The 57,671-nt window shown below is 41.1% G+C and carries 57 protein-coding genes and 1 riboswitch (1 of these 58 running past the window's edge); of the genes, 16 read left to right on the top strand and 41 right to left on the bottom strand.

Annotation, left to right across the window (positions count from 1 at the left end):
• Positions 1-428 precede the first annotated feature (428 nt).
• Positions 429-1,331: a DMT family transporter gene (locus AC1TO6_RS13840; RefSeq protein WP_482102205.1), complete on the bottom strand. Its 903-nt coding sequence runs from the start codon at positions 1,329-1,331 to the stop codon at positions 429-431.
• 109 nt (positions 1,332-1,440) lie between these two features.
• On the opposite strand from AC1TO6_RS13840, the gene AC1TO6_RS13845 reads away from it, so the two are divergent.
• Positions 1,441-2,163, top strand: a complete 723-nt coding sequence (locus AC1TO6_RS13845) for an MgtC/SapB family protein (protein WP_482102206.1) — start codon at positions 1,441-1,443, stop codon at positions 2,161-2,163.
• 12 nt (positions 2,164-2,175) lie between these two features.
• Positions 2,176-3,189 (top strand): cation diffusion facilitator family transporter, encoded by a 1,014-nt coding sequence (locus AC1TO6_RS13850; RefSeq protein ID WP_482102207.1) that lies wholly within the window; start codon positions 2,176-2,178, stop codon positions 3,187-3,189.
• A gap of 52 nt (positions 3,190-3,241) precedes the next feature.
• On the opposite strand, the gene AC1TO6_RS13855 is transcribed toward AC1TO6_RS13850, so the two are convergent.
• From AC1TO6_RS13855 to pruA, 4 genes are all read right to left on the bottom strand, one after another.
• Complete coding sequence (locus tag AC1TO6_RS13855) at positions 3,242-4,405, bottom strand: iron-containing alcohol dehydrogenase (protein ID WP_482102208.1); 1,164 nt, start codon at positions 4,403-4,405, stop codon at positions 3,242-3,244.
• Positions 4,406-4,560: 155 nt separating this feature from the next.
• Positions 4,561-5,805 (bottom strand): Glu/Leu/Phe/Val family dehydrogenase, encoded by a 1,245-nt coding sequence (locus AC1TO6_RS13860; RefSeq protein WP_482102209.1) that lies wholly within the window; start codon positions 5,803-5,805, stop codon positions 4,561-4,563.
• A gap of 79 nt (positions 5,806-5,884) precedes the next feature.
• Positions 5,885-7,078: an ornithine--oxo-acid transaminase gene (locus tag AC1TO6_RS13865; RefSeq protein WP_482102210.1), complete on the bottom strand. Its 1,194-nt coding sequence runs from the start codon at positions 7,076-7,078 to the stop codon at positions 5,885-5,887.
• A 112-nt stretch (positions 7,079-7,190) separates the two neighbouring features.
• Entirely contained in the window at positions 7,191-8,735 is a 1,545-nt protein-coding gene (pruA, locus tag AC1TO6_RS13870) for an L-glutamate gamma-semialdehyde dehydrogenase (RefSeq protein WP_482102211.1), read from the bottom strand.
• A 133-nt stretch (positions 8,736-8,868) separates the two neighbouring features.
• On the opposite strand from pruA, the gene AC1TO6_RS13875 reads away from it, so the two are divergent.
• Entirely contained in the window at positions 8,869-10,185 is a 1,317-nt protein-coding gene (locus tag AC1TO6_RS13875; RefSeq protein WP_482102212.1) for a sigma 54-interacting transcriptional regulator, read from the top strand.
• Between the two features lie 189 nt (positions 10,186-10,374).
• On the opposite strand, the gene yugI is transcribed toward AC1TO6_RS13875, so the two are convergent.
• The 3 genes from yugI to AC1TO6_RS13890 all read right to left on the bottom strand — a co-directional run bounded on the left by yugI (position 10,375) and on the right by AC1TO6_RS13890 (position 13,665).
• Positions 10,375-10,749, bottom strand: a complete 375-nt coding sequence (gene yugI, locus AC1TO6_RS13880; RefSeq protein ID WP_482102213.1) for a S1 domain-containing post-transcriptional regulator GSP13 — start codon at positions 10,747-10,749, stop codon at positions 10,375-10,377.
• Between the two features lie 132 nt (positions 10,750-10,881).
• The gene (locus tag AC1TO6_RS13885) at positions 10,882-13,047 is read right to left on the bottom strand and encodes an RNA polymerase sigma factor (RefSeq protein WP_482102214.1); all 2,166 of its coding nucleotides are present in this window, start codon (positions 13,045-13,047) and stop codon (positions 10,882-10,884) included.
• Between the two features lie 357 nt (positions 13,048-13,404).
• On the bottom strand, positions 13,405-13,665 hold the full coding sequence (locus AC1TO6_RS13890; protein ID WP_482102215.1) for a DUF1871 family protein: 261 nt from the start codon (positions 13,663-13,665) through the stop codon (positions 13,405-13,407).
• Between the two features lie 74 nt (positions 13,666-13,739).
• Here AC1TO6_RS13890 and AC1TO6_RS13895 point away from each other — a divergent pair, with 74 nt between their 5' ends.
• On the top strand, positions 13,740-14,915 hold the full coding sequence (locus tag AC1TO6_RS13895; protein ID WP_482102216.1) for a MalY/PatB family protein: 1,176 nt from the start codon (positions 13,740-13,742) through the stop codon (positions 14,913-14,915).
• Between the two features lie 47 nt (positions 14,916-14,962).
• On the opposite strand, the gene AC1TO6_RS13900 is transcribed toward AC1TO6_RS13895, so the two are convergent.
• Together AC1TO6_RS13900 and AC1TO6_RS13905 are read right to left on the bottom strand one after the other, a co-directional pair.
• Positions 14,963-15,187, bottom strand: a complete 225-nt coding sequence (locus tag AC1TO6_RS13900) for a hypothetical protein (protein ID WP_482102217.1) — start codon at positions 15,185-15,187, stop codon at positions 14,963-14,965.
• A 36-nt stretch (positions 15,188-15,223) separates the two neighbouring features.
• The gene (locus AC1TO6_RS13905) at positions 15,224-15,811 is read right to left on the bottom strand and encodes a peptidylprolyl isomerase (RefSeq protein ID WP_482102354.1); all 588 of its coding nucleotides are present in this window, start codon (positions 15,809-15,811) and stop codon (positions 15,224-15,226) included.
• Positions 15,812-16,104: 293 nt separating this feature from the next.
• On the opposite strand from AC1TO6_RS13905, the gene AC1TO6_RS13910 reads away from it, so the two are divergent.
• Both AC1TO6_RS13910 and AC1TO6_RS13915 read left to right on the top strand, forming a co-directional pair.
• Positions 16,105-17,337, top strand: a complete 1,233-nt coding sequence (locus AC1TO6_RS13910) for an MFS transporter (RefSeq protein WP_482102218.1) — start codon at positions 16,105-16,107, stop codon at positions 17,335-17,337.
• A 75-nt stretch (positions 17,338-17,412) separates the two neighbouring features.
• A complete protein-coding gene (locus tag AC1TO6_RS13915; protein ID WP_482102219.1) occupies positions 17,413-19,266 on the top strand; it encodes a transglycosylase domain-containing protein in 1,854 nt (617 codons plus the stop codon).
• A gap of 15 nt (positions 19,267-19,281) precedes the next feature.
• On the opposite strand, the gene AC1TO6_RS13920 is transcribed toward AC1TO6_RS13915, so the two are convergent.
• Positions 19,282-19,857, bottom strand: a complete 576-nt coding sequence (locus tag AC1TO6_RS13920; RefSeq protein WP_482102220.1) for a DUF5366 family protein — start codon at positions 19,855-19,857, stop codon at positions 19,282-19,284.
• A gap of 164 nt (positions 19,858-20,021) precedes the next feature.
• Between AC1TO6_RS13920 and AC1TO6_RS13925 the strand changes: the two genes are divergently transcribed.
• The 7 genes from AC1TO6_RS13925 to mnhG are packed head-to-tail and all read left to right on the top strand — an operon-like array spanning position 20,022 to position 25,797.
• Positions 20,022-22,433 carry a Na+/H+ antiporter subunit A gene (locus AC1TO6_RS13925; protein ID WP_482102221.1) on the top strand — a complete coding sequence of 804 codons (2,412 nt, stop codon included), beginning with the start codon at positions 20,022-20,024 and terminating at the stop codon, positions 22,431-22,433.
• Positions 22,420-22,842: a Na(+)/H(+) antiporter subunit B gene (locus tag AC1TO6_RS13930; RefSeq protein ID WP_482102222.1), complete on the top strand. Its 423-nt coding sequence runs from the start codon at positions 22,420-22,422 to the stop codon at positions 22,840-22,842. Before AC1TO6_RS13925 ends, AC1TO6_RS13930 begins: the two co-directional genes overlap by 14 nt.
• On the top strand, positions 22,842-23,183 hold the full coding sequence (locus tag AC1TO6_RS13935) for a Na(+)/H(+) antiporter subunit C (protein ID WP_482102223.1): 342 nt from the start codon (positions 22,842-22,844) through the stop codon (positions 23,181-23,183). Before AC1TO6_RS13930 ends, AC1TO6_RS13935 begins: the two co-directional genes overlap by 1 nt.
• On the top strand, positions 23,176-24,666 hold the full coding sequence (locus AC1TO6_RS13940) for a Na+/H+ antiporter subunit D (protein WP_482102224.1): 1,491 nt from the start codon (positions 23,176-23,178) through the stop codon (positions 24,664-24,666). The genes AC1TO6_RS13935 and AC1TO6_RS13940 overlap by 8 nt, the downstream gene beginning before the upstream one ends.
• A gap of 6 nt (positions 24,667-24,672) precedes the next feature.
• The gene (locus AC1TO6_RS13945) at positions 24,673-25,152 is read left to right on the top strand and encodes a Na+/H+ antiporter subunit E (protein ID WP_482102225.1); all 480 of its coding nucleotides are present in this window, start codon (positions 24,673-24,675) and stop codon (positions 25,150-25,152) included.
• Positions 25,149-25,430, top strand: a complete 282-nt coding sequence (locus AC1TO6_RS13950) for a Na(+)/H(+) antiporter subunit F1 (protein ID WP_482102226.1) — start codon at positions 25,149-25,151, stop codon at positions 25,428-25,430. The genes AC1TO6_RS13945 and AC1TO6_RS13950 overlap by 4 nt, the downstream gene beginning before the upstream one ends.
• Positions 25,414-25,797: a monovalent cation/H(+) antiporter subunit G gene (mnhG, locus tag AC1TO6_RS13955; protein WP_482102355.1), complete on the top strand. Its 384-nt coding sequence runs from the start codon at positions 25,414-25,416 to the stop codon at positions 25,795-25,797. The genes AC1TO6_RS13950 and mnhG overlap by 17 nt, the downstream gene beginning before the upstream one ends.
• A gap of 45 nt (positions 25,798-25,842) precedes the next feature.
• Here mnhG and AC1TO6_RS13960 read toward each other — a convergent pair whose 3' ends face one another.
• Positions 25,843-26,061 carry a hypothetical protein gene (locus AC1TO6_RS13960; protein ID WP_482102227.1) on the bottom strand — a complete coding sequence of 73 codons (219 nt, stop codon included), beginning with the start codon at positions 26,059-26,061 and terminating at the stop codon, positions 25,843-25,845.
• Between the two features lie 63 nt (positions 26,062-26,124).
• Positions 26,125-27,636 carry a leucyl aminopeptidase gene (locus tag AC1TO6_RS13965; RefSeq protein WP_482102228.1) on the bottom strand — a complete coding sequence of 504 codons (1,512 nt, stop codon included), beginning with the start codon at positions 27,634-27,636 and terminating at the stop codon, positions 26,125-26,127.
• Positions 27,637-27,792: 156 nt separating this feature from the next.
• Between AC1TO6_RS13965 and AC1TO6_RS13970 the strand changes: the two genes are divergently transcribed.
• Positions 27,793-28,269 (top strand): divergent PAP2 family protein, encoded by a 477-nt coding sequence (locus AC1TO6_RS13970; protein ID WP_482102229.1) that lies wholly within the window; start codon positions 27,793-27,795, stop codon positions 28,267-28,269.
• Positions 28,270-28,381: 112 nt separating this feature from the next.
• On the opposite strand, the gene AC1TO6_RS13975 is transcribed toward AC1TO6_RS13970, so the two are convergent.
• From AC1TO6_RS13975 to AC1TO6_RS13990, 4 genes are all read right to left on the bottom strand, one after another.
• Positions 28,382-28,708, bottom strand: a complete 327-nt coding sequence (locus AC1TO6_RS13975) for a YuiB family protein (protein ID WP_482102230.1) — start codon at positions 28,706-28,708, stop codon at positions 28,382-28,384.
• 1,160 nt (positions 28,709-29,868) lie between these two features.
• Complete coding sequence (locus AC1TO6_RS13980) at positions 29,869-31,086, bottom strand: NAD(P)/FAD-dependent oxidoreductase (RefSeq protein ID WP_482102231.1); 1,218 nt, start codon at positions 31,084-31,086, stop codon at positions 29,869-29,871.
• Between the two features lie 251 nt (positions 31,087-31,337).
• On the bottom strand, positions 31,338-31,700 hold the full coding sequence (locus tag AC1TO6_RS13985) for a HesB/IscA family protein (protein WP_482102232.1): 363 nt from the start codon (positions 31,698-31,700) through the stop codon (positions 31,338-31,340).
• Between the two features lie 492 nt (positions 31,701-32,192).
• Complete coding sequence (locus AC1TO6_RS13990) at positions 32,193-32,429, bottom strand: NifU family protein (protein WP_482102233.1); 237 nt, start codon at positions 32,427-32,429, stop codon at positions 32,193-32,195.
• 85 nt (positions 32,430-32,514) lie between these two features.
• Between AC1TO6_RS13990 and AC1TO6_RS13995 the strand changes: the two genes are divergently transcribed.
• Positions 32,515-32,844 (top strand): YuzD family protein, encoded by a 330-nt coding sequence (locus AC1TO6_RS13995; RefSeq protein WP_482102234.1) that lies wholly within the window; start codon positions 32,515-32,517, stop codon positions 32,842-32,844.
• A 215-nt stretch (positions 32,845-33,059) separates the two neighbouring features.
• Here AC1TO6_RS13995 and AC1TO6_RS14000 read toward each other — a convergent pair whose 3' ends face one another.
• Complete coding sequence (locus AC1TO6_RS14000) at positions 33,060-34,127, bottom strand: NAD(P)/FAD-dependent oxidoreductase (RefSeq protein WP_482102235.1); 1,068 nt, start codon at positions 34,125-34,127, stop codon at positions 33,060-33,062.
• 142 nt (positions 34,128-34,269) lie between these two features.
• Between AC1TO6_RS14000 and AC1TO6_RS14005 the strand changes: the two genes are divergently transcribed.
• Positions 34,270-34,506: a YuzB family protein gene (locus AC1TO6_RS14005; protein ID WP_482102236.1), complete on the top strand. Its 237-nt coding sequence runs from the start codon at positions 34,270-34,272 to the stop codon at positions 34,504-34,506.
• Between the two features lie 44 nt (positions 34,507-34,550).
• Here AC1TO6_RS14005 and AC1TO6_RS14010 read toward each other — a convergent pair whose 3' ends face one another.
• From AC1TO6_RS14010 to AC1TO6_RS14120, 23 genes are all read right to left on the bottom strand, one after another.
• On the bottom strand, positions 34,551-35,315 hold the full coding sequence (locus tag AC1TO6_RS14010) for a TIGR01457 family HAD-type hydrolase (protein ID WP_482102237.1): 765 nt from the start codon (positions 35,313-35,315) through the stop codon (positions 34,551-34,553).
• Positions 35,312-35,761, bottom strand: coding sequence for a DUF86 domain-containing protein (locus tag AC1TO6_RS14015; RefSeq protein ID WP_482102238.1), 450 nt, complete (start codon positions 35,759-35,761; stop codon positions 35,312-35,314). Before AC1TO6_RS14015 ends, AC1TO6_RS14010 begins: the two co-directional genes overlap by 4 nt.
• Before the next feature lie 105 nt (positions 35,762-35,866).
• A complete protein-coding gene (locus tag AC1TO6_RS14020) occupies positions 35,867-36,223 on the bottom strand; it encodes a YutD family protein (protein WP_482102239.1) in 357 nt (118 codons plus the stop codon).
• 18 nt (positions 36,224-36,241) lie between these two features.
• Positions 36,242-37,201 (bottom strand): lipoyl synthase, encoded by a 960-nt coding sequence (gene lipA, locus AC1TO6_RS14025; protein ID WP_482102240.1) that lies wholly within the window; start codon positions 37,199-37,201, stop codon positions 36,242-36,244.
• Between the two features lie 145 nt (positions 37,202-37,346).
• Entirely contained in the window at positions 37,347-38,054 is a 708-nt protein-coding gene (locus tag AC1TO6_RS14030) for an ABC transporter ATP-binding protein (RefSeq protein ID WP_482102356.1), read from the bottom strand.
• A gap of 2 nt (positions 38,055-38,056) precedes the next feature.
• Positions 38,057-38,836, bottom strand: a complete 780-nt coding sequence (locus tag AC1TO6_RS14035) for an ABC transporter ATP-binding protein (protein ID WP_482102241.1) — start codon at positions 38,834-38,836, stop codon at positions 38,057-38,059.
• The gene (locus AC1TO6_RS14040; protein WP_482102242.1) at positions 38,826-39,776 is read right to left on the bottom strand and encodes a branched-chain amino acid ABC transporter permease; all 951 of its coding nucleotides are present in this window, start codon (positions 39,774-39,776) and stop codon (positions 38,826-38,828) included. The genes AC1TO6_RS14035 and AC1TO6_RS14040 overlap by 11 nt, the downstream gene beginning before the upstream one ends.
• Positions 39,777-39,789: 13 nt before the next feature.
• The gene (locus AC1TO6_RS14045; RefSeq protein ID WP_482102243.1) at positions 39,790-40,665 is read right to left on the bottom strand and encodes a branched-chain amino acid ABC transporter permease; all 876 of its coding nucleotides are present in this window, start codon (positions 40,663-40,665) and stop codon (positions 39,790-39,792) included.
• 86 nt (positions 40,666-40,751) lie between these two features.
• The gene (locus AC1TO6_RS14050; RefSeq protein ID WP_482102357.1) at positions 40,752-41,936 is read right to left on the bottom strand and encodes an ABC transporter substrate-binding protein; all 1,185 of its coding nucleotides are present in this window, start codon (positions 41,934-41,936) and stop codon (positions 40,752-40,754) included.
• A 443-nt stretch (positions 41,937-42,379) separates the two neighbouring features.
• Complete coding sequence (locus tag AC1TO6_RS14055) at positions 42,380-43,939, bottom strand: Na+/H+ antiporter NhaC family protein (protein ID WP_482102244.1); 1,560 nt, start codon at positions 43,937-43,939, stop codon at positions 42,380-42,382.
• A 143-nt stretch (positions 43,940-44,082) separates the two neighbouring features.
• Positions 44,083-44,265: riboswitch (Lysine riboswitch) on the bottom strand.
• Between the two features lie 58 nt (positions 44,266-44,323).
• The gene (gene yunB / locus AC1TO6_RS14060) at positions 44,324-45,100 is read right to left on the bottom strand and encodes a sporulation protein YunB (protein WP_482102245.1); all 777 of its coding nucleotides are present in this window, start codon (positions 45,098-45,100) and stop codon (positions 44,324-44,326) included.
• 76 nt (positions 45,101-45,176) lie between these two features.
• Entirely contained in the window at positions 45,177-46,550 is a 1,374-nt protein-coding gene (locus AC1TO6_RS14065; RefSeq protein ID WP_482102246.1) for a bifunctional metallophosphatase/5'-nucleotidase, read from the bottom strand.
• Positions 46,551-46,553: 3 nt separating this feature from the next.
• Positions 46,554-47,378, bottom strand: a complete 825-nt coding sequence (locus AC1TO6_RS14070) for a sulfite exporter TauE/SafE family protein (RefSeq protein ID WP_482102247.1) — start codon at positions 47,376-47,378, stop codon at positions 46,554-46,556.
• Complete coding sequence (locus AC1TO6_RS14075) at positions 47,378-48,241, bottom strand: DUF72 domain-containing protein (RefSeq protein WP_482102248.1); 864 nt, start codon at positions 48,239-48,241, stop codon at positions 47,378-47,380. The genes AC1TO6_RS14070 and AC1TO6_RS14075 overlap by 1 nt, the downstream gene beginning before the upstream one ends.
• A 351-nt stretch (positions 48,242-48,592) precedes the next feature.
• On the bottom strand, positions 48,593-49,990 hold the full coding sequence (gene sufB / locus AC1TO6_RS14080; protein ID WP_482102249.1) for a Fe-S cluster assembly protein SufB: 1,398 nt from the start codon (positions 49,988-49,990) through the stop codon (positions 48,593-48,595).
• Between the two features lie 18 nt (positions 49,991-50,008).
• Positions 50,009-50,449, bottom strand: coding sequence for a Fe-S cluster assembly sulfur transfer protein SufU (gene sufU, locus AC1TO6_RS14085; protein WP_482102250.1), 441 nt, complete (start codon positions 50,447-50,449; stop codon positions 50,009-50,011).
• Positions 50,439-51,668 (bottom strand): cysteine desulfurase, encoded by a 1,230-nt coding sequence (locus AC1TO6_RS14090; RefSeq protein WP_482102251.1) that lies wholly within the window; start codon positions 51,666-51,668, stop codon positions 50,439-50,441. The genes sufU and AC1TO6_RS14090 overlap by 11 nt, the downstream gene beginning before the upstream one ends.
• Complete coding sequence (sufD, locus tag AC1TO6_RS14095) at positions 51,668-52,975, bottom strand: Fe-S cluster assembly protein SufD (RefSeq protein ID WP_482102252.1); 1,308 nt, start codon at positions 52,973-52,975, stop codon at positions 51,668-51,670. Before sufD ends, AC1TO6_RS14090 begins: the two co-directional genes overlap by 1 nt.
• Positions 52,976-52,994: 19 nt before the next feature.
• Positions 52,995-53,774, bottom strand: a complete 780-nt coding sequence (sufC, locus tag AC1TO6_RS14100) for a Fe-S cluster assembly ATPase SufC (RefSeq protein ID WP_482102253.1) — start codon at positions 53,772-53,774, stop codon at positions 52,995-52,997.
• A 246-nt stretch (positions 53,775-54,020) separates the two neighbouring features.
• On the bottom strand, positions 54,021-55,235 hold the full coding sequence (locus tag AC1TO6_RS14105; protein WP_482102254.1) for a dicarboxylate/amino acid:cation symporter: 1,215 nt from the start codon (positions 55,233-55,235) through the stop codon (positions 54,021-54,023).
• Positions 55,236-55,385: 150 nt separating this feature from the next.
• On the bottom strand, positions 55,386-56,243 hold the full coding sequence (locus AC1TO6_RS14110; RefSeq protein ID WP_482102255.1) for a MetQ/NlpA family ABC transporter substrate-binding protein: 858 nt from the start codon (positions 56,241-56,243) through the stop codon (positions 55,386-55,388).
• Positions 56,244-56,341: 98 nt separating this feature from the next.
• The gene (locus AC1TO6_RS14115) at positions 56,342-57,202 is read right to left on the bottom strand and encodes a MetQ/NlpA family ABC transporter substrate-binding protein (RefSeq protein WP_482102256.1); all 861 of its coding nucleotides are present in this window, start codon (positions 57,200-57,202) and stop codon (positions 56,342-56,344) included.
• A 68-nt stretch (positions 57,203-57,270) separates the two neighbouring features.
• A protein-coding gene (locus AC1TO6_RS14120; protein ID WP_482102257.1) for a methionine ABC transporter permease crosses the window boundary here: on the bottom strand, positions 57,271-57,671 show its 3' portion. Its footprint extends 268 nt past the window's final position; only the last 401 of its 669 coding nucleotides appear in the window; its start codon lies beyond the right edge, outside the window; its stop codon occupies positions 57,271-57,273.

Here is a 57,671-nt window from a genome sequence, read left to right on the forward strand (position 1 = left end):
TTCGTCCTGAGCCAGGATCAAACTCTCCATAAGAACTACTTCTATAAAGAAGTAGTTTTCCATAAAGAAATCGAATAGCTCATTTCTTGCTGACTTAAGGAGGAATTAATTCCTCCTCTGAATCCGAAGATTCTTGTGTGTGTTTCTTTTCACTCGACCGAAACCGAATTACTTCGAAACGTTTTGCTCAAGTGCGTTAGCACTCTCGCGATATCTCATTGATGTTTTGCTGTTCAGTTTTCAAGGTTCATTCGTGAGAGAAAATATCAAGTTTCTCAAACACTTCATTTGATGTCGTCGTAATGGCGACTTTCTTAATATAACATTTCTTCTGGAAGGAGTCAACAACTTTTTTTAACTTCTTTTTCCCTCGTTGTTTCTCGCTCCCTGAGGACATGTATTAATATACAACAAGTCAGCACTATAAATCAAGTCTTTTTGAAAAAGAATTTTTCCCGCAGTTTTTTTCCGTCTATTACGAACAGGACAATCCCCGCTATGACAATGATTCCGCCTGCTATTTGGGACATTGATAATGTTTCATTAAAGATATAGAACGCCAGAATAGCTGCTCCAACTGGTTCAAAGAGAATTCCGATGGATATTACATTGGTACTTACCCACTTGAGCGCCCAGTTGAAAAGAGTATGTCCCAACAAATTTGGAATTAGAGCTAACATGACAAACCAGAACCAATCAGAACCGGGATAAGGCCCGAACGACTCTCCTTTGATAATCACATAAAAAAACAATGTGATTGTACTAATCGAGTAAACAACAAACGTATAAGTAATAAGGGAAAGACGTTTACGCACATCTTGCCCGAATAAAAGATAGGTGGTGATAAGCGCGCAAGCAATCAATGCAAGCATATCTCCGTAAAAAGCGGTTCCGCTCAGTTTAAAGTCTCCCCAACTGATAATTACACTTCCCGATAGAGCTATCAGTGCGGATAAGATTGTTTTGAAACCAAGTTTCTCTTTAAATATAAAGTACGTTCCGGCAAAAGCAAAAATCGGTTGTAATGTAACAAGTACGGTTGAGCTTGCAACTGATGTGTAATTTAGAGATTCAAACCATAATATGAAGTGAAACGCTAAGAACACCCCAGCTATTGCTGAAAAAGTCCAATCCTTTTTGCTGAGTGTAAAAACTTCATGCCTATACTTCATTAAGAAGAGCGGCAACATGATCAGAACCGAGAACAACATTCTATAGAATGCAATAACTCCCGCATCAGCTGAAGCAAGTTTTACAAATATTGCTGAAAGTGCCACGGAAATTACACCGATGATTATTGGAATATAGGGATGAATTGCAGGTCTTTCCATTTCTAACACATCTCTTTCAATAAAATGGGTTACCTCTTACACTTTTAAGGTATTAGATAATTATAAGTATAACATGGTTAAAAAGAGAGGACATTAAGGGGGAAGGCTCATGACTTGGATTGCGAACGAGGCAATGTATCCTGAAGTTTTGATTAAAATTACGTTTGCTTTAGTATTAAGTTTAGTAATCGGTGTAGAAAGGGAAATAAAGAAGAAGCCGATCGGATTAAAAACTAGTGCCGTCATCGCTACTTTTAGTTGTCTTCTAACAGTCGTCTCTATAGAAGCAGCTTATCTCGTTCCAGCTCGTGATGATATTAACGTAACAATGGACCCACTTAGACTTGCCGCACAAATTGTTAGCGGAATTGGCTTTCTTGGAGCAGGGGCTATTCTGCGACGAGATAATGACAACATTACCGGTTTGACGACAGCGGCAATGATTTGGGGTGCGGCAAGTATTGGGATAGCTGTTGGGGCAGGGTTTTATATTGAAGCTGCGTTCGCCGTACTTAGTGTGATGTTTGTTATCGAGGTTATCGCTCCTGCTCTTGGAAAATTCGGACCAAAAAGACTACGGACAAAAGAGGCTGCTTTCATTGTAGTGTTATCTGATAAGTCGAAGATAGAAGATCTCATTACTTATCTAAAGGCAGAGAGCATGACCATCGAGAATTTACGCATTCGGCAGATTATCGTAAATGATAATCAAATCCGACACGAACTAGATTTCCGACTCTCAGCACTTCCCAAAAAAGCAACTTCCCTATTGTACATCGAACTAACGACACTACATTACATCGAATCGGTTGAAATCGAAATATTTCCATAATGGAGGAAAACTATGAGAAATCTATTAAGACTTTTGAAAGATGGCAATAAACCTTCCCTACTGGCAGCCATCGTTAATACAATAATCGCCTTTTTAAAAGCTGCCGCCTTCTTCTTCACAGGCAACGTTGCAATGTTTGCTGAAATGATGCATTCCTTTGGTGATGCAGCCAATCAATTTTTTGTGTTCATCGGTTCGGCCTTGTCTAAAAAAGCACCTACCCCAAAGTATCCAAATGGATTTGGCCGGGTAGTCAACTTAGTTTGCCTTGGTGCTGTCATCATCGTCGGAATTATGTCTTATGAAGCAATTATAGGTGGATGGCATCATGTTATTGATCCAGCTGAAGCGGGTGGAATTAGAAATTTAGTTATCAACCTTTCCGTTCTGGGCATCAGTATCATTCTTGAATGCATTGTCCTCTATAAAGCAGGTAAAGAAGTTCTTCATGAAGCTGGCATTGTTAAGGGCGGTTTTGCACCGATCACTCTTGGGTTCCGTAATCTCAATCGTGCCAAACCTGCCACGAAATTAGTATTCATGGAGGATTTCGTTGCAACATTAGGTGGAATTCTTGCATTTACCGCTATACTAATTGCCCATTTCCTAGGATTACTTGTAGCGGAAGGAATTGCATCCATCCTAATCGGTATGATGATGTTCTATGTAGTCGGCAAAGTGTTCCTAGAAAATGCACGGGGAGCTATTGGAGAAACCGATGAGGAAATGCTTCATCACATTACACATCTTGTTGCAGCTGATCCAGATGTAAAAGATATTCAACGAATTGAAGTTATTAAAGAAGGAGAATTTCTTCATGTTGAAATTGTAGCTGAAGTGGAGCCTACTCTTACCCTCGCTTATATCGATGATGTGCGCGATAAGCTGATGGATATTGTTCTAAATCAGAAAGGCGTAAGAGACGTCCTCATTTCATTCGATGAAGATGATGGTGTTGAATCTACATGGATGAGATCCAATTTACACGGAGCTTCGGAACAGTTTAATTCAAAACTTCCGGAATAATCACAAAAAAACGTCACGTATGGATTTCTCCAACGTGACGTTTTCATATTTCTTACAATGAAGCTTTTAATATTGAAAGCACATCTTCATTATCAAGCCTGTTGAATTTCCCAAGTGGCCCATTAATGGTTGCCTTGTCTGCCATTAATCCCAGTTTGGAATCATCGATATTATAATACGCAAGTGTTTCAGGTGCACCTATTGAGGTCCAGAATGCTCTCAATCGTTCAATTCCCTCAAAAGCAATTTCTTCTTCAGGTTTCCCTTCCGGCTCGACACCAAATACGTTGACTGCAAGTTTAGCAAATCGTGTTGGATTACTTTTAACATTATGACGCATCCAGTGCGGGAAAAGAATCGCAAGTCCACCCGCATGCGGAATATCATAGACTGCGGATACAGCGTGTTCGATATCATGAGTAGCCCAGTCGCCTTGATATCCCATTTGAAGGAAACCATTCAATGCCATAGTCCCTGCAAACAGAATCGTTTCCCGCAAATCATAATTAGTGAGATCTTCAACCAACTTCGGACCATTAGCCATGATCGCGCGAAGTACGCCTTCGCACATTTCATCTTGTACGGGTGTGTTTTCAGCATTATTGAAGTATTGTTCAAATACGTGTGACATCATATCAACAATACCGTAAATTGTTTGGTCTTTTGGAACAGATATTGTATATGTCGGATCAAGAATTGAGAATTTCGGGAAATTGAACGGACCACCCCATCCGTATTTCTCTTCTGTTTCTTCATTTGTAATGACAGAGCCTGCATTCATTTCTGAGCCCGTTGCTGCAAGCGTTAAAACTGTCCCAAATGGAAGTGCGTCTTCCGCTAACGCTTTCTTCGTGACTAGATCCCAAGCGTCACCATCGTATTTCGCGGCTGATGCAATCAATTTCACACAGTCTATAACTGAACCGCCCCCAACTGCTAGGATGAAGTCAATATCTTTTTCTTTACATATCGCTGCACCTTTACGCGCGGTCGAAACGCGCGGATTCGGATCCACACCCGCTAATTCATATACTTCGTTATTGTTTTCACGTAAAATCGTCATTACTTCATCATAGAGGCCATTCTTCTTAATACTGCCACCGCCATAAACAACAAGCACTCTATTCCCGTAATTCGTTAGTTCTATCGTTAACTTTTGAATTTGGTTTTTCCCGAAAATTAACTTTGTTGGATTGTGAAATATGAATTCATTCATCTTATTACCTCCTTCTACTCTTTTCATTATCCAAAACAATTAGCATGTTTGCAATTCTAATGGGTGCGTATGAAAACACTATTGTTACGATACTGGGGAAAATCATAAAAGGCATCTTCCGCTTAATAAAACGGGAGATGCCTTTTATATTTAACTTATGCCCAACCACGGAAACGTGATGCTTCTGCAGTTTTACGTACACCAATCATATATGCTGCTAGACGCATGTCTATGTTACGGGTTTCTGCAGTTGCATAGACGTTATCAAATGCATCAACCATTTTTTTCGTCATTTTTTCACGCACTTCTTCTTCAGTCCAGTAGTACCCCATATTGTTTTGGACCCACTCGAAGTAAGAGACTGTTACGCCTCCCGCACTTGCAAGAACATCAGGTACTAAGAGAATTCCACGTTCTTTAAGGATTCTCGTTCCTTCACTCGTTGTTGGTCCGTTCGCTGCTTCAACAACGATTTTAGCCTTGATATCATGTGCATTTTTTTCAGTAATTTGGTTTTCAATTGCTGCTGGAACTAGGATATCACAATCAAGTTCAAGCAATTCCTGATTTGTTATTGTGTTATCGAAAAGTGTTGTTACTGTTCCAAAGCTATCGCGACGATCAAGTAAATAATCGATATCTAAACCATCCGGATCATGAAGCGCTCCGTATGCATCGGAAATTCCGATTACTTTTGCACCTGCGTCGTGAAGGAATTTGGATAAGAAACTTCCAGCATTCCCGAAACCTTGAATAATAATTTTCGCACCTTTCATATCGATTCCACGACGTTTTGCCGCTTCATTGATAATAATCGTTACGCCTTCCGCAGTTGCCCGGTCACGACCTTGTGATCCACCAAGAACAATCGGTTTACCTGTAATGAAACCAGGAGAATTGAACTCATCAATACGACTATATTCATCCATCATCCATGCCATAATCTGAGCATTTGTAAATACATCAGGTGCTGGAATATCTTTATTAGGTCCCATTACTTGGCTTAATGCACGAACATAACCTCGGCTTAGGCGTTCAAGTTCACCCATTGACATTTCACGGGGATCACAGATAATTCCACCTTTACCTCCACCATATGGCAAATCGACAATACCAGCTTTAAGCGTCATCCACATTGACAGTGCTCTAATTTCATCAAGCGTCACATCTGGATGGAAACGAACGCCGCCCTTTGTCGGTCCAACTGCATCGTTATGCTGTCCACGGAAACCCGTGAAAACTTTAACCTTGCCATCGTCCATTTTAATTGGAATACGCACTTCAACCATACGAAGTGGTTCTTTTAAAAGTTCGTACATTCCTTCATCGTAGCCTAATTTATCAAGTGCATCTTTATATAGTTCTTGAGTAGACGTAAACAGATTCAAGTTTTCACTCATTTAACGGTTCGCCTCTTTGATTCATAATTTTTTCTATGCATATATTGTAACATATCAGACACTTATTTGGACAAAAAATTTATTTTTTGAAAACTTTTTTTATTCTAACAAGTGCCCACTCGAGTTCTTCTTTTGTAATAATAAGCGGTGGAGCAAATCGAATTACTGTATCGTGCGTCTCTTTACAAAGCAAGCCGAGTTCTTTTAGCTCTTCACAGTATGGACGAGCAGCTTCTTTCAATTCAACGCCGATGAATAATCCGCGCCCACGTACTGATTTTATAGTCGGATTATCAATTTTCTTTAACTCTTCCATAAAGTAATTTCCAAGTTCGAGAGAGCGTTTCGCCAATTGTTCATCTTCCAACACTTCAAGAGAAGCAATGGATACTGCGCAAGCCATAGGATTTCCACCGAAAGTCGATCCGTGTGATCCAGGATTGAATACACCGAGAACTGCTTTGTCAGCCAACACACAAGAAATCGGGAATACTCCTCCACCTAGTGCTTTACCCAGGATGTACATATCTGGTTCCATGTCTTCCCATTCACATGCAAACATTTTACCAGTACGGCATAGGCCGGCCTGAATTTCATCTGCTATAAAGAGGACGTTGTTCTTTTTACATAACTCACGCGCTGCTTTCATATAGCCTTCAGGGGGAATAATAATACCTGCTTCACCTTGAATCGGTTCAATAAGGAATCCAGCTGTATTCGGAGTGATTGCAGCTTCAAGTGCCTTGATATCACCATAAGGAATAAGGTTAATGCCTGATAGCATCGGACCGAATCCGCGTTTATATTCAGCGTCTGATGATAAAGAGACCGCTAACATCGTACGGCCATGGAAGTTTCCTTCGCATGCAATAATTTCTGCCTGATTTTCTGCTACTCCTTTAACATCATAAACCCAACGACGTGCCGCTTTAATAGCGGTTTCAACAGCTTCAGCGCCTGTATTCATCGGAAGCGCCATTTCTTTACCTGATAGTTTACAAACTTTTTCATACCACGTACCAAGTTGGTCATTATGGAAAGCACGTGACGTAAGTGTAACTTTATCGGCTTGGTCTTTAAGTGCTTGAATAATTTTCGGATGACGATGGCCTTGATTTACTGCTGAGTACGCAGAAAGCATATCCATGTATTTATTGCCTTCCGGATTTTTTACCCAAACCCCTTGCGCTTCAGAAATAACAATTGGTAGTGGATGGTAATTATTTGCCCCAAATTTCTCCGTTTTGAGAATTATTTTTTCTGAGACTGACACTTATTTACCTCCTTTGATTATGTAAGTCAGGCCAATCAGCAGATGGGCTTGTTTATCTGTGTCTAGCTCCGGGCACCAGCCGCTCGGGTCTAGCGGGCGCCCTTAGCTTTTCTTATAGTGTTTCTGACGTTGTTTGCCCTTGCATATGAAGTTGCAAGTAATCCGGACCGCCGGCTTTTGAATCTGTCCCTGACATATTGAACCCACCAAACGGTTGGTAACCGACGATTGCACCTGTGCAACCACGGTTGAAGTAAAGGTTACCTACGTGGAAATCTTCACGAGCTTGTTCAATATGGAAACGGTTATTCGTAATGACTGCGCCTGTCAATCCATAGTCTGTATTGTTGGCATATTCAATCGCCTCAGTGAAGTCTTTTGCTTTCGATAAGCCGACAACAGGACCAAAGATTTCTTCTTGCATAACACGACCTGTTGGATCCAAGTCCGCAATTACTGTTGGAGCAACAAAGAATCCTTTAGAACTGTCTCCAGTTCCGCCTGCGACAATCCGTCCTTCTTCTTTACCAATTTCAATATAGCTCATGATTTTGTCGAATGAAGCTTGATCGATTACTGGACCAGTGAAGTTTGAGTTGTCTTCTGGATCGCCATACGTCAATTCTTTTGTCAACCCCTCAACGCGCGCGACAACTTGGTCGTAAACGTCCTCATGAATAATCGCTCGTGAACAAGCTGAACATTTTTGCCCACTAAAACCGAACGCTGATTTTACAATTGATTGTGCGGCAAGTTCCAAGTCAGCTTCGTTATCAACAACGATTGTATCTTTTCCGCCCATTTCAGCGATAACGCGTTTCAACCAAATTTGACCTTTATTTACCTTAGCTGCACGTTCATAGATACGTGAGCCTACTTCACGAGAACCGGTGAATGAAACAAAACGTGTTCTAGGATGATCAACTAGGTAGTCGCCAACCTCAGCACCAGATCCAGGGATGTAGTTTACAACTCCCGCTGGCATTCCAGCTTCTTCGAGAACTTCTATGAATTTGTATGCAATAACCGGTGTTGTCGATGCTGGTTTAAGAAGAACAGTATTTCCTGTAACTAAAGCAGCAACTGTTGTTCCAGCCATGATTGCGAAAGCGAAGTTCCATGGCGAGATGATTACGCCCACCCCAAGAGGGATGTAGTCAAAACGGTTGTATTCACCGGGACGGCTTACAACAGGAATACCATTTTTCAAATCTAGCATTTGGCGAGCATAGAATTCCATGAAATCGATTCCTTCAGCTGTATCTGCATCTGCTTCATTCCAAGGTTTTCCTGCTTCCTTCATAAGGAGTGCTGAGAATTCGTGTTTACGGCGACGAATGATTGCAGCAGCTTTGAATAGTACGTCAGCACGGAATTCAGGTTTCACTTTTTTCCATGTGCTGAATGTTTCGTCTGCAACTTTCATTGCTTTTTCGGCAAGGTCTTTGCTTGCTTTCGAAACGCGACCTATTACTTGCTCTCTATTTGAAGGGTTAGTTGAAACCAATTTTTCTTCAGTCATGATGCGTTCCCCACCGATGATTAGTGGATAATCCTGTCCTAGATAACCTTCAACCACTTTTATACCCTCAAGAAAAGCTTGTTTGTTCTCTTCTACTGTGAAATCTGTAAATGGTTCATGTTTATACGGAATCATATTATTCCTCCTCTTCAGTAGTAGGACGCAAAATTTATTTGCACTTTGTATTTGATTACATATATAATAATGCAAAAGATTGTTGCGGATATCAAGCATTATTCATTATTTTTTTTAAAATAGAAGTTGGAAGGTGATTACTTTGAAGAATATCGACATTTCACTCTTCCCATTTTATCAGTTTGCGGTCAGTCGCGCCGCGGCTGGTATACATGCAGTTGATAAAATCGGAAGAACTGTCATCTATAATGAAAAGATGAAAGAAATTGAAGGACTCGCACTTGAAGATGTCACTGATCGGTCAATTTTAGAGCTGTTCAATTTTGACCTGGAGGAAAGTACACTTTTAAAAGTTTTGCAAAGTGGCAAAGAGCAATTAAATGTAAAACAGACTTACTGGAATAGGAACGGTACCGAAATTACAACAATTAATGACACGTTTCCGATTTTTGACAACGAAATTCTAATTGGAGCCGTAGAACTAGCCCGCGACGTTACCGCACTTGAAAGATTTATTCTTCAACCGTTTAGAAAAAATAGTGTTCCAGTGACATTCAATCAGATTATTGCTTCCTCACCTTCTATGAAAGTGGTTATTACTACTGCAAAAAAAGCAGCTCGAGCAAAATTACCTGTACTTTTAATCGGCGAAACCGGAACAGGTAAAGACCTTATCGCCGAGAGTATGCATAATGAATGCTCTACTTCCAACACACTATTTTATACCCTATTCTGCCACAGTTCAGATCCACTAGCATTAGATCGTTTAGGTAAAGATTTGAACGTACCAGAACCATTAACTCTTTTTTGCGAGAGAATCGATTTGCTGTCCATTCCACTGCAACAGAAATTACTAGCGATACTATTAGAAAACCCTTACAGCAATAAGCAATTCATCGCGAGTATCGGGGATGATCCAGTGGAATTAATCGCTTCGGGGGCTTTATTGAAAGATTTGTATTATTTCTTTGCTTCTTTCACCATTCGAATTCCTCCTTTAAGAAAACGGAAAGAGGATATATTACCTTTCGTTTTGGCTTATTTAGAGCGTCGAAGTGAACGGTACGGTTCTACACTTAAAGGGATTACTGTGGAAGTTGAGGATTTATTCCTCGGATATGATTGGCCGGGAAATATGCGAGAACTTGAATTTCTTCTGGATGAAATCTCTTCTATTGCCACTACTGAGATGGCCATTACATATGATCTACTACCGTTACATTTCCGGATGAAGGGCTCAGAGATTACCGAGGAACCGACGCAAGCTACGGACTTCATTGTGCAGTCAGATAAAGAGTTGTTGCCGCTTGATCAGTTTTTGCGTGAAGCGGAAGGCTATTATTTAAAAAAAGCGATGAAACTCAATAATGAAAACATCACAAAAACTGCACAAGCACTTGGCATGAGCAGACAGAATTTACAATATCGTTTGAGGAAATTAAAAAAATGAGGGAGAAGGCATGTTTGCCTCCTTCCTCATTTTTTCTGTCTAGCTTCAGCGCCTAGCCCCTCGAGTCGCTTCAGTCTTGCTGATAAAGGCAAAGAACGCCTTTATCTTCAAGCCTTCCAGCAGGGAGGGATTGAACTTCATCCCTCTTTATTGCCGCACGATGCGGCGTTCTTAGGCTGCGTTCCATTATCATTGCCCTGATTTTTCAATCCAGTCTTGGAGTTTTTCTTTCAGTGAGTTGAATCCGTCTGCATCGCTTTCATCGACGCGTGCTTGCAATGATTTGCGTGGACGGTCGTCTTTTCGGATGGTAGCCGGTGCTTCTTGAAGAGCTCTAATGGACAAGCTGATTTTTCCTGCAGCTTCGTCGACCTCTAGTACCTTTACTTGTACTTCCTGCCCCACAGTTAGAAATTCATTGATATCTTTTACAAAACCATACGTAATTTCAGAGATGTGGACAAGTCCTTGTGTTTCATTGTCAAGTGCTACAAATGCACCGTACGGTTGGATACCCGTTACTTTGCCGGAAAACTCTTCTCCTGCTTCGAATTTTTGCGCCATGTAAAACAGCTCCCAATCTATTTTGGTATCGATTCTGCCCTTAAGGCCACTTAAAATTATATCATGTTTGAAGTGACCGGGCAAAAATTCGACAGCTTGAAAGGGTTCAACTTTATTACACTGCCACACATGTTAATCCTCAAATTCGTGCAGTAAAAGATCTAAGTCCGCATGACTGATTCTCCATACAGTTTCATCTTCCAAAACCATCTGAACCAAATATACTGTCGTATTTCCTTGTTGAAATCCAATCGAACCTGTTGTTTCTCCGTCACTATTGAAATGCAGACCATCGTAGCTATCAATTGCTATTTCCACTAGACTCCATTGAGCAGTGTATTCTTCGAGCGTAGCCGTATTATTTTTGGTGCTGTAAAGCTGCCACATCGTCTCGGAATCTTCTCGCTCATTTGCGTACAAGTATACCCCGATAATGACCAATGGACTGATTCCTTGCAGTGTGGATTGGTCGTAATTTGATGAAAATGAATGGTACGTCTCTTTAACTAAGTCCTCGAAGAAGGTATCGGGGAAAGACACACTTTCAAAGCCAGATGCATTTTGTCTGAATCCTTGCATGCTAAACGTATCGAGTCTCCCGGATTTTGCAAGTTCCAATGCTTGATGAACATCGTAGGCTTCTAATCGGCTGTGACTATTCGATTCCGTCCAATCCGTCGCTTTCATCTCTGAATTAATTGTTTGCATGAGATAAGCTGCTGGTGAACTCTTTCCAGCACTAGCGATTCTTTCCCATCCTGCTCGATAATCCATTTTCACTTTACCGTTAGTATCGAATACCTGATCAGGCTCCGTTCCCCCAATGATTTCGTAAAAAAGTTCACTGTACGACCAACCCAGGTTATGAAATACTTCATCCGTAAACGTTGTGGCTAATAACGTTTTTTCTATTTCTAGTAAATAGTCGATTGAGTCTTCTAGCGGATGCACAAGACCCGGATACATAACCAACGGCGTCGCTTCCAAACCCGTCAAATAGCCGCTAAGATCGGGGTGGATAGAGGATCTAATTTTAGCGCTATGTTCATTCTTTTTAAATACAGGAGCAATAGGCGCCCAGTTTTTTATAGACACCGGATACATATTTTGCTTAATCATGCCATCCAAGGCAAACTGTAAATCTTCAGGATATGTATCCTTTTGTTTCATGAATCCTTCAATATCTATGATTCCGTTATCTACTGCATCCTCGATAATCTGTTCGTGTTTGTAGAGAATCGCGAAATAGGATTGTTGAATTAGGTAAATCTTTTCCAAATAATCTAACATAAATTCATTGCTCTTTTCCAAGTCGTCTGCAAGCGATTTTTTAAATAACCGTTTAGTCATCTCAGATGGCAATTCCAATGACTTGATTATTTCCCCATACTCTTCTTCTACCTTCTTCTTATTCAAGGTACCAGTGTTACTCATAACACCTTCGTACCGAGCGATCATAGACTCAAAATCGGCTCGTTCTTTCTCCCCATAAAAAACATGGTTAAATGCCTCGCTGCCTACAGTCGGTTCAGTCAGACCCAGTTCGGTGTAGCGATTTCCGACTTCTTTCTCAAATGATGCCTTTAGCCGTTCAATATATTTTTCGGCGGCAGCCTTTTTATATTCCTCACTTGTCACAACAGGAACAATCAGCAGTGATAGAAGGACAAGGACTCCCACACTCCAAGAAATCATAGCCTTCTTTGAAATCGATTGTGCCGCTTTCCCAGTCGTCTGAACTACCTTCTGCGACTCTTCAAAAACCTGTTCTTTTATAAATGTAGTTTTTAATCGTCCATACGATTTAGTAAGGAATTCAAGCCTCTTTTTTAGCGACGCGATTTCCAGGTCGTAAAATGCTTCCGCAATAGCTTGTTCAATTGTTTCATCAGTAGTATCCAAAATTGCTGCAATGCTTACATCATCCAGGTGATGAAATTTCGAGAGAATAAACGGTACTTTCCTATCTATTTCAAACATAACAATCTTGTTATGCAATTCCTGATCCTCTTCAAATAGAAATATCGGCTCATTCGGTGTATTGGCTAGTCGCGTATTTGATAGAATATTTACTGCATGTTTATATAAAGTCTCAATAAGCGGCTTTTCAAAGTCATGGGATTCTAGCTGATTGTGAAAGTTCCTAAATGTTTCTCCCGTTACATCCACCGCTTGTTTTAACGGACAGCCATACTGTATGGCGAAACGCTCAATGTCTCCTGAATAGATGTCCATCCATTGTTCAAAAGCGTCAATGTCGCCAGCCCTCACCTTTTGACTCAACTCGGCATCTTCCACAGGCACCCCTCCGGTACATAATTCTAATTATTTCAATTATATCAAAGATTATCCTGTATTGAAATTTGTTTCATTATCCGAAGGTGTTTTACTATATCAATTACGCCTCGGCGTAATTGCGTCCAGATTTTTGAATCGAGCTTGCTCGATTGACTCCTTTCAAAATCTGTGACATCCGCCGGAGGCTTTATCAGGGAGGAATTGAACTTCATTCCTCCTTATTCAGCGGGCTTTTGGACACCCACTGAACAGGAAAACAAAACTACATTCATCTCCCACCTATGAAGGTGAGAGATGAATGCTGAATAAAGATAAAAATAAGCCATACCCATTTGAATGCGGGTACAGCTCTACAGGTTAGACGATACATTTCGCCTCGTATTTAATCGCTAGCAACTTATAAGAAATTTGCACACAGTTTTCAATCGGAATCCATTGCTCATAGGTATGTTCATAAACTTCCCGAATTCGCTTTGCAAGGTCCGTAGGATGATCAAGTCGGTGTAAATCCGCTACGATATCGACAATTTCAAGTGAATACGCTTTTGGACCGACTTCGAATGGGTCCCATTGTTCAAGAAGTGCAACAGCCTTTTTATTCATTTCAATTGTATGCACGATGAGTCACCTAATTTTTCTCATTATTTTAGACTATGATAACATAGAAAAGAAAAAAGAAAAGAGGGATTTCCATGAATAACTTTGATCTTGTGATTGAACGACGTAAAACACGTTCTGCAAAATGGGACTTAATGGAAGTAGTCTATGGTATTGAAGATGCATCCGATATTTTACCGATGTGGGTCGCGGATATGGATTTTGCCGCTCCTGAAGTTGTCGTAAATGCCATGAAAGAACGACTCGACCATGCCGTATTCGGCTATTCTTACATTCACGATGAATGTAAAGATGCAGTTAGCTCATGGCTTTCTGAACGTCATGGTTGGGAAACAAAAAACGAATGGATGTTATTCCATCAAGGTGTTATTCCAGCCATCGCTTCAGTAATTGAAACGTTTACAAATCCGGGTGACGGAATCCTAGTCACTTCCCCCGTCTATCCGCCGTTCTTCCAACTTCCCAAACGTCAAGAACGGAACCTGGTCGAATGTATCATGAATGAAGTGGAAGGCGTTTACTCCATCGATTTTGAAGAATTCGAGAAAAGCCTTCAGCAAGATGTAAAACTATTCATCTTATGTAATCCGCATAACCCTGGCGGCATCGTCTGGACAGAAGCCGAACTGAAAGAAATGGTGCGACTCTGTACAAAATACAATGTACTGATTTTATCGGATGAAATACACTCAGACCTTGTTTTCTCAGGACATAAGCATATTCCACTGGCTGCCGTTGCTGGCGAAGAAGCCGGACTTATCATAACATGTGTTGCACCTACGAAAACGTTTAACCTTGCCGGAATTCAAGCTGCTGTAATGATTGCGACGGATGAAGATGTGAGAGGAAAGCTTTCACTAAATGCCATGGCACACGGCCAGATGGGATTGAATTCATTCGCAAGTGTCGCTTTAACTGCAGCATACAAGGAAGGCGGACCTTGGCTGACGGAGCTGTTGGAAATAATTTCACACAATATGGATTATGCAATTCTTGAATTAACAAAAGCAATTCCTGGTTTAAAAATAGCTAAACCGCATGCGACATATCTTCTTTGGATTGATTTCCGTGGTACTGGATTTTCAGAAAAAGAAATAATGGACAAGCTTTTGAATAAAGGGAAGCTTGCGCTCGAACCTGGATCGAAGTACGGAGAGGCTGGACGTGGATTTCTCCGTATGAATATGGCAACACCATTGTCAGTTGTCAAAGATGGCGTCAATCGCTTTATCACTGCATTGAGTGATTGAGATAGTTGTAATGAGAGATTACTCATTTCAACAAAAAAACAGCATCCTCAGTTGGGAGGATGCTGTTTCTCTTTCGCTTCGCGGCGTTCTCGCAAAATGCGTTCTTCAAGTTCTTTTGTTTCCAATTCCTGTTTCTTCGAATTTTTTCGAATCCACCTAAAAGCGAAAAACATGAGAACCATGAAGGCTACAAACGATAACGCAGCCGGGATGTATTCTGATTTATCTTCCGGAAAGTAAAGGAACGGCATTAATAGAGCGTTCACTTCCATCCACTTCCTTACCTTATTAATTTCACATAATCAAAATTATTTTTGAAGAATTTCGATAGATTCAATTGAAATATCTTCAACTGGTTTGTCTTGACGGCCTTTTTTAACTTTTGCAATGGCATCGACAACATCCATGCCTTCGATAACTTGGCCAAATACCGTATGTTTTTGGTCTAGGTGAGGTGTTCCGCCCATTTCGCTGTATGCTTGTGCAATATCAGCAGGCCATCCGCCTTTTGTCATTTGTTCAACTGTACCTGGAGCTTGTGATGCATGAACAATGAAGAACTGGCTGCCATTTGTACCAGGACCAGCGTTTGCCATCGAAAGAGCTCCTTTTAGGTTGAATAGTTCTTCAGAGAATTCGTCTTCGAAGGAATCGCCGTAGATACTAGCTCCGCCCATACCTGTACCTGTTGGATCTCCACCTTGAATCATGAAATCTTCGATAACGCGGTGGAAGATAATGCCGTTGTAGTAACCGTTTTCTGCATGTGTCAAGAAGTTTTCAACTGTTTTTGGTGCTTGTTCAGGAAAAAGCTTGATTTTGATTGGCCCCATAGTTGTGTTCATAACAACGAGCGCCTCGTTTGCTGCTACTTCATTCGATAATTGTGGATACATTGTTGTTGCCTCCTCTAAGTTCTTAGTATTATTTTTTTCCGCTGGCGTTTTACCAACAGGCACTTCATCTTCTTGTTTCTCGTTCTCTGTAGCACTATTTCCGCAAGCGGCTAATAGTAAGAGACTGATAGAAATTGTTAGAAGGGAGAAAATTATTTTCCTCATTATGATTCACCCCGAATCAGTTTATCATATCATATCTTCTATTTCGATAAATAAGCATGAAACTTCCTTCGTTTACCGAACTGTTTTATACTTAATCTAAAGGCACGACGCAGAAAGAAGGTTTTCATATGGACGTGCAAAAACGGAATTTTATCATCATCTGGATTTCGAACGTGCTCGTTGCTGGAACCATGACGATGATTATGCCCTTTTTATCTCTCTATATTGAAACATTCGGTGACCATTCCGATGCATATGTTCAAAAATGGGCTGGTTTAATCTTTGGCGCTACATTTGTTACCGCTTTTATCATGTCTCCCGTTTGGGGACGGGTCGCCGATAAGTATGGTTTCAAGCCTATCCTTCTCATCAACGGATTCGGCATTGCAACATCCGTTTTTTTAATGGGATTTGTCGATTCCGTTGAGGCATTTTTCCTCCTACGTCTTTTAAATGGGCTCGTCACTGGATTTATACCTACGTCACTTGCGTTTATTTCTTCACAGACCGCAAAAAAAGAAGCTGGAAAAATGCTCGGTACGCTACAGATGGGCAGTGTTACAGGAACGTTATTTGGTCCAGTTTTCGGGGGGTTACTTGCGGATACTTTCGGCTTTCAGTACACCTTTATCATTACGTCCATCTCCGTTATCGCCGCTGCACTTATTGTCCTATTCGGGATTAAAGAACAGAAGCGGATTAAAAATCCGAAAGCAATTCAATACTCCAGAAAGTCAATAATAAGTGGTCTTCTGCATCACAGACTTATGTTAAATGTCATGATTGTAACAGCACTTATCCAGATCGGAAACTTCAGTATCCAGCCACTTCTTTCTTTATATGTTTCACATCTGACAGATGCGAAAGATGTGGCGTTCCTCGCCGGTATCACCTTCAGTGCAGCAGGGGTTGGTAATCTCCTATTTGCACGGCGCTGGGGTAAGCTCGGCGACGATATCGGCTATGAAAAGGTTCTTTCAGTTTTGCTGATTTTATCATTCGTCTTTATCATACCCCAAGCTTTCGTGACAGAGCTATGGCAGCTTATTTTCTGGCGGCTGCTGTTCGGAATAGCACTTGGTGGAATGATTCCCATAACGACTGCACTGGTTAGACGCGAAGCACCCATCGACATTCAAGGTGAAGTCATGGGTTATAATACGAGCTTCCGTTTTCTTGGGAATATTATCGGTCCAATGTTCGGTGGGATTATCAGTGGATATATTGGTATTTCTTCCGTCTTCCTGGTCACCGGCGTTCTATTCTTGCTAGGTTTCGCATTTCTCTATTATGCCAAACGAAAACCCGTTCAGGACTTTGAGGATTTCCTAGCATCTGAAGAAAAACGAATACATCCTTAAAAATTCGCACACTTCGATATCCGTAGTGTGCTATATTTTTGTTATTATATGATTTTTGAACGGAGCTCAAAGACATTGAAGCAATTTATCGGTTTCATATTTATCCTTCTCACGATTCCCTTGCTACTCATTGTTCAAAAAGAGATTGCGGTCGAATTGAAAAGTGCACAGTCTTTCAAAGAACAGATAGATCAATCCATTGAGCTGTCCCCCCCAACGAGTAACAATCCCTTAGCACTGAAGGATCGCAACGGTGTAATTTTTGCGGAGGAATACATAGAGTGGCGCGACCCTGTCCCACTATCAACCATTCCACTATTCGTTCGCCAACTTTTTCTCGAAAGTGAAGACTCAGGTTTCTACGAGCACCGCGGATATGATATTGCAGCAATCGTGCGTGCTTTTGCTGTTAACACAGTGACTGACGATATCAGACAGGGAGCATCTACCATTACACAACAAGTCGTGCGAATGCGCTTTTTATCCACAGAGAAGACTTATGAACGAAAGCTGACTGAACTTATCTATGCAGCTGAACTAGAAAAACAATCATCAAAAGATGAAATCTTAGAAATGTATTTGAATGAAATGTATTTCGGCAATCAAGTCTACGGAATTAGTGCCGCCGCAACATACTACTTTAGCAAATCTCTAAATGAGCTGAATGAAGCTGAACTTGCCTTTCTCGCAGCGATTCCGAATAACCCAAGTATGTATGATCCTATAAAGCATTTCGATCAGACTAAAACTAGACAGGAACGTCTTCTTTCTGTCTTAGTAAAGGCTCGGAGCATTACTGCCGATGAAGCTGAACGATATAAAAATACGAGCGTTCAATTAAACCTAAAACAAAAAATGAATGCCTTCCCCGCATACAGTACATATGTCCTTGCTGAACTTACTAATCTTATAGCGCAATCAGAAGGTTTGTCAGAAGCAGTAGCAAACGCTTCAAGTGATGCAGAAAAAAATGCACTTGAAGCGTTAATGAAACAGCGTACCGCTGAGATTTTATCAGACGGACTCATTATTGAAACAGCCCTTGATTCAAAAAAACAGTTGCGCGATGAACAGACAATTTCCGCGATTTTAAAACCCGTTGGTGTAGAAGCTGGGTCTGCTGTTATCGACAATGACACACGAGAAGTCGTCAGTATTTTTGCCGGGGTCGACTATAAAAAGTTTGACTTCCATCGTGCTTATCAGGCAGTCAGACAACCAGGTTCCGCCATCAAACCGCTTCTAGTCTATGCCCCGCTATTTGAAAGTGGTCCCTATACTGAAAATATGCCCATCAATAGCGGAAATATATGCATCGGCTCGTACTGTCCAACAAATATTGGCGGTTTTGTCTATGGCGGTGTAACGGTCAAAGAGGCATTCCGACAGAGTCATAACACGGCAGCCGTTAGGTTATTTCAGATGGTTGGAATTGAAGATGCATTCGGTTTTATAGAACCCTTTGGATTTAAATCCGTTACAAAACGAGATATGAACTATTCAGCCGCACTCGGCGGTTTTTCAAAAGGTGTGACACCTATTGAACTGGCAGGTGCCTATTCCAGTTTTATCAATGGGACGTATTCACCTGTCCATGCGATTCGTGCAGTGAAGGATAGAAAGGGTACTATTCTTTATCAATGGCCGGAAGTTAAGAGCGATGTCTGGTCCCCTTCTACAGTTAAAATAGTTCGTGACTTGATGCAGGATGTCGTATTAAATGGAACGGGGCGCGGCATCAGCTATAACACAGCGTATACTGGTGCAAAAACTGGAACAACGGATCATTATAAAGATTTATGGGTTGGCGGCATGAACGATACCTATACAACGGCTGTCTGGGTCGGCTATGATATTCCGCAGTCAGTTAAAAATGTGAGTGACCAAAAACTGCATCTCCAGATATTTTCAGCGTTACTCCGAGACTAGCCCTTCACCAAATGGCTAGTCTATTTTTTCGCCTATGAACGGCAAGCTTGCGATAACTCCTGTATAGAGTTTCAACAAAATATAGATAATTGTTGAGATGAGAACACACCATAATGTTATTTCAAAAATAATAAGTCCAATCGTGCTGACAATTGTCATGTATCTGCTTAACTTGTAAACGACATAGACAAAGTAAATGAAAGTCGTCAGTAAAAACACTATCCCTAATAGTACGACTGAATTGATACCAAAAACTGATGCAAGTGCCCCGAAAAAGTAAATGACATTACCTCCTCGGGCTTGGCTATACGATTCTCCCAATACGTCTTTTGAAAAGAACAGCATTGCTGTTTCGTGAATTGTCTCCGCAATTAACTTTAACGCGGAAAATACCATAAAAAATAATAATGTATAGATGACCAGTAAGAAAATACGTAACTGTATATCCGTTAGGAATTCTCTCATGCCTGCGTACAGACCAATTCCTTTGAACAGCTCAACAGACACGCCTACTGTATAAACACCGAATGTTAAACTGAAGAGCACAATTGTAAAGAAAGGCAAATAACCGTATATGTATGGATTTTTCATTTTACACCTCAAAAGTAGTTCTCTTTCTTCAACTCTATAATATAAGAAGAGAGTCGAAAGATGCAATAAGGTGCGGAAATGTTCAATGCAAATACCCCCAATATACGTTATACTTTATAACATTGCAGAAAGTTATGTTTCAATCATCAGGAAGGAGAATTTTCTTGAATTTCGTATTGCTGATTTTTCTGCCTATTGTGGCAGCCTTATTTGTACCTTTCCTATTCAGGAAATTAAAAGATATACATACTGGTTGGTTCGTTTTACTAGTTCCTGTAGCCCTTTTCATTTATTACATTGGATTTATCAAGACAACAATGGATGGCGGACATGCTGTATCAGAGCTTCAATGGATTCCATCGCTCGGTATTTCGTTCGTATCGTATATTGATGGGCTTAGCCTGCTGTTCACCTTGCTAATTACAGGTATTGGCGCACTCGTGGTCCTCTACTCCATTTTTTATCTCGATAAAAATCGGGAGAAACTAAACAACTTTTACGTTTTTCTACTTATTTTCATGAGCGCCATGTTAGGAGTCGTGCAATCGGATAATGTAATTTCCCTCTATTTATTTTGGGAGTTGACATCCATTTCATCATTCCTGCTAATTGGCTATTGGAATACACGTGATCGTTCTCGATTTGGTGCATTAAAATCGATGATGATTACCGTATTTGGCGGTTTAATGATGCTTGGTGGATTTGTCTTACTCGGAATAATGGGCGACACGTTTTCTATACGTGAACTTATCGCAAATGCTTCCACGTTTGTAGGACATGAATACTTCACGCTGGCACTCGTTCTAGTCTTACTAGGCGCATTTACGAAATCAGCACAGTTCCCGTTCCACATCTGGTTGCCCGATGCGATGGAAGCGCCTACCCCGGTAAGTGCATATCTGCACTCTGCAACCATGGTAAAAGCAGGCCTTTACCTTGTCGCTCGGTTCACTCCTATCTTCGCAGTTTCTGAAGTTTGGATTTGGCTTGTTACTGGCATCGGCCTTCTAACATTGTTCTGGGGCTCTCTTTTTGCAGTGAAACAGACCGATTTGAAAGCGATCCTTGCTTTTTCGACAATTAGTCAACTTGGACTTATCATGTCCTTGCTCGGTGCAGGTGCACTTGCCTACCACTCAGATGATCCAATTTTAAAATTCGCAACATTCGCAGCAATCTTTCATCTGATTAACCATGCTGTCTTCAAAGGAAGCTTGTTCATGGTTGCAGGTATTGTCGACCATGAAACCGGTACCCGCGATATTCGTAAACTTGGCGGATTAATGAGCATCATGCCCGTCAGTTTCACAGTGGCATTCATCGGGTCTATGTCGATGGCAGGATTGCCCCCATTCGGAGGCTTCCTGAGTAAAGAAATGTTCCTTCAATCAATGCTCGCCATTCGTCATTTTGAACTGTTCGACTTTGCAACTTGGGGAATTATCTTCCCGGTTATCGCTTGGATTGCTAGTGTGTTCACATTCGTTTACAGCTTCTACTTTGTTTTTAAGACATTCACTGGACAACAAAAAAGTGAACACCTTCCGAAAAAACCGCATGAAGCACCTTTTGGCATGCTTGTAGCTCCTGTCATTCTAGCTATACTCGTTGTTACTATCTTCTTTATCCCGAATTTGATTGGGAAATGGTTGGTTAAGCCAGCTGTGATAGCTGTCCAACCTGGTTTGTATGGCCATCCTTCTGAAGTTGCAGTACATGTTGCGGCTTGGCATGGCATCGCCGCTCCTGAGCTATGGATGACGATTTCACTTGTCGGAGTAGGCCTCGTTCTCTTCTTGACAATGAAAAGATGGCACAAGTTATATGACATTCAACCGGAGTATTTGTCAATAAATGCACTTTATGATTCAGCCATGTTATTTAGTGAAGGCGGAATGAACCGTCTTTCTCGTTTCTACATGACTGGGTTAATCCGTACGTATTTGATTTATATGTTTGCTTTTATCGCTGCCATAACATCGGCAACGCTCTTTATCAAAGAAGCATTCGTCTTAGATATGAATAGTTTTGCACCGGTAACCTTATATGGAATCCTGACTGCGGTTATCTTAGTTCTGGCGGTTAGTATGGTTCTTCTAGCCAAGACGAGGCTGTCGGCAATTATCGCACTCGGCGCAGTCGGATATTCGGTTGCATTATTCTTTGTTCTGTTTAAAGCACCGGATTTAGCGCTTACACAACTCGTAATTGAAACCATCTCAGTCGCACTGTTCCTGTTGGCCTATAAACATTTGCCGTCGCTTAATAACCATGGACAAACAAAGCCCAACAAGGTAGGAAATGCGATTATAGCTGCCGGTGTAGGGATTACAGTAACTTTGGTAGCTCTATCAGCCCATTCACAAAAACTGATTCCATCAATTTCGCAGTATTATAAAGATACAGTCGCTACAGAAGCTGGGGGCGGGAATATCGTCAACGTCATTCTCGTTGATTATCGTGGTTTTGATACATTATTTGAAATCACCGTTCTATCAATCGTCGGAATCGCCGTCATTGCTATGATCCGCCTAAAGTTGTCTAGAAAGGAGGAGAGTACGGATGAAAACAAATGATGTCATTTTGCAAACGGCAACAAAATTCGTATTCTTCATCATTTTCCTTTTTTCAATTCATATTTTCTTTGCGGGACACTACACACCAGGGGGAGGCTTCGTAGGAGGACTCCTCACTACTGGCGCAATTGTTCTGCTGCTTTTAGCATTCGACCTGAAAACTGTGCAAAGAGCTTTGCCTTTTAACTTCACGATTGTGACAGCTATCGGTTTACTACTTTCACTCGGAACGGCTGCAGGTTCAATTTTCTTCAACGTTCCATTTTTTACACATGTATACGATGATTTCACTTTGCCTCTATTTGGGACAACTTCCCTTCATACTGCAATGATCTTTGATGCCGGTGTATATCTCGTTGTTGTTGGTGCCGCCGTTACAATGATTCAAACGATTGGAGGAGATGAGTAATGGAATTTATAATGGCTATCGTCATCGGAATTCTTTTCATGGCAGCTGTCTATTTGATACTTTCCAGAAGCCTCCTTAAAATCATTCTCGGGACAGGCCTGTTGAGTCATGGTGCCCATTTACTTATCCTTACGATGGGTGGACTTGGTGGTGCTTCTCCGCCTGTCTTGGCCGAAGGCATCACTGATTATGCTGATCCTTTACCACAGGCGCTAATATTAACGGCTATTGTAATCAGTTTCGGAGTGACCGCATTCATTCTCGTGTTGGCTTATCGGACATATGCTGAGCACAAGACTGATAACATGAATCTCATGAGAGGAAATGACGAACATGATTAATCTGCTTTTATTTCCAATCCTATTGCCCTTCTTTTTCGCAATTATTCTTCTTTTTTTCAAGGAGAATATCAAGGTACAGCGCTCGCTAACATGCATCGGACTTTTGGTAAGCTTGGTTGCTGCACTTTTTCTTGTTGCAAAAGTGAAAGCGGATGGCGTGCAAGCAATCACTCTCGGAAGTTGGTCGGCACCGTTTGGTATTTCGATGGTGTCAGATATGTTATCCGCATTGCTAGTAACGACAACACTCTTAATAACACTGTTTGTTGTAATCTACAGCTTCACAGCAATTGGTGAAGAGCGGGAGCGCTACTTCTATTATCCTGCTATCTTGTTTATGATTACAGGCATTAATGGTGCTTTTACAACAGGTGACATTTTCAATATGTTCGTATTTTTCGAAGTGCTGCTTATCGCCTCTTACCTACTAATCGTTCTCGGCGGCAAGAAAAAACAGCTCAGCGAATCAATCAAATACATACTCGTTAATGTTATATCATCTGCCCTTTTCGTTATTACGGTGGCATTCCTTTACTCAGTCATCGGTACATTAAATATGGCCGATATTTCAGTGAAGATAGCTGAAATTGGACAACCCGGTATCATAACCGTAATCGCCGTCCTCTTTCTTATCGTATTCGGTGTCAAAGGTTCCCTATTTCCACTTTACTTCTGGTTGCCGGGTTCTTATGCAGCACCGCCCACACCCATTCTTGCACTCTTCGGAGCGTTGCTGACTAAAGTGGGTATTTACGGAATCATCCGAACGTATACACTGTTCTTTGTTCATGATTTAGATTTTACACATGGGTTATTATCCATACTCGCTCTCCTCACAATCATTGCGGGTTGTATAGGTGCACTCGCTTATTTCGATTTAAAACAAATTATCATTTACAATATTGTAATTGCCGTGGGCGTCATTTTATTCGGCGCTGCGCAAATGAACGAGGCTGGTTTAACTGGTGCTGTATTCTATTTAATCCACGACATGCTAATTAAAGGAGCTTTATTCCTTCTAATTGGAATCATTGCTTATGTAACGGGTACATACAATTTGCGTAAAATGGGTGGTTTGATGAACACTCATGCATCCCTTGGTTGGATTTACTTAATCGCAGCGTTTGGTTTAGTAGGTATTCCGCCATTAAGCGGTTTTGTCGGAAAGCTTTTAATCGTCCAAGGTGCATTTGAGGCAGGTCACGTCTTCGGAAGTATCGTCATCCTGGCATCGAGTCTTGTTGTACTGTTATCCGTTATTCGAATCTTTGTCTATGCATTCTGGGGCAAGCCCGGACTTCATGGAGAATTACCTAAAACAGACAGTCGTTCTTACCAGAAGATGATGGCTCCAGCTATTGTATTAGTCATCTTGTCCGTGCTGTACGGGGTAGGTACTGAATGGCTCGTTCCTTACATGACGGATGCAACAGATGTATTACTACAACCGTCCATCTATATTGATGCGGTGTTAAAGGAGTAGATGACGATGGCATTTCAACTATTATTGAACTTTTTCATCGCTCTCGTCTGGATGTTCATAAGCACCTCATTTACCGCTTCGACATTCATCATTGGATTCTTGATTGGTCTGCTATTAATCATTATGACGAGACGTTTTTTCCCGAACAGACTATACATTTGGCGACTTTGGGCGGCATGGAAATTAGTACTCCTCTTCTTTAAGGAGTTGACATTGTCCAATATTTCAGTGTTACAGGTCGTCCTGCGTCCGAAGTTAAATCTTCAGCCTATGATTTTCGCTTTGCCGACAGACCTTGAATATGACTGGGAAATCACATTATTATCTAGTCTGATCACATTGACTCCTGGAACGATTGTTTTGTACGTTTCGGATGATCAACGAACACTCTATGTCCACGCCATCGATGTCGATGATGTCGATGATGCAATTGACTCCATTAAAAACACATTTGAAAAAGCAATTAAGGAGGTGAGTCGACCATGACAACATTCATATGGGTTTCTCTCATTCTTGTTATCCTGTCGATTGTTGGACTATTGTATCGTCTCTACCTTGGTCCTTCAACCCCGGATCGGCTTGTTGCACTTGATGCAATTGGCGTCATGCTTATTTCAGCGATTGCTCTGCTGTCTGTCATTTTCGATACAGGGTTTTTCATGGAAGTCATCTTGCTGATTGCAATTATGTCATTCATCGGAACCGCATCATTCTCTAAATTCATTGAGAAAGGAGAGATAATTGAGCGTGATCGTAATAGCTAATATCCTCATTGTCCTAACAATCGTTGTTGGCATTGTTTTCACCATCGTGACAGTCATTGGCGTCATTCGCTTACCAGACTTGTATACAAGAGCACATGCGGCTTCTAAAAGTGCGACTCTGGGCGTGCTTAGTATTCTGTTAGGTGTATTTTTTCACTTTTGGTTGAAAGAAGGACACTTTAGTATACAACTCCTTCTTGCAATTGCATTTCTGTTTATTACCTCTCCGGTTGGCGGACATCTGATGAGTCGCGCAGCCTATATTTCGGGTGTTAAACCAACAGAACGAACTGTTGGTGACGACCTTGCGGAAGTTATCAAGCAAGCTAAACAAAAGAACCCCCCGACTCACCAGAAAGAAGATTAAAAATGCCTGTCAGCCGATAACTCGGTTGACAGGCATTTTCATCTTTTAGTAAGGCCCGTAATATCCGTATGGTTGATACGGATAGTATGAATATGGGTAGTATGGGTATGGGTACGGCGGGTATCGGTATCCGCCACCTGGAAACAATGCGCTACCTAATAAACTACCGGCAAATCCACCAATGAAAGGACCGCCAAATCCTCCAAAACCGAAACCACGGCCAAAGCCACCTCGACCGTAACCGCCGTGAAAACCTCTAGTCATAATCATTCCCCTTTCCCACTTATCTTATTCGCGTCATTCAGTGGGAAGTGGGACAATTGCCTATCAGCCTTCTAGTTCAGATTCGGCTAGACGTTCAACAAGCGTCGCTAGCGTTCGTACCATGACACCCGTTGCACCTTTTGGGCCTAAGTCATGTGCGGACTGTGCATCTGACGTTCCCGCGATATCTAGATGAATCCAAGGTGTGTTACCAACAAATTCACCGACAAACCCGCCGCCGAAGATCATATGACCGTCTCTGCCAGGTGAATTATTCAAGTCCGCTACATCACTCTTACGAATTCTCTTCTTATCATTTTCAGTAAGTGGAAGCCTCCAGACAAATTCTCCTGTTTCCATTGAAGCATGCATGAATTCTTCAAAGAAACCTTCATCGTTTGTAAGCGCTCCCGTCTTGTCCATACCGAGCGCAACGATGACGCCGCCAGTTAGTGTAGCAACGTCAATGAGGCAGCTTGCACCTGCTTGCAAAGCGTATGTAACTGCATCTGCAAGTACAAGACGCCCTTCTGCATCCGTATTGAGCACTTCAATCGTTTTTCCGCTCAGTGAAGTAATGACATCATCCGGTTTAAAGGCGTCACCAGAAACCATATTGTCTGTAGAAGCAATCACAGCAATTACATTTTTATCTGGTCGTAGCTCTCCAATGATGGTCATCGCACCAAGCACTGCAGCAGCACCACCCATATCACCTTTCATGCCAACCATTCCATCTTTTGTTTTTAAGGAATAACCCCCGGTATCATATGTAATACCTTTACCGACAAGCCCGATGACATCTTCCCATTTTTCTGTTGCGGCATATTTCATGACGATTAGCTTGGGTTCTTCTACCGAGCCTTTGTTAACAGCAAGAATTGCGCCCATGCCGAGTTCTTCCATTTCTTTTTTACCCAGAACTTCAATTTCAAAGTCATACTTTTTAGCAAGCTCACTTGCATATTCAGCCATTTTAGTTGCAGTTAAAATATTTGGCGGCATATTGACAAGGTTACGTGCTTCATTAACTGCATAAGCATGTACCTTCCCCACTTCAAATGCTGCTTTCAATTCATCTTCGTCAAATAATGACAAGAATGAGAGTTTTTCGAGTGTAACATCGCGTTCGTTTGAATCGGTACGATACCCTTCGAACTTATACAGTCCAAGTCCGATGCCTTCTGATGCCGCAAAGACGACATCAGCACATGTCAGTTTGTCGTTCGTAAATGGAGCGGTCCAAATTGCAGCAGAAGCCACTTTCAAATCTGCCAAGCCTTTGCCAACCGCTGCAAATGATTGACGCAACCGATCTTCAGTCAATTCTTTTTGCAGACCAAGCCCAATGAATAAGACACGCTTATAACCTCGTATTTCAACAGTAGGCATTTTTGTAATCGTTTTGAATTCTGTTTTAATATCGCCTGATTTTACCCATTCTGGCACACGGGGACTAAAAGAACTGACGAAACCACTCCAGCCTTCTACATTTTCAGGATGCTCCGGTACACCGATTACTAAGACATCTGCTTCTACTTTACCAAAATCAGGTTCCATAATTATGGTTTTCATTTGACTACCTCCATTTTTTAATACATTGTTTAGTATAGCGGAAATTTTCGACCGTTTATATTGATTCGTCTGGAAGGCGGACTATCGTTTTTTTGTAACATTCTCTTATGGTATACTGTTTGTATAAATTCCGTACTTTAAAAGGAGTTGAACTAGATGGTCTTATTACAAAACACCCCGCTCCTTGCGGCATTATTCGGAATCATCTTTGCTCAATTCATCAAAATTCCTATTCACTTTTTTCTTACAGGTAAACTTGACTGGAAATTGATGACCTCAACGGGTGGGATGCCCAGTTCCCATTCCGCTGCCGTCACATCTCTGACGACTGCAATCGCTTATGAAGCAGGACTTGACTCTCCTCTCTTTGCAGTCTCTGCCATCTTTGCCGTTATCGTTATGTTTGATGCGACAGGAATCCGTTACCAGGCGGGACAACAAGCACTCATTATCAATCAAATGCGTCTGGACTTCCAGACGTTCGTTCAAGAAGCGAAAGGTTGGCAGCATAAAGATGGCCAGCAAAAAATTCAAGAGTTAAAAACATTACTTGGCCACAAACCTAGTGAAGTATTTGCAGGAGCTGTCACTGGTATTCTAATTTCAGTCATTTTATATTCATTTATCATTTAATAAAAAAAGAGGGTGTATACTAGCAGTTTTATGCTTGTATACACCCTCTTTTTAAATTTAGAAAGGTAAAACTATTCAACTTGGGTTGCTGTTTAAGTGTGCTAGGCCATTCCTAAAACATTTGATAGCCTTGTTTTCTCAATAGCTTAATAACGATACCTGAAATTATCGCTCCAACCAGTCCACTTGCTAAAATAACGATATCCACAGTGTGGAGTGACATAATTTTTTCCCCAAGGAGGTTGAATGCGTATTTCGGCTTCGTGAAGTATTCTAAGACTTTCACTTCATCAATAATCAGTATGACGACAATCGGATAAATAATGGCCATCAACCAAGTCATTCGCAGAAGCATATTTAGTAGGAATCCTATACCAAAAAACATAACAATGAAAATCATGACGGATAATACAACGTGCGTTATAGAAATGGTTCCCAATGTGACTACCTCCGTTTTCCATTTATAATTTTACAGGAACGGATGAATGCTTTCAACATTACAATGCCTGTTCGATAATTTGTCGAATTTCGTTGTGGTGATAATATGATCTAGTTTCGTCATTTTATGAAGTAAGGTATATCAGAAGTATATCAGAATGGGTCACTCGGTTACTATTTTTGATGTCTTTAAATACCAATCCTATCACTTTACCGCGCTTACGCTAGAATGCACATTATCGAGGAAGTTTTAGTTCAGAGTGTACATCGTAGACCGCTTGGCGCTTTGGGGATGCCTCTCGCCATGAGCCTGGATTAACGCTTCGCATCCAGTCTCACGGCTTCGGCTACCCTTTGTCGCGCTTGCGCTGGAGTGTTCCGTTATTAATAGTAATTCTGAGATGTATGCATTGAGATTATAATGTGATTACTATTTGATACTAATTTCATTGGAGAAAAACGCACTATAGATTGCAAGTCAAATCCCCAATAAAGAAATGTGCTTTCTAAAATAGACCATCCAGCGCAGGCGCGACTTCGTGGTAGCCGGAGCGATAAGACTGAAAGTGCTCTTATTTCCGGCTTATCGCGGGAGGCATCCACAAAGCACAGAAGCGGTATTAGCAGGCTTTCTAATTCGTTCTATATACATACTGTTGTCAAACTCGCCCTCTCAGTTTATGGAAATAATATTCACTAATCTCATCCCCAATAACGAAATGTGCTTTCTAAAATAGACCATCCAGCGAAGCCGTGACTTCGTGGTAGCCGAAGCGATAAGACTGATGGAGGGACGTAGTTCAATCCCTCCATCAGTCTTATCGCTTCGGCTTATCGGAGGCCACTGAAAAAGTCCTTTATTATAATAAGAACTAGTTGATTGTAGTGGAGAGCGGCGACTCCAGCGGGAACAGCGCGAGCTGAAGACCCCACAGGAACGTAGTGACGAGGAGGCTGAAGCCGTGCCCGCGGAAAGCGTCCGCTCGGAACGGAAATCAACGGGATTGAAGGAAACCGGACTTTTTCAGTGCCCTCACTTTTCGCGGAAGGCATCTCCAAAGCGCAAGAGCGGTATTAGCGGGAACTAATTCTATCCATTGCATTGGGAATTTCCTCAAAAAAAAGCACCCGCCGTAAAACTGGCGAGTGCTGAAATGCATATTATTTAAGCAAGTTGAACTTACCTTTTTTCAGCGTCAATCCTACTCCACCAATCATGAAGAGCGCACGGTTATCAACCATTTTCTTCATGAATGAAGCTTTTGTACCTGTAACTTTTTTACCGAATACTTCACCAATAGCGTCGTTGTCACCAAGTGAACAAAGACTACCTTTAAGATCCGGTGTGAATTCTGAAGTAGCTTCGCCTTTCATCAGCGCGATTAGGTTATTCGCACACATGTCACCTTGTTGCATTGCAATTTGTGCAGTAGGAGGATAAGGACGATTAACTGCTTCATTGATCATTAGTGCACAGTCTCCAATGATGAATACATCAGAGTACCCTGGAGCCCGAAGATCTTTGTCAACTTTAACACGAGCACGCATGTTTTCGATACCTGTCTCTTCAATCAGACGATTACCACGAACACCCGCAGCCCAAACGACTGTACCGGCTTTGATGAATTCAAATTCATCATCACCTTTTTTAATATTGACGCCTTCAGGAGTAGCTTCAACAACTGGCGTACCAATTGAGAATTCGATTCCTTTAGAGTTCAATTGTTTTACTGCATAATCCACAAGTTCAGGATCAAATCCTGGAAGAACCATTGGAGCTGCTTCTACGCAAAGGACTCGTACTTTTTCTTGTGGAACGTCGAACTCTTTACATAATTCAGGAACACGGTTACCAAGTTCACCGAGGAACTCAATACCTGTAAAACCTGCGCCGCCAACAATGATTGTCAGACGGCTATCGTCTTTAACTTCTTCAATTGACCATGTCGCGAATTGATATTCAATATGTTCGCGAATTTGACGAGCAGCTTTTACGTTCGCAATAGACAACGCATATTTATCAAGACCTGGGATACCGAATGTTTCTCCTTCGAACCCAAGTGAAATTACTAGGTAATCGTATGAATGTGTACCGACATTTGTTGTTACAACTTTCCCATTAACGTCGATAGCTTGAACTTCAGCTTTAACGAATTTAACTTTATTGCTGTTAATAACGTCTTTGATATCATACCGAACAGATTCAGGAGACATTGTCCCTGCTGCGGCTTCATGAAGCCAAGTCGATTCGTAATGGTAATCATTTTTATTTATTAGAACGATATCTACATCGTCCGCACCTAGAGATTTCTGCAAATTAACAATAGCCGATAAACCACCGTAACCTGCACCCAATACTAAAATTGTCGGTCTATTCACGAAGATCGAAACCACCTTTGATTTTTTTATATGCCCGGCCCAGGTGAAATCGGTTACATTGACGATTTACACAGTCCTGGCCTTTGTCATTTTTTCGACAAACTTCTATTTCTAATAGTAGCCCTTTTGAAACGCCTTTTCAATAGTATATTTGAAATAGAATTTTTTTGAAAATACTGACAAAAACAGAAAGTTCTCTAAACGGTAAAAAATCCTTCCCAAACAAAATTCAGGAAGGATGTGCTATTCAATCAGCAGTCTGCTGGAGCTCCTGCTTTCTTAGCAGTTCTAAATGATGTACCGCAACCGCATGACGCGATAGCGTTCGGGTTATTTATTATGAATCCGCCCCCCATGAGGGACTCTTTATAGTCAACTTGTGTGCCTTCAAGAACGCCTGCATCCTCACTCGAAACAAGAATTTGTAAACCATGCTGCTCGAGCAAAATGTCGTCAGCTGATTTTTCACTCTCAAAACCCATTCCGTATGTCAGACCACTGCATCCTCCGCCGTTCACAGCGACACGTAGAAATGATCCTTCTTCCTCATTATGACGCATCATTTCCCTAACATGAATTGCTGCTGCTTGTGTAACTTCAACAACCTGTGTCATTCGTGTTCACCTTCCCTTTGTTTTCTTTTCCTTATCATAACAAGGAATTCAGCCATAACGCAATCATAATAGCTCGTGTGTTTTGAAATATACGTTATAATAGAATATACTAGTTCGAAAGGAAGATTCAAGTGAAAATCTGCCCATTTTACGATAAAAAGGTAGTATATTTCCATTATAATAATCGTTTTACAACTTCGAAAATGAATTCAAGATTTACCCGAGTCTCTTCCTAATGAGAGTAACTTTAAACCTGTCTATCCTGATCCCGCTATAGAAAGATGAGGAAATCACCTTTTGACAATTGCAGTTTTCGAAATTTTATGGAGAATCGGATATACTGAAGGGACCGTCCTCGGTTTTTAACGTGTCCTGGAAAGCCAGTGTACTTCAGCCGAACCAAAAATCATCGAACTAGCGAAAGAGTTAGGCAGGAAATTTGAACTTTGAAATAAAAAGACGGACCAATTTTCGGTCCGCCTAAAGGTTACATTAAAATACTTGTTCTACTTCAACGACTCCTGGAACTTCTTCCAGAAGAGCCCGCTCAATACCAGCCTTTAACGTTATTGTAGAGCTTGGGCAACTACCGCAAGCACCGAGAAGGCGTAGTTTCACGATACCATCCTCAATATCCACAAGTTCACAGTCTCCTCCATCACGAAGGAGGAATGGGCGTAATTTATTTAAAACTTCTTGTACTGGTTCAGTAAGCATTGTATCTGTCATTGTTTTTTAACTCTCCTTTCCTTATACTTATTATAAACTGGAAAGAAGAAAAAATCCATCATTCAAATCGGAAGGGGACAAAAAAATGAGTAAAAGCAATGCAATCATTGAAATTTATGGTGCAGATATTATTTGTGCCAGCTGTGTTAACGCACCTTCATCAAAGGATACATATGAGTGGCTGCAGGCAGCCATTGATAGAAAGTATCCTAATCAGCCATACGTAATCGACTACATCGACATCGAATCAGAAGTTACAGACGAAAAACATAAACATATTTCACAACAAATACAAGAGGATGTATATTTCTATCCGCTCGTTATGATCAATGACGAAATGATTGGTGAAGGTTATATTCAATTGAAGCCTGTATTTACTGCCCTTGAAAAGCATGGCTATGTTGCAACTGAATGAAATGATAATGCTTCAGTTTAATTGAGAACACAAAACACCCCTTCCCGCAGTCATGAATGCGAGTTAGGGGTGTTTTGTATCTGATTTATTATAGAAAAATGCCACCGCAAAGATTAAAAATCGATACGGTAACATCTAAGGAATTGTGGTACTGTGAGTTGGTAACGTATTTTAAAGTCTCTCAAACGTTTATGTGACCACGTTTAATGGCACTCTTATCCGTTATGCCATTTATACATCCAAAGAACGCCTGACTTCAATAGTCTTGCAATACGACCTGTTACGGTACGATCAGCAAGATATGCAAAGCCCTGCTTCTTACCAAGGGATCCAAGGAAACCTTTCAGCTTGATTTCAGGCATTTTCTCCGGTAAAGGTTCGTTGTTCCAGACGTTGCGCAGTACGCGTACAATCTGTTCCGCTTGTTCCTCAGCTACTTGTGCACTTGGTGCGTAAGGAAGCGCTGCGCAGTCCCCCACGACGTATACATCATTAAATTCAGGGAGCTGATGGTACATATTTAATTTAACGCGACCTGAACTGTCTTTTTCTGTATCAATATTTTCGACAGGCGCAACTGGACGAATTCCAGCTGTCCAAACAACAGCATCTACGGCAATCGTTTCTTCATGATTATAAAGCGTGGTTGGTTCCACTTTTGTAATGTTGGAGCTCGAAACAACGTCAACATTATGTTCATCAAACCATCCCTTGACATAATTACTGAGTCTCTCAGGGAAATCCCTTAAAATACGCGGTCCGCGATCGAACAATTTGATATTCAAATCCGGTCTACTTTCCCGCAGCTCACTTGCAAGCTCGATTCCACTTAAACCCGCTCCGACGATACCTATCGTAGCTCCGCCTCCAAGACCTAGGAGTTTCTCATAAGTAATCCTGGACTTACCAATTGTCTGGATACTATATGTATATTCCGAAGCACCTGGCACGTCATGATAATTATCTTCACATCCTAGTCCAATAACAAGTTCATCAAACTTTATTTGCACGCCGTCGTCTAGATAGACACACTTTTCATCTGGTCTAATTTCGATAATTTCTCCACCGATAACTTTAAGTCTCTCATGTGTAGGAAGCGTAACGCGCACAATAGAATCCGATACCGTCCCTGACGCCAGCGCATAAAACTCTGTTTTCAAACTATGAAACGGTGTCCGGTCGACTAGTGTTATTTCTACATCTTCAGGAAGATCCTTTGTTAATAAACGAAGTAAGATACGCATATTCCCATATCCAGCACCTAAAAGCACAAGTTTTCTCATAATTTTTTCTCCTTTGTAAAACAATAATCCGTTGTTTTCCCAAATTCGATTATAACAGTTTGTGACACCTTTCACAATAAGACACGATTATTGACGAAAGAGGTAAAAAAGTGTAGGATTCCAAATAGGCGAGGTGATCATCGTGAATCCAATTGTCGAATTTTGCATGAGTAATATTGCAAATGGTTCACAGGAAACATTCGAGAAGTTGGAGAAAGATCCGGGTCTTGATGTTCTCGAATATGGCTGTTTAAGTTATTGCACTAAATGTACTGATACGCTTTACGCAATTGTAAATGGTGAAATTGTTGAAGCTGAGACAAATGACGAACTAACAGAACGTATCTATCAATTCATAGAAGACAATCCGCTCTTTTGAGCATTATGGCTACCCGTCAATCATTAACGGGTAGCTTTTTAGATTTAGAACTCCAATAATGTTTGATAGGAATATGTCGGTTTCTGTCTTTTCCCTATACCCTCTTCCAAGGAAGTAACTCCCCCTGCAACGTGAACGGTATCAATGCCAAAACGAATTCCCGCTTGTATATCCGTATCGTAATTATCACCAATCATAATCATCTCTTTTTTTAAGTAGTCATTCTCTTGCTGAATGAACTCAAGCATATATGACTCGGGTTTACCAACGAATAACGGAGATACACCACTTGCGTTTTCCAGCAACTTTACGAATGATCCATTTCCAGGGACAAGTCCTCTCTCTGTCGGAAACGCTTTGTCGCTGTTCGTCGCGATGAATTTTGCACCCTTACGTAATGCAAGACAGGCATCAGCCAATTTAGCATAGGTTATACTACGATCAATCCCCATGATGACAATGTCTGGATTCTCCACTGTGAGCTCTATACCTTCAATTGCCAACGCTTCTTCCAATCCTTCTTCACCAATCATCATGACTGATGCGCCTTGAAAATTTTCCTTGCAGTACTTTGCAGCCGCAATGGCGGAAGTCATAATGTGCTTTCGATTTGCTTTAACTCCAAATGCTGCCAACTTCTCCTGAAGACGCAAGCGTGTCATAGAAGAATTATTAGTTACAAAATAAGGTTCCAAACCACTATTTTGTATTTTCTCAATAAAAGAGACCGCTTCCGGAATTGGTTCGATACCTCTGTAAACAGTCCCATCAAGGTCAAGGCAAATTGCTTTATAATTAGTAATACTCATTTATCTTCCGGGTAGAAAGCGGAGACTGGTCCGAGTTCATTTTCTAGGTAGTGGCGAACTTTAGTAGGGAATATTAGAAGTTCTTCCATCGATGCATTGAGTACGTTCTCAATCTCATTCACATCAATTTTGGTGAAATCACGGACAATCATTTTTCTTAACTCAATTACCCGTTTTAACGGATCTGCCATTTCCTTTGTAATAACTCGTTCATCTTCCATGATGTCGATAATATCTTCATAACTTCCTGGATCACGCATGATAAAACCGTCAATCATCGAGTTCCCGACATCAATAATCGATTCAATGATTACATGTGTTATCCGTTCAAGCGCAAGTGAATGAATTGTATCCTCTTGCCACTCACTTCCTTTTCTATATAACGCCAGCAAACTTTCCATATGGCTAAGTGATTCGCTAATTTGATTACGGTCGACAAAATACACTGACTTTCCCTCCTGATTGTTTAGACTATCTTATAATAATACTACATCTGATTCGATGAATTGAAAAGACCCGCGTGCGGATTTGGCATCCACTCGCGAGCCGGTTTACTCAGTAACCTCGGTTACCTGTATTTCTGGTGTTTCCGGAGTTTGCAGTACTTTTATTGTCTCCTGAATTTCCGGTTTAACCTTTTCCATTTTTTTCAATACGAAATAAGCACAGCCAAAATTACAGTATTCATACAAATAATCTTGTAATGTGTTAATTTTTGTTTCATACGTTGCTTTCTGGTTGGTATCATCGAAAAAACCTTTTAAACGGAGTTGTCCGTATCCCCAGTCACCAAGTATATAATCGTATTTAAGGAGCACGTCACTATATCTTGCAAGTAACGCTTCTTCATTAAATCCCTCACGGTAGTCAGTCATTATATCGAACTTCCAACTATCAATTACTATCATTCAACTTTCACCGCCAATTTAGCTTTGCAGTGCTGTTTCAAGTAGTTCATCACCTTGACGCTGCCTTTCCTTTGCGGCCGCGTTCACCTGTTCATCAGCATGGTAACTCGAACGTACAAGCGGACCAGCCTGACAGTGTGAGAACCCTTTAGACATTGCAATTTTTCTTAACTCCTCAAATTCTTGAGGCGAATAATACTTTTGTACTTTTAAATGTTTTTTAGTAGGCTGTAGATACTGGCCTATAGTCATTATATCAACTTTATGGGAGCGAAGGTCATCCATTGTCTCGAGAATTTCTTCATGTGTTTCACCAAGCCCTAACATCAATGAAGATTTTGTAGGGATGTCTGGCTGCATTTCTTTTGCACGGAGTAAAAGTTCGAGTGATCTGTCATAAGTTGCACGTGCACGAACTCTCGGCGTTAAGCGACGTACCGTTTCAATGTTATGGTTCAGAATATCCGGTTTGGCGTCCATAAGACGTTCCAGATTCTCATATACACCGCCCATATCTGATGGCAGTACTTCAACAGTTGTAAACGGATTTTTTCTACGTATTGCACGAATTGTTTCAGCGAAAATTGCAGATCCTCCGTCTTTCTGGTCATCACGCGCTACCGCAGTAACAACTGTATGCTTTAGATTCATTAGAGCTACAGAATCCGCCACACGTTCCGGTTCTGCAATATCAAGTTCCGTAGGCAATCCTGTTTTAACTGCACAAAAACGGCATGCACGTGTACACACAGCACCCAGAATCATGAATGTAGCAGTTCGACGCTCGCCCCAGCATTCATGGATATTTGGACAACGTGCTTCTTCACATACAGTATTTAAGTTATTTTCTCGCATCATTTTTTTAAGGTCTGTATAATTTTCATTCGTATTAAGCTTAATTTTTAACCAATCGGGCTTTCTTACATGTTCGGTTCTATTTCCTTGTTCCGGCTTGCATGACACGTCGACCGACTCCATTCCTCTGAACTTTTAATGTATTTCAACTACTGTTGTCAATGTATCATATATTTAGACTTCAAACAACCGTCATAACGCTATAATTCTGACTCTTATTAGTTATTAAAAAAAGGTAGCGCTTGTATCCTGCGCTACCTTTCTTCAATCAATGTCCACCCAAATAAGCTTTCTTAATCTCTTCACTGGCCTGTAATTCCTCTGCAGTTCCTGACAAAATAACTCGACCTGTTTCTAGGACATATGCCCTATCCGCAATTGATAATGCCATATTTGCATTTTGTTCAACAAGAAGAATTGTCGTTCCTTCTTTATTAATATCCCTAACAACTTGAAATATTGTTTTTACCATTAAAGGCGCAAGTCCCATTGACGGCTCGTCTAAGAACAGTAACTTTGGTTTAGCCATGATAGCTCTTCCCATCGCCAACATTTGTTGTTCTCCACCGGACAAGGTTCCAGCCGATTGCTTACGCCGCTCATGCAAGCGAGGGAAGATTTCATATACTTTTTGGAAGTCCTGTTGAATACCCGCTTTATCTTTTCGTAGAAATGCACCTAATTCGATATTCTCTTCAACACTCATTTCTGCGAATACTCGTCTTCCTTCAGGAACGTGGGAAATTCCCGCCTTTACGATAGACTGAGCGGGTTTACCCACTATTGACTGGTCCATGTATTCAATGGATCCCACTTTAGGCTTCAATAAACCGGATAATGTTTTCAACAATGTACTCTTCCCAGCGCCATTCGCACCGATCAATGTAACAATTTCACCCTGATCCACATTCAATGAAACGCCTTTAAGGGCATGGATACTACCGTAATATACGTTTAAGTTTTCAACTTTTAACATGCTCATTCGTGAACTTCCTCCCCTAAATAAGCCTCGATCACTTTCGGATTATTACGGATTTCTTCAGGAGTTCCTTCAGCAAGGAGTACACCGTGGTCCAATACGTAAATACGTTCACAAATTCCCATAACCAAATTCATATCGTGTTCAATCAACAAAATGGTTAGATTAAACTTTTTACGAACAAAAGCGATTAACTCCATTAATTCTTTCGTTTCCTGCGGATTCATTCCAGCTGCCGGTTCATCAAGTAGTAGCAACTGTGGTCCTGTGGCTAACGCTCGTGCAATTTCCAGCCTGCGCTGTTTCCCATATGCCAGGTTCTTTGCATCTTCATCTTTATATTTATCCAGTTCGAAAATTTTCAGAAACTCCATCGCTTTTTCTTCCATTTCTTTTTCACCAGCGAAATGGGAAGGAAGGCGTAACATAGAACTCAGAACAGAATGCTTTGCTAGTGAGTGATAAGCTACTTTTACATTATCCAAAACAGATAGCTCATTGAACAATCGGATATTTTGAAACGTCCGACCAATTCCTCTACGGGTTACTTGAAAAGGAGCCATCCCATTAATGCGTTTTCCATTAAATAATATATCGCCTTCAGTGGGTGTATAAACGCCCGTCAAAAGGTTGAAACTCGTTGTCTTACCTGCACCATTTGGTCCAATTAGACCAATTAGTTCGCCTTGATTGATTTCCATGTTAAAATTCGAAACAGCTTTCAGCCCGCCAAACTGTATACCGACATCTTTAATTTTAAGTAACGGTTCACTTGTCATGCTGGCTGCCTCCTTTCGAACCTCTCCACAATTTGAAGTAATCCGTTATTTCCATTGTACCCATTAAACCTTTTGGACGATAAAGCATCACGATGATGAGTACAAGACTATAGATGATCATCCGTGTCTCAGGATAACCTTGCAAGAACGTGGACACTATCGTTAACAAAACCGTTGCAACAATTGCGCCTGACAAACTTCCTAAACCGCCCAACACTACATAAATCAGGATATCAATGGACTTTAAGAATCCGAAGTTTGAAGGTTGAATGATATAAAAGTTATGAGCATATAATGCGCCTGCGATACCAGCAAAGAAAGAACCAATCGCGAACGCCAATACTTTATAATACGTTGTGTTTATCCCCATTGCATCGGATGCAATTTCATTTTCACGAACAGAGATACAAGCTCGACCATGTCTTGAATTTGTAAAATTGACGATAACGACAATTGTGACGAAAAGACAGATAAATGCAGAAGTCCATGTAGTTGCATGCGTAACTTGCATCCCCGCTGCTCCGCCCACATATTCGATATTCAAAAATACTATTCGAATGATTTCCGCAAAACCAAGTGTGGCGATCGCAAGGTAATCCCCGCGTAGCCGCAAACTAGGTATTCCTATTATCAACCCTGCAATTGTAGCAATTAGTCCTGCGGCTAGTATAGCAACCGGAAATGGTAGGTTAAGTTTCATTGTCACGATGGCAGAGATATATGCACCAACTGCCAAGAACCCAGCATGACCAAGTGAAAACTGTCCTGTAATACCAATTACTAAATGCAAACTGACCGCAAGCATTATATTAATGGCCATAAAAATTAATGTATTAGAGTGAAAGGTATTCAATATGCCTACATTAAGAAGCACTTGAACAACTGTATAAACGATTAGAGATGAAGCAACAAATGACCAAAACTGTTTCGACTTTTTCATGACTTTGTTTCACCTACACTTTCTCACGTGTATTTTTACCAAAGAGTCCAGACGGTTTGAAGATGAGTATTAAAATCAATATGACGAATGCCGCGGCATCTCTCCATAGAGAGAACCCGAGCGCACTGACAAACGTTTCTACAACTCCAAGCACAAGACCTCCAGCCATGGCACCTGGAATAATTCCAATTCCACCAAGGACAGCAGCAACGAATGCTTTCAAACCAGGAATAATACCCATTAATGGGTCAATCTTTGTATAATAAATACCGAAAATAACGCCCGCTGCACCAGCTAAAGCTGATCCAATCGCAAACGTAGCCGAGATTGTGTTGTCGACATTAATCCCCATAAGCTTAGCTGCTTCAGCATCATAGGAAACAGCTCGCATCGCTTTTCCGATTTTTGTTTTATGTACAATGAATTGTAGAATGATCATTAGAGTAACAGAAACAGATAAAATTAAGATTGCTTGACTGCTGATTTGAGCACCGAAAAAATCAAAAGATTTATTGCGTAATACTTCAGGATACGCATCAGGTTGCGCACCACGCATATAAATAACACCATTTTGAATTAGAAGAGAAACCCCTATTGCTGTAATCAATGCAGCAATTCTCGTTGCATTCCGTAATCTCTTATAAGCGATTCGTTCAATAAGAACGCCAATAATTGCACAGGAAACCATTGATAATAGTAATGCAGGGATAAACCCGAGTCCCCAACCAGCAATGGAGTAATACCCAATAAACGCACCTATCATAAATATTTCACCATGCGCAAAGTTAATCAATTTTATGATCCCATAAACCATTGTGTAACCTAGTGCAATTAACGCATAAATGCTACCGAGTGAAATACCGTTTATTAGCTGTTGTAACCATTCCATGAACTTCTCACTCCTTTTCCAGCTCTAAAGTAAGGATTAAAAAAGAATGGGAGGAGGACATCCTCCCCCCATTCTTACAGTTTAAATTAAGGATTAACTTTTGTTTTAAAGACTTGTTCGCCATCTTTGAATTCAAGAATAGTAGCAGATTTGATTGGGTGATGATTTTCATCAACCGAATACAATCCAGTGATCAATTCAAGATCTTTCGTTTCAGCAAGGGCATCTTTAATTTTGACTGAATCCGGACCGCCTGCGCGTTTGATAGCATCAGCTAAAAGATACACTGTATCGTAACCTAGTGCGTTGAATGCATCAGGTGATTTACTGAATTTCTCATTGAACTTATCGTTAAAGTCTTGAATGATGCCATCTGGATCTTCAGATGAATAGTGATTTGTTGTGAATGTATTGTTCAATGCATCTGCACCAGCAAGCTCAATTAGAGTAGGAGAATCCCATCCATCTGCTCCCATTAGTGGAACATCGATACCCATTTCACGAGCCTGTTTAACGATTAGTCCTACTTCTTCATAATATCCAGGGATGAAGATGAATTCAGGATTCGCGGCTTTAATACGAGTTAGTGTTGAACGGAAATCAGAATCCTTACCTACGTAAGATTCTTCAGCAATAATTTTACCGCCTGCTTTTTCAAAATCTTTTTTGAATGATGCAGCAAGACCTTTTGAATAATCGCTTGCATTATCAGTGAAAATCGCTACGTTTTTAACACCAAGATCGTTAGCCGCAAAGTTTGCTGCAACCGTTCCTTGGAATGGATCGATGAATGAAGTACGGAAAACGAATTCATTCACACTACCGTCTTCTTTGACTGTTACTGTAGGGCTTGTTCCAGATGGGCTGATAAGCGGTGTTTCGTTGCCGTTCGCAATTTCAGCCTGTGCAACAGTAGCACCACTCGTTGCCGCACCGATGATTGCAACTACTTTATCCTGAGTGATCAATTTAAGTGCTGCACTCGTAGCCTCAGCAGGATCGGATTTATTATCAACTTTCACAAGTTCGATTTCTTGACCATCAATTCCGCCATCTGCGTTTATTTCTTCAACAGCAAGTTCAATTCCTGATAACTCTGAAGTACCATAAGAAGCAACATTACCTGACAATTCAAGGTTGACCCCGATTTTAATCGTATCGCCATCCTTAGAGCCGCCTGTGCTTCCTTCGTCAGCCTTCTCTCCTGCACAGCCTGCCAGTATTCCGACAGCTAGTGCTGAAACGGCAAATACACTTACAAATTTTTTCATTTTCAAATGAAATCCCCCTTTTTATTGATATTTCTGATAATTCAAATCGTTCCATCCCTTATAAGAAAACTAACGATTCTCCTTTTCTAGAAATATCACTTTTTTCCTACTTACAAGCCCATTGTAAAACAAACTTCTTATTCAGTCTATAGCAATTTTCATATAATTATATTTCACTGAATAAAATATTCGACCTAGTAAATTATTACAGTTATTTTTTGTATTATTATCACTAGATTAAATCCAGTTTATTCCTCCTTTACGATCACATAGGACCAAAAAATAGTGTTTTATTAATCTCATATCACTTTTTGGTCTTAATGCCTAGTATATACACCTATCAGACTATTGTCAAAACATTTTTTTGTTAGAAAACTATTATTATTATAATAAAAAAGCGGTAGCCTAAGCCACCGCTTTTTAGTATAAGATTATCAATACTATTAATGTGCCACTTTAGTAGCCCGCATTGTCCAGACAGTAAAAAATACTAACAAAATAATAATAACGCCAACGAGTCCGATCCAGATCGAACCTGTAATGCCTAGAATGATATAGCCCATCGCAGCGATTACAGCACTAATTAGCGCGTAAGGAAACTGTGTCGAAACATGATCAATATGGTTACATCCTGCACCTGTAGCAGATAGAATCGTCGTATCAGAAATCGGCGAAGCGTGATCTCCGAATACAGCCCCCGCAAGAACTGCAGCAAGCGCCGGCAGTAACATTTCCGGTGCCGCTTCAATCATGATTGTTCCCGCAATCGGCAGAAGAATACCGAACGACCCCCAAGAACTTCCGGTTGAAAAAGCCATAATGCAAGCAAGTATGAACATAATAACAGGCAAGAATGAAACCGGTATATTTGATTTCATTACAAGGTCAGATAAGAATAGACCCGTTTCAAGTGTTCCGATTAAGAACGATAGTGACCAAGCAAAAATAAGGATTAAAACAGGCGGCATCATAGAATTCATTCCATTTATAAACGCACTGCCCATAAGCGAAAAGCTCGCCGTTTCATTATTTTTCATCTGCTGCATATATAACGCTGCTGCAACTAGCGTAGCTATAATTCCACCCGCCAACAATGAAAGTGCGACATCCGTACTTTCAAAGATCGAGAAGATATTCATCGATCCTCCGATTAGATAGCCAGACACAAACATCGCCGCAAATGTTACTACAACGAGTGTGACAATCGGCGCAACAAGATCTCGTACGCGGCCATGCGAATGTACAGGAAATTCCTCTTTCAATTGACCCGGAATTTCTTTGTCAGGGTCAAATAATTGGCCTGTTTCAGTTGCAAGTTGTTCATGTTTCTTCATATCGAATAGATCGAAATTGGTCCATGCAAGGAAGAATACCATTGCGAGTGTTGCGATAACGTAAAAATTCATGGGTGCCATCATTACGAACGCGGATAATGGCGAATAACTGATTGCTGCTGCACCGCCAAATATAAGGGCGAGTTGTCCGATTAAAAAGGCACCCCAGCTTGAAATTGGTGAAATCACACAAATCGGTGCTGAAGTCGAGTCGATGAAATAAGCCAATTTCGCTCTTGAAACCCGGTGCTGATCCGTAATCGGACGCGCGATTTGTCCCACTGCCAATGCATTGAAATAATCATCCACAAAAATAGCAAGACCGAGTGATACCGTGAGCAATTTTGCCCCACGTTTTGTTTTAATATGGCGTACTGCCCATTCTGCAAATGCTCTGCTACCTCCAGACAAGCTAACGAAAGCAGTGATAACACCTAAGAGCAGGATAAATAGAACAATATAAATATTTGCCGTATTTAGTCCACCATCCCAAAATGTCGCTTTAATGGATTGCCATAAAATGCTCAGCGTTTCTACAGGAGCGAATGAAGCCGCTAGCAAAGCACCTGAGACAATTCCTGCACCTAGCGATAACAGCACCCTTTTTGTTGCAAACACCATAATAATGGCGATTAGTGGTGGTAATATTGATACCCAAGTTCCAATCATTTTCTATTCCTCCATTTTGTCGGGTCGAGGCCCTTTAAGGGGGAATACAAAAAACCGACTGCTAATTACACTTCTCGAGTGTAATTGGAGCCGGCTTTATCTACGTTTCGTTTGTTGGATAAATAATACAGCTTATCTAACTCACGACTTGTAGCTCATCATACATGTTCTTAAGACGTATGACAGTGTTATCCCTATTCGGAACAACCCCAGCCTGATAGATCTCGACGATCTTACCACGCTTCGGCAAAGCTTCCTTTTGCACACGGTCATCGGTGTCAATCTCGCGTGTGTGACTAATAAGCAATGCAGCCTCTACCCAATCGATATTTCTAATCCTCTAATAGCCTATCAGTTATCCGCAGCATTTTCAAGTATTCTTCTTCACTCATATTCAGTGCTTAACGGAACTTCAACCGAAGGAGCATTATCGGTTCCATTATTGTAGATTTGAGGCACCTTACCTTGAATAAGCCCCATGGCTACCGGAATTTTTTGATTAATAACACTTTTTTCAGTTGCAAGCGGAACAATAATCTGGACATTGACTGTTAATAATATATTCACTTCAACGTAGGCACTGTTTATACCAAAAGGAAGAATTTCCGTATCGATTGTCGCACTGACATCACCAATGACATGGAAACGAATCGGAATCTTAGGACCCAAGTTTCCTAGCAATGGAATATTCGTCGCTTGACCGATAGGAACGAAGAAGACGACTCCTCCTTGAGTTTCCATTGCATCGGGATCGAATTTGATTTCATTCTGTGGGGGTAATATATCAAGATTTCCCTCCGAAGCTTGTTGTAAATGGGACTCGACAAGCGTTTGGGTTTCAGCCAACACCCTGTTAATCACTTCCGTGTTAAACTTCCATGTAACAACACCCGTAGATTCATTGGGAATATCCACGATGATATCATTGACGTCGAGCACAGTAGCAACCCTAGAATTGATGGCCTTACTAATAACATGTGAGGCTATTCTTTGCGTCTGTACTTCTGCATATTGGACATATATTGGAGTAAGCCTCATATTGACTACATAAAAAAACAAGAAAACTGCTATAAAAAATGTAGGTACCAAAATAGGTAATAGTCTACGCTTTTTTTTCCTGGTTTTCCTGGTTCTTCTGGTGACTTGCCCCTGAAATTTCAAAACGACTCCTCCTGCTTTTAAGCTATGCAGGAATTGAGCCGTTTATTCTTAAGCAATATGCGAACAGTACCAATGATTAAGACTTAAAATGTTCGGTCCCGTACCAACCAAGCACATCTCTAATCAACTCAGGCATGTAATACTCTACCTCTGCATGTCTGAGAGATGGAAAGAAATGTCCAAACGTAAACATATCTAATGTTGCAAGCGTATATTTTTGACCTGGTACGACCTCACGATTTCCCGCAAAAAGTTGTCCATGTCTATTCTGATATAATCTTTCATAAATCATCGCGCCCATTAATGTGCCCCGGAAACCAAGGCCCTTGATTTCAATTTGTGGCCAATCCTTATTTAAAGAAAGCTTATATACTTCTATAAGTTCGACTCCATCCAGTGTGATGAGACACGGGTTTATGGGATGTGGCAGAAGTGAATGTAAATCGCCTTTCGTCACCCACCCTTTATCGAGACTACCTAGGAAAATCCCTGCGTTAAACATGGCACAATCAGCCTGTGTATAGGCAATGAGTGCCCGACCGAAGAACGAGGATAAGGGGCTACCCTCAAACAGATTCTGTTGCAACCGTGAAGGATTATCAAAGACCTTATCTTCCATCGCCCTTTTCCCAAGTTGTATTAAATGATTCGATTGGACGATATCCTCTTCACTTCTTTTAACCAAATCCGCCCTAACCAGTTCTGCGTCGATAGTGAGAGTCCTTTTTGTGCTGCTAGCAACTTTCAATGTCACATGACCCACATACTCACCATATTTACCCGTTGCAGCCAATAATGTATCCCCAATCAGCTTGCCTTCATGGAAAAGGTGATGCGTGTGCGCACCGAAAATGATATCAATCTCTGGACACTCCACTGCGAGTTGCTCGTCTTCATGAATACCCATATGCGATAAGCAAACGATTAGGTCCGTTTCTGATGCAAGCTGTTTGGCAATGCCCATTAAACTTTCGCGGGGTGGTGTAATTTTCCAGCCTAGTTTTGAATAGAACGCCTGATATTCTGCAGTCGCTCCGATAACGCCAATTTTCGTTCCACTGGCAGTAACATAAATTTTGTAAGGTTTTGCCCATTTCGGACGATTTCCATCCTCTTCAAACAAATTACTTAGAATGACCTCAAAACGAGCATCTGCGTAAAGTGAGTTTAATGCAGCTTTCGACATTGTGATTCCTTCATTATTACCTATCGTAACTGCATCATAACCAGCTTCATTCAACAGTCTAACATTTCCTTGTCCTTTCGTTCCCTCCGTAAATGGATGTGAACGATCCACATGATCACCGATGTCGAATACGTAACAAGCCTCACCATTTAATAAGTGTTCATTCTTTTCATCACAAAGAAACCGGCAAATCTGTGGCCAGCTTTCAAAATGACTGTGGATATCGTTTGTATGATAAAAGTGAATCACTTCAATTTGATTCATATGTCACCCCAAAAGTCCTTCAATAATCGATCTGACTCCAAGTAAAAGCAAAATAATACGTAGTGCAACAACGACTGTTTCCGATTTCATTTTCTGGTTCAGCCGAGCTCCGATTTTGGCTCCAATGTATGCGGCCGGAATGACCGGAATCGTATATAACCAAGGAACATTACCGAGCGATATATGTGTAATCGAGTTGACAATCGCCGATAAGAAAACCATGAACATTGATGTACTGACTGCAACATGGGGCGGAAATAAAAAGAGTAACATCATGGCTGGTACTAGAATTGAACCACCACCGATGCCAAAAAGACCTGACGCAAATCCAACACCAAATGTTAGGATCAATGCAAACCAGACAGGAAATCCATAGACATAGGTCTCATCCATATTATCTGTAAACGTCCTCTTTTTACCATGATTTACAAACCAATCAACCGGTTTTAAATGCTTACGGACCAAAAGAATGATTGATAAAATAATTAATAAAATGCCGAAATAAAGATTAAACGATGGCAAATCGAGCCCTTTATTGACAAAAGCACCTAGGAGAGTCCCCGGAACACTTCCCAGGAAAAAGATATATCCACTCCTAAAATCAATTGTTTTGCCCTTCATATAAGAAAGCGTCGAAGCCAGTCCTGTGAAAATCATCATAATGACAGAAAGCCCGACAGCCGTTTGTGGTGTAATTCCATCTATCAAGCCCAGATTAATACCGACAAATAATGTCGCCGGCACAAGGATGACTCCGCCTCCCAAACCCACGAGTGCACCAATAATCCCTGCCGCAAGACCGATAACGGCTAATAAGAAATACTCCATTACCATTCTCCTTCAAACAAGTCGAGCTGTTTTGATGTTAGACTTTCATAATTAATGTTAAGTACCTTTTGTAGCCGTTTAGCATTTTGAGCTGCATGGCCACCTGAGTTATTGTTAAATATAACGAACATTTTAGAAGTTTCTTGTTTGAGCTTTTCAACCGCTAACTGGATTTCATGGAGTTCAGCGTCATTATAGTTATATAAGTAACGCACTTTACGCCAAGCCTGATCATCACCAGTCGTGTTACGCCACCCAGATACATTTCTACCATGTAATCTAAAAAGCACTTTATCAGAGCGTGTTGTTACAGGTACAAGCGGAATGCTTCCTTCTCCTGCTTGTGGTTCGTCACACACTGAATGAATGACATTCATATCAGTAAGAAAACGTAAAGTCTGTTCTCTAAACGCAGGAGAATACCAAGATTGATGTCTAAATTCAACAGCAATATCAAATCCATGTAATTGATTGCATACTTGTCGGATTTTAGTGACATTCACTTTATTACAATCAAACCACGGAGGAAATTGGACTAATATCATTGCGAGTTTTCCTGCCTCCTGAAGGGGCGTCATCGACAATCGGAACAAATTGTACATTTCATCGACGGTTGCATAAGGTAGTTTACCCCGATGATGACCCGTCATTCCTTGATATGCTTTAACGATAAAAGTGAAATCATTTGGCGTCTCCGTTATCCATTTCCGAATATTGCGTTCTGGCTGAATGGCATAAAAAGTAGCATCGAGTTCTACGATTGGAAAGTGTGAACTATAGTCAATGAGCTTCTCTGTCTTTGAGGAGGATAGGTTGTATACGTCAGGATGGTCTCCCCAACCGGTCAGTCCGATATGGATCATCCTTCTCTGCCCCTTTCAAATGAATCGATACTAATATATTAACATAGATGGACAACAGATTTGATGAACTCTACACCCACAAACTATTCTTTCTATATAGTCGGCACTTAACAAATAGGTTGTTCTTCCAACACTGCTTTGTCGCTTGGTGATGGCCTCACGCAATAAGCCCGTCAGAAGATCACTTGGGAGGGATTGAACTGCATCCCTCCTTGGTCTTATTGCTCCGGCTCACACTTGTCGCTCCTTCGCTAGAATTGTTCGTTATACTGGTGGGGTAAACCACCTAAAGCCTAATATATATGTAGAGACAGAAAAACCGGCCCTGGTGGCCGGTTTTTCTTGTTTAAATTACCCGATTGAACCTTCCATTTCAAACTTAATGAGACGGTTCATTTCTACAGCATATTCCATCGGTAGTTCTTTTGTGAATGGCTCGATGAAGCCCATGACGATCATTTCAGTTGCTTCAAGCTCAGGAACACCGCGGCTCATCAAGTAGAAGAGCTGCTCCTCTGATACTTTAGAAACTTTCGCTTCGTGTTCAAGTGAAATGTTATCATTCAGGATTTCATTATATGGAATCGTGTCGGAAGTCGACAGTTCATCCATAATAAGTGTGTCACACTCGATATTTGCACGTGCACCATCCGCTTTACGTCCAAAGTGTACGATTCCGCGGTATGTTACTTTACCACCGTGTTGTGAAATTGATTTCGACACGATTGTAGATGACGTATTTGGTGCAAGGTGATGCATTTTAGCTCCAGCATCTTGGTGTTGACCTTTTCCTGCAAGTGCGATGGAAAGTGTCATACCGCGAGCGCCTTCGCCTTTTAGTATAATCGCTGGGTATTTCATCGTTAATTTTGAACCAATGTTGCCATCGATCCATTCCATTGTTGCGTTCGCATCACAAACCGCGCGCTTCGTAACAAGGTTATAAACGTTATTTGCCCAGTTTTGGATTGTCGTATAACGGCAGTATGCATCTTTTTTAACGATAATTTCTACGACCGCACTATGCAATGAGTTCGTTGTATAAACAGGCGCTGTACATCCTTCAACATAATGGACACTTGCCCCTTCATCTACAATGATCATAGTACGTTCGAACTGACCCATATTTTCTGAGTTAATACGGAAATAAGCTTGAAGTGGTGTTTCTACTTTAATGCCTGGTGGAACATAGATGAACGATCCACCCGACCATACAGCAGAGTTCAATGCAGCAAACTTATTGTCAGAGTTAGGGATAATTGTTCCCCAATACTTTCTGAACAGTTCTTCGTCTTCCTTAAGTGCTGAATCTGTGTCTTTAAAGACGATTCCAAGGTCAACAAGTTCCTGTTTCATGTTATGGTAAACAACTTCAGATTCGTATTGTGCTGAAACACCCGCAAGGTATTTTTGTTCAGCTTCAGGAATTCCGAGTTTATCAAACGTACGTTTGATTTCTTCCGGTACTTCATCCCATGAGCGCTCTGCACCTTCAGATGGTTTAACGTAATAAGTAATCTCATCGAATTTAAGGGAGTTTAAATCTCCACCCCATTGAGGCATTGGCATTTTATAGAACATCTCCAATGATTTCAATCGGTAGTCAAGCATCCACTTAGGTTCGTCTTTCATACCTGAGATTTCCTCAACGATTTCTTTAGTTAAACCACGTTCCGAACGGAAAACAGAGACGTCTTTATCAGAAAACCCATATTTGTAATCGCCGATATCCGGCATTTTTTTAGCCATTACTATTCCTCCGTCCTATTATTGTTCGGAGTCATTTCCGACTCCCTTTTCCATCGCCTTCCATGCTAGTGTCGCACATTTTATGCGGGCAGGAAATTTCGATACGCCCGCAAGCGCTTCAAGATCACCAAGGTCGATGGAGTCGTCAACATCTTTACCAAGCATCATGTCTGAAAAGATTGTGGCCGCTTTTAGTGCTTCATCCACTTTCTTTCCTTTAACAATTTGCGTCATCATCGATGCGGATGCCATTGAAATTGAGCAGCCATCACCTTCAAACTTAGCATCTTTTACAATGCCATCATCCACTTGCAGAGTCAGATGAATGACATCTCCGCAAGTTGGATTATTCATATCGATTGTGATGTTACTTTCTTCAAGGACACCTTTGTTTCTAGGCTTTTTATAATGGTCCATAATGACCGAACGATAAAGTTGATCTAGTTTGTTAGTAGACATCTGCGAAATACTCCTTTGCGATACGGAGTCCGTCCACGAGGCGGTCAACGTCAGCTTCGGTATTATAAATATAGAAGCTAGCGCGTGCAGTGGATGATACATCTAGCCATTTCATAAGTGGCTGAGCACAGTGATGACCTGCTCTAACGGCAATACCGTTCATATCGAGCACAGTAGCAACATCGTGTGGATGGACATCGTTCAGATTAAATGTAACAAGTCCGGCACGTTTTTTAGGATCTAGTGGACCGTAAATGGTAAGTCCATCGATTTCCGACATTCTTTCCATTGCATATCCAGCTAGTTCATGTTCATGCCGTTCAATGTTATCCAGACCGATTTCCTCTAAAAAGTCGATTGCAGCAGCAAGTCCAATCGCACCTGCGATTATCGGTGTACCACCTTCAAACTTCCAAGGAAGCTCTTTCCATGTCGATTCATACAATCCAACGAAATCAATCATTTCGCCGCCGAACTCGACAGGTTCCATTTTCTCAAGCAACTCTTTCTTTCCATAAAGGACGCCAATCCCTGTAGGACCGCACATCTTGTGTCCCGAGAATGCAAAAAAGTCACAATCTAATTTCTGTACATCTATTTTTATATGGGGCGCAGCTTGCGCACCATCAACTACCATAACAGCACCATGTTCATGAGCAATTTCGGCGATTTCTTTAATAGGGTTCATCGTACCAAGTACGTTTGAAACGTACATAACCGAAACAATTTTTGTACGGTCTGTAATGGTAGCGCGAACTTTGTCGATGGATAGAGTTCCATCTACTTCAAGGTCGATATATTTCAAAACGGCCCCTTTTTCTTTCGCCAGCTGTTGCCATGGAATAATATTGGAATGGTGTTCCATGTAAGTGATAAGAATTTCATCACCTTCACCAACATTTGTGCGTCCATAACTTTGTGCAACAGTATTTAATGCGGTTGTAGTGCCACGCATGAAAATAACTTCTTCCGTTGACTTCGCGTTAATGAATTTGCGAACTTTCTCGCGTGCACCTTCGTATCCTTCTGTCGCCCGATTACCAAGCGAATGGACGCCGCGGTGGACGTTTGAATTATCAAAGCTGTAATAGTTGCTAATTGCTTCTATTACTTGCCGCGGCTTTTGAGAAGTCGCGGCACTATCTAGATAAACGAGCGGATGCCCGTTGATTTCCTGGTCTAATATAGGGAAATGTTTGCGGATGTCTTTACTGAGCATTAGCGCACTTTCCTTTCGATAACCTCCGTCAATTGTTTCTTAACGCCTTCAATCGGCAATTTGCTGACAACTGGCGCAAGGAAACCATGGATGACGAGACGTTCTGCTTCATGTTGAGAAATTCCTCGGCTCATCAAGTAAAACAGTTGCATTGGATCAACACGACCAACTGACGCCGCATGACCTGCTGTTACATCGTCTTCGTCGATAAGGAGGATTGGGTTTGCGTCTCCGCGTGCCTTTTCACTCAACATAAGAACGCGTGACTCTTGAACAGCATTCGATCTTGTAGCCCCTTTTGCGATCCTGCCGATTCCGTTGAAGATACATGTAGATTCTTCTTTTACAACACCGTGCTTCAAGATGAACCCTTCTGTATCCATACCCCAATGAACGATTTCAGTTGTGAAGTTCTGGCGCTGTTTACCGCGGCCAACAACAACTGTCTTCATGTCACAGTGAGATCCGTTACCTACAAGATGCGTGATGTTCTCAGAAATCGTATCACTGTCATTCATTAGTCCAAGTGCCCAGTCAATACGGCTATCGCGTCCTGCAACCCCGCGACGATTTACATAAGTTGTAAATCCTTTCGCAAGTACATCAACTGCACCATATGTGATTTGAGCGTTATCGCCAGTGAATACTTCAGATACAATATTCGCTAATCCTTTTGCTTCTTCTACAGTCGACAAATAGTTTTCGACATACGTCACTGAACTATTCGCTTCTGCCACGATAAGAACGTGGTTAAAGAGTGAAGCTTGTTCATCATCATGCAAAAACAGTACTTGAATCGGTTCTTCGACAACAACATTTTTCGGAACGTATACGAATACGCCTCCGTTAATAAATGCTGCATGAAGTGCCGTCAATTTATGCTCGTCTACTTTAACACCGTCTGTCATGAAATACTTTTTCACAAGATCGCTGTGTTCGCGTGATGCTGTGAAAATATCCGTCATGATGACGCCTTTCGCTTTCAACTCTTCGGATAAAAAGAGGTAAGCAGGTGTGTTATTGTGCTGAATATAAATACTGTTTTGCTGTTCTTTGTCAACAAGTGCACTTGCTTCTTCAGAAAGCTCGTCCAATGAAGCATAAACAGTACTTTCAACTGTATGAACAGGGAATTCAGTGAAATTCCACTTATCAATTTTCGTTTTATCTGGTTTTGGCATTGGTAGCTGTTCCGCTTTCGCTAACGCGTCTGCGCGGAAATCCGCCATCCAATCTGCTTCGTTCATCTTAGCGGAATAGGAGCGGACGTCCTGTTCGGTTAATGCCAACTTTGTTTCAACCGTCATTTTGAATCGTCCTCCTTTCTTAAACTTCTTGCCCGACAGTTTCGTCTTCGATGCCAAGTTCTTCTTTAATCCAGTCATAACCTTGTTCTTCAAGTTTATGTGCGAGTTCAGAACCACCGGATTTAACAACTTTACCTTGCATCATAACGTGAACTTTATCTGGCGTGATGTAGTCTAGAAGACGTTGGTAGTGAGTGATGATCAAGCAACCGAAATCTTCTCCGCGCATTTCGTTAATCCCTTTAGAAACAACTTTCAATGCATCGATATCAAGACCGGAGTCAATTTCATCAAGCACTGCAAATTTAGGTCTCAACATTGTAAGTTGAAGAATTTCGTTACGCTTTTTCTCTCCGCCTGAGAAACCTTCGTTTAAGTAGCGTGTAGCCATATCTTCATCCATTTCAAGGAATTCCATTCGGCTATCAAGTTCACGAATGAATTTCATTAATGAAATCTCGTCGCCTTCTTCACGTTTAGCATTGATTGCAGAACGTAGGAAGTCAGAATTCGTTACGCCTGTAATTTCACTTGGATATTGCATGCCAAGGAAAATACCCGCTCTAGCGCGTTCATCTACTGCCATTTCTAGTACGTCTTCACCATCAAGCGTAATCGTACCAGATGTCACCTCATATTTGGGATGCCCCATAATCGCTTGCGCGAGTGTTGATTTACCTGTACCGTTCGGACCCATGATTGCGTGGATCTCGTTTGTATTGATCGTCAAATCGACGCCTTTCAATATTTCCTTGCCTTCGATTTCAACGTGAAGGTCTTTAATTTCTAAAGTAGCCATTCCAATACCTCCAATATAATAAAGTTGAACGGATATCCATTCTCAATTTAGTATCATTCTAATCTTAACCCATTAACCATTGCCTTGCAAATCATTGAGAATCGTTTCATTTTAAAAGGGTTACCCTTAATTCAAGACTTGTATGACTCAATTCTTCTAGTGCTCGCCCATTTTCAATTATCCAGTTCCCAATGAGAATCCACACAATTCAAAAAACCGATACGTAATGTACCGGTTTTTGAATCATTAGTATTGTTCTGGTTCTGGAGTCACTTTAGCTACATCATCATTTTTTGTAAACTTATCGACGATAATAGCAAGTGCGCCATCACCCGTAACGTTTGTTGCAGTTCCAAAACTGTCTTGCGCCATGTAAAGTGCAATCATAAGTGCAATCATCGCTTCATCGAAGCCAAGCATAGTGCCAAGAAGCCCTACTGCCGCCATAACCGCTCCGCCGGGTACGCCCGGTGCAGCAATCATCGTAACTCCGAGCATAAAGATGAATGGTAAATAATCACTGAACACAATCGGCATTCCATTCATAATCATGACACCTATCGAACAAGATACAAGTGTAATCGTACTTCCTGAAAGGTGAATTGTCGCAAAAAGTGGAATGGTGAAATCAGTCACTTTATCCGACGCACCTGTTTTACGAGCCTGACTTAACGTAACTGGAATTGTCGCTGCAGACGATTGTGTCCCAAGCGCAGTTAAATAAGCCGGAGCCATCGTTTTCATTAAGAAGAACGGATTCTTTTTTGAAAGCGAACCTGCAACCGTATATTGAATCGTCAGCATGATGAAATGAAGAATAATAATCATAACAAATACCATTGCGAAGACAGATAGGACCTTAGCAACTTGGCCAGTATACGTCATATTAAGGAAAATTCCGAAAATATGGAATGGTAAAAGCGGAATAATAACAAATGAAATCACTTTTTCTATTAACACATTGAATTCCTCAAATACATTAAGCATTGATTTACTGCCGATGGAAGCCATCCCGATACCTAGTACAAATGCAAGAAGAAGTGCCGCCATAACATCCATCACAGGAATCATTTCAATCTCAAAAAAAGCTTCAGCCGCAGCACGGCCACTTTCAGCAACACTACCTTCGTTAATTTTCCCTATAAATCCAGGCAACAAGGTTGTTGCTGCAAAAAAGGCAAGAATTCCTGCTGCAATTGTCGAAATATAAGCAAATGCTGTCGCCAAACCAAGTAGTCTACCTGACCCCTTGCCTAGCTTCGCAATTCCTGGCGCGATGAAAGCGATGATGATCAAAGGCACTATAAAATTCAAAAAGCCTCCAAATATCATATTAAATGTGGCTGCCAGACCGACAAACCACTCTGCAAAGCCTTCGCTAATTTTTGGTAACAGCGATCCAAACACGACTGCCAGTGCAATAGCGATGACGATACGCCAAATTAGACCAATTTTTCTCAAAACAGTGTTCCCCCTAAGATGATTTTATGTATTTAAGAGACAACGATACCATAATATTTTCGCTATTGAAACACCACATCGATATTAACATCTATTGGAAAACAAAAAACCTCCGTCGAATTCGTACTTTTCGACAGAGGTTTCTACCTATTATTTAACCGGGACTACTGTGCCGCCCCATTCTTTGATGATAAAGTCTTGGATTTCTTTCGACTTCAATACTTCAATCAAAGCTTTGATTGACTCATTATTTTCGTCGCCTTTTCTTACTGCGATGATATTTACATAAGGGGAATCCTTGTCTTCGATAGCAATTGAATCATCAATCGGATTCAAGCCCGCATCGATTGCATAGTTCGAGTTAATCAACAATGCATCGCCTTCATCATTCGAGTAGAGTTGCGGCATTAGACCAGGTTCATAGTTTGCATCAAATTCAATATTTTTAGGATTTTCAACGATATCTTTCAGTTCAGCTGCTGTCTTATCTACACTTTCGTCAAGTTTAATAAGTCCTTTTGATTCGAGCATCGCAAGTACACGCCCGTGATCTGAAACTGAACTACTCATTAGAATTGTCGCACCGTCAGGAAGTTCATCGAGTGATTTATACTTTTTCGAATAGACACCAATTGGTTCAATATGGATGCCACCCGCATTTACAAAGTCGTATCCAGCATCTTTAATTTGCAATTCAAGATACGGAATATGCTGGAAGTAGTTTGCATCGATTTCGCCGGATTCAAGATCTTGGTTTGGTAACACATAGTCTTGATATGTTTCGATTTGAAGGTCGTAACCCTTTTCTTCCAATAACGGTTTTGCTTGTTCAAGAATGATCGAGTGCGGTGTATTGGAAGCACCGATAACAATCTTAGTTGTTTCTTTTTCGTCTGTGTTTTCACTTTTCCCGCTTGTATTATTGCTTTCATCGATGTTTTTTGTACCGCAAGCCGCAAGTACAAGAACGAGTGCTGCTAATAAAACTCCTGATAACAATTTCTTCATTTTATACTCTCCCTTTTCTCTATGCTGTTAATCTGAATGGTTGATATTGCCTATTTTTCACTTATTCAATCCACGCCTTGTCCACTTGCTTCAACAAATTACTTTACTGGGATGACGTCGCCGCCCCACTCTTCAAGAATGAAGTCTTGAATTCCTTTCGATTTCAACACTTCAACCAATGTCTTGATTGCTTCAGTATTTTCTTCGCCTTCTCTAACTGTGATGATGTTCGCATACGGCGACTCCGTCTCTTCAATCGCAATAGAATCTTCAACCGGATTCAAGCCTGCATCGATTGCATAGTTTGCATTGATGACTACCGCATCACCTTCATCATTGTTATAGAGTTGCGGTAAAAGTGAAGGCTCATAATTCGCATCAAACTGAAGGTTCTTAGGATTATCTACAATATCTTTCACTTCAGCCTTTACTTTATCTACTCCTTCAGCCAATTTAATTAGCCCAGCTGATTCCAGTAATGAAAGTACGCGGCCATGTTCAGCTACAGAGTTACTAAATATGATAACAGCACCGTCAGGAAGGTCCTCGATTGTTTTATGTTCCGTCGAGTAAACAGCCATCGGTTCGATATGGATAGCCCCTGCATTCGCAAATTTATAACCATGGTCGATTACTTGTTGATCCAAATAAGGTATGTGCTGGAAGAAGTTCGCATCCAATTCGCCAGATTCAAGATCTTTGTTCGGTAATACATAGTCTTGGTAAGTTTCTATAACAAGTTCAATACCTTTTTCTTTCAATATCGGCGCTGCCTCTTCCAAAATGATTGCGTGAGGTGTATTAGATGCACCAATTACGATTTCCGTTGCGTCAACTTTTTCATCGGTAGCATTATCCCCACTACTCGCATTGTTATCGCCGCTATCATCTTTCGCCCCACAAGCCGCTAATGCTAATAGAAGTACTGCTAATACGATTCCCCCAAAAAGCTTTTTCATAATCATTTCTCCCCTTTTTTCTATTCTTTTATAGTTTACAGGCAATGCCTGATGTTACTGTCATAGAATTATCTCTTGTCAAATTTCCTTACCGCGAAATCCCCGATGAATTGAATGATGAAAACGATAATTAAAATTAAGATTGTTGCAATTAGTATAACGTCCTCACGACTGCGCTGGAATCCATCCAAAAACGCGAGATTCCCAAGTCCACCTGCGCCGATGATCCCCGCCATAGCGGTGTACCCGACAAGTGCGATTGCTGTTACGGTGATACCGGAGACAAGTGCTGGCATCGATTCCGGTAAGAGAACTTTAAAAATAATCGTCCTCGTTTTCGCTCCCATTGACTTCGAAGCTTCAATTACACCTTTATCAATCTCCTGCAATGCAATCAACACCATTCTTGCATAGAATGGAGCCGCTCCAATAATAAGTGCCGGCAATGCTGCATCCGGTCCGCGAATTG

This window comes from Sporosarcina sp. Y352 (assembly GCF_056786535.1).

Bases quoted from the DNA above. Each gene is read 5' to 3' on its own strand.
- AC1TO6_RS13840 (WP_482102205.1), bottom strand. From the start codon at position 1,331: ATGGAAAGACCTGCAATTCATCCCTATATTCCAATAATCATCGGTGTA.
- AC1TO6_RS13845 (WP_482102206.1), top strand. From the start codon at position 1,441: ATGACTTGGATTGCGAACGAGGCAATGTATCCTGAAGTTTTGATTAAA.
- AC1TO6_RS13850 (WP_482102207.1), top strand. From the start codon at position 2,176: ATGAGAAATCTATTAAGACTTTTGAAAGATGGCAATAAACCTTCCCTA.
- AC1TO6_RS13855 (WP_482102208.1), bottom strand. From the start codon at position 4,405: ATGAATGAATTCATATTTCACAATCCAACAAAGTTAATTTTCGGGAAA.
- AC1TO6_RS13860 (WP_482102209.1), bottom strand. From the start codon at position 5,805: ATGAGTGAAAACTTGAATCTGTTTACGTCTACTCAAGAACTATATAAA.
- pruA (WP_482102211.1), bottom strand. From the start codon at position 8,735: ATGATTCCGTATAAACATGAACCATTTACAGATTTCACAGTAGAAGAG.
- yugI (WP_482102213.1), bottom strand. From the start codon at position 10,749: ATGGCGCAAAAATTCGAAGCAGGAGAAGAGTTTTCCGGCAAAGTAACG.
- AC1TO6_RS13895 (WP_482102216.1), top strand. From the start codon at position 13,740: ATGAATAACTTTGATCTTGTGATTGAACGACGTAAAACACGTTCTGCA.
- AC1TO6_RS13900 (WP_482102217.1), bottom strand. From the start codon at position 15,187: ATGGAAGTGAACGCTCTATTAATGCCGTTCCTTTACTTTCCGGAAGAT.
- AC1TO6_RS13905 (WP_482102354.1), bottom strand. From the start codon at position 15,811: ATGTATCCACAATTATCGAATGAAGTAGCAGCAAACGAGGCGCTCGTT.
- AC1TO6_RS13910 (WP_482102218.1), top strand. From the start codon at position 16,105: ATGGACGTGCAAAAACGGAATTTTATCATCATCTGGATTTCGAACGTG.
- AC1TO6_RS13920 (WP_482102220.1), bottom strand. From the start codon at position 19,857: ATGAAAAATCCATACATATACGGTTATTTGCCTTTCTTTACAATTGTG.
- AC1TO6_RS13930 (WP_482102222.1), top strand. From the start codon at position 22,420: ATGAAAACAAATGATGTCATTTTGCAAACGGCAACAAAATTCGTATTC.
- AC1TO6_RS13935 (WP_482102223.1), top strand. From the start codon at position 22,842: ATGGAATTTATAATGGCTATCGTCATCGGAATTCTTTTCATGGCAGCT.
- AC1TO6_RS13940 (WP_482102224.1), top strand. From the start codon at position 23,176: ATGATTAATCTGCTTTTATTTCCAATCCTATTGCCCTTCTTTTTCGCA.
- AC1TO6_RS13945 (WP_482102225.1), top strand. From the start codon at position 24,673: ATGGCATTTCAACTATTATTGAACTTTTTCATCGCTCTCGTCTGGATG.
- AC1TO6_RS13950 (WP_482102226.1), top strand. From the start codon at position 25,149: ATGACAACATTCATATGGGTTTCTCTCATTCTTGTTATCCTGTCGATT.
- AC1TO6_RS13960 (WP_482102227.1), bottom strand. From the start codon at position 26,061: ATGACTAGAGGTTTTCACGGCGGTTACGGTCGAGGTGGCTTTGGCCGT.
- AC1TO6_RS13965 (WP_482102228.1), bottom strand. From the start codon at position 27,636: ATGAAAACCATAATTATGGAACCTGATTTTGGTAAAGTAGAAGCAGAT.
- AC1TO6_RS13970 (WP_482102229.1), top strand. From the start codon at position 27,793: ATGGTCTTATTACAAAACACCCCGCTCCTTGCGGCATTATTCGGAATC.
- AC1TO6_RS13985 (WP_482102232.1), bottom strand. From the start codon at position 31,700: ATGACACAGGTTGTTGAAGTTACACAAGCAGCAGCAATTCATGTTAGG.
- AC1TO6_RS13990 (WP_482102233.1), bottom strand. From the start codon at position 32,429: ATGACAGATACAATGCTTACTGAACCAGTACAAGAAGTTTTAAATAAA.
- AC1TO6_RS13995 (WP_482102234.1), top strand. From the start codon at position 32,515: ATGAGTAAAAGCAATGCAATCATTGAAATTTATGGTGCAGATATTATT.
- AC1TO6_RS14000 (WP_482102235.1), bottom strand. From the start codon at position 34,127: ATGAGAAAACTTGTGCTTTTAGGTGCTGGATATGGGAATATGCGTATC.
- AC1TO6_RS14010 (WP_482102237.1), bottom strand. From the start codon at position 35,315: ATGAGTATTACTAATTATAAAGCAATTTGCCTTGACCTTGATGGGACT.
- AC1TO6_RS14020 (WP_482102239.1), bottom strand. From the start codon at position 36,223: ATGATAGTAATTGATAGTTGGAAGTTCGATATAATGACTGACTACCGT.
- lipA (WP_482102240.1), bottom strand. From the start codon at position 37,201: ATGGAGTCGGTCGACGTGTCATGCAAGCCGGAACAAGGAAATAGAACC.
- AC1TO6_RS14030 (WP_482102356.1), bottom strand. From the start codon at position 38,054: ATGTTAAAAGTTGAAAACTTAAACGTATATTACGGTAGTATCCATGCC.
- AC1TO6_RS14035 (WP_482102241.1), bottom strand. From the start codon at position 38,836: ATGACAAGTGAACCGTTACTTAAAATTAAAGATGTCGGTATACAGTTT.
- AC1TO6_RS14040 (WP_482102242.1), bottom strand. From the start codon at position 39,776: ATGAAAAAGTCGAAACAGTTTTGGTCATTTGTTGCTTCATCTCTAATC.
- AC1TO6_RS14045 (WP_482102243.1), bottom strand. From the start codon at position 40,665: ATGGAATGGTTACAACAGCTAATAAACGGTATTTCACTCGGTAGCATT.
- AC1TO6_RS14050 (WP_482102357.1), bottom strand. From the start codon at position 41,936: ATGAAAAAATTTGTAAGTGTATTTGCCGTTTCAGCACTAGCTGTCGGA.
- AC1TO6_RS14055 (WP_482102244.1), bottom strand. From the start codon at position 43,939: ATGATTGGAACTTGGGTATCAATATTACCACCACTAATCGCCATTATT.
- AC1TO6_RS14065 (WP_482102246.1), bottom strand. From the start codon at position 46,550: ATGAATCAAATTGAAGTGATTCACTTTTATCATACAAACGATATCCAC.
- AC1TO6_RS14070 (WP_482102247.1), bottom strand. From the start codon at position 47,378: ATGGAGTATTTCTTATTAGCCGTTATCGGTCTTGCGGCAGGGATTATT.
- AC1TO6_RS14075 (WP_482102248.1), bottom strand. From the start codon at position 48,241: ATGATCCATATCGGACTGACCGGTTGGGGAGACCATCCTGACGTATAC.
- sufB (WP_482102249.1), bottom strand. From the start codon at position 49,990: ATGGCTAAAAAAATGCCGGATATCGGCGATTACAAATATGGGTTTTCT.
- sufU (WP_482102250.1), bottom strand. From the start codon at position 50,449: ATGTCTACTAACAAACTAGATCAACTTTATCGTTCGGTCATTATGGAC.
- AC1TO6_RS14090 (WP_482102251.1), bottom strand. From the start codon at position 51,668: ATGCTCAGTAAAGACATCCGCAAACATTTCCCTATATTAGACCAGGAA.
- sufD (WP_482102252.1), bottom strand. From the start codon at position 52,975: ATGACGGTTGAAACAAAGTTGGCATTAACCGAACAGGACGTCCGCTCC.
- sufC (WP_482102253.1), bottom strand. From the start codon at position 53,774: ATGGCTACTTTAGAAATTAAAGACCTTCACGTTGAAATCGAAGGCAAG.
- AC1TO6_RS14110 (WP_482102255.1), bottom strand. From the start codon at position 56,243: ATGAAGAAATTGTTATCAGGAGTTTTATTAGCAGCACTCGTTCTTGTA.
- AC1TO6_RS14115 (WP_482102256.1), bottom strand. From the start codon at position 57,202: ATGAAAAAGCTTTTTGGGGGAATCGTATTAGCAGTACTTCTATTAGCA.